General features: G+C 59.7%; 56 protein-coding genes, 2 tRNA genes and 1 other RNA gene (2 of these 59 cut by a window edge). 28 read left to right on the forward strand and 31 right to left on the reverse strand.

Features of this window, described 5'->3' with window-relative positions:
- Together BR41_RS11980 and BR41_RS11985 are read right to left on the reverse strand one after the other, a co-directional pair.
- Positions 1-743 carry the 5' portion of a DUF2863 family protein gene (locus tag BR41_RS11980; RefSeq protein ID WP_051710795.1) on the reverse strand. The gene continues 436 nt to the left of window position 1, outside the view, so only the first 743 of its 1179 coding nucleotides appear in the window; it begins with the start codon at positions 741-743; its stop codon lies off the left edge, out of view.
- Positions 744-790: 47 nt separating this feature from the next.
- Positions 791-1285 (reverse strand): GNAT family N-acetyltransferase, encoded by a 495-nt coding sequence (locus tag BR41_RS11985; protein ID WP_035056777.1) that lies wholly within the window; start codon positions 1283-1285, stop codon positions 791-793.
- 99 nt (positions 1286-1384) lie between these two features.
- On the opposite strand from BR41_RS11985, the gene BR41_RS11990 reads away from it, so the two are divergent.
- Together BR41_RS11990 and BR41_RS11995 are read left to right on the forward strand one after the other, a co-directional pair.
- The gene (locus tag BR41_RS11990; RefSeq protein ID WP_035056779.1) at positions 1385-1720 is read left to right on the forward strand and encodes a YkgJ family cysteine cluster protein; all 336 of its coding nucleotides are present in this window, start codon (positions 1385-1387) and stop codon (positions 1718-1720) included.
- Between the two features lie 35 nt (positions 1721-1755).
- Complete coding sequence (locus tag BR41_RS11995) at positions 1756-2523, forward strand: transporter substrate-binding domain-containing protein (RefSeq protein WP_035056781.1); 768 nt, start codon at positions 1756-1758, stop codon at positions 2521-2523.
- Positions 2524-2636: 113 nt separating this feature from the next.
- Here BR41_RS11995 and BR41_RS12000 read toward each other — a convergent pair whose 3' ends face one another.
- Complete coding sequence (locus BR41_RS12000; RefSeq protein ID WP_156970674.1) at positions 2637-4574, reverse strand: DEAD/DEAH box helicase; 1938 nt, start codon at positions 4572-4574, stop codon at positions 2637-2639.
- 124 nt (positions 4575-4698) lie between these two features.
- Here BR41_RS12000 and BR41_RS24185 point away from each other — a divergent pair, with 124 nt between their 5' ends.
- Positions 4699-4920, forward strand: a complete 222-nt coding sequence (locus tag BR41_RS24185) for a hypothetical protein (RefSeq protein ID WP_169741291.1) — start codon at positions 4699-4701, stop codon at positions 4918-4920.
- A 61-nt stretch (positions 4921-4981) separates the two neighbouring features.
- On the opposite strand, the gene BR41_RS12005 is transcribed toward BR41_RS24185, so the two are convergent.
- Positions 4982-5866 carry a mechanosensitive ion channel domain-containing protein gene (locus BR41_RS12005; RefSeq protein WP_051710797.1) on the reverse strand — a complete coding sequence of 295 codons (885 nt, stop codon included), beginning with the start codon at positions 5864-5866 and terminating at the stop codon, positions 4982-4984.
- A 95-nt stretch (positions 5867-5961) separates the two neighbouring features.
- Here BR41_RS12005 and BR41_RS12010 point away from each other — a divergent pair, with 95 nt between their 5' ends.
- Positions 5962-6453, forward strand: a complete 492-nt coding sequence (locus BR41_RS12010) for a WbuC family cupin fold metalloprotein (RefSeq protein ID WP_211251734.1) — start codon at positions 5962-5964, stop codon at positions 6451-6453.
- On the opposite strand, the gene BR41_RS12015 is transcribed toward BR41_RS12010, so the two are convergent.
- On the reverse strand, positions 6454-6840 hold the full coding sequence (locus BR41_RS12015) for a hypothetical protein (protein WP_035056783.1): 387 nt from the start codon (positions 6838-6840) through the stop codon (positions 6454-6456).
- A 151-nt stretch (positions 6841-6991) separates the two neighbouring features.
- Positions 6992-7270, reverse strand: coding sequence for a GIY-YIG nuclease family protein (locus BR41_RS12020; protein WP_035057083.1), 279 nt, complete (start codon positions 7268-7270; stop codon positions 6992-6994).
- Positions 7271-7384: 114 nt separating this feature from the next.
- On the opposite strand from BR41_RS12020, the gene BR41_RS12025 reads away from it, so the two are divergent.
- The 7 genes from BR41_RS12025 to BR41_RS12055 all read left to right on the forward strand — a co-directional run bounded on the left by BR41_RS12025 (position 7385) and on the right by BR41_RS12055 (position 14816).
- Positions 7385-7939, forward strand: a complete 555-nt coding sequence (locus BR41_RS12025) for a phosphonate degradation HD-domain oxygenase (protein WP_035056785.1) — start codon at positions 7385-7387, stop codon at positions 7937-7939.
- Positions 7936-9090: a putative 2-aminoethylphosphonate ABC transporter ATP-binding protein gene (locus BR41_RS12030; RefSeq protein ID WP_051710799.1), complete on the forward strand. Its 1155-nt coding sequence runs from the start codon at positions 7936-7938 to the stop codon at positions 9088-9090. The genes BR41_RS12025 and BR41_RS12030 overlap by 4 nt, the downstream gene beginning before the upstream one ends.
- Positions 9087-10799, forward strand: a complete 1713-nt coding sequence (locus BR41_RS12035) for a putative 2-aminoethylphosphonate ABC transporter permease subunit (RefSeq protein WP_084187090.1) — start codon at positions 9087-9089, stop codon at positions 10797-10799. The genes BR41_RS12030 and BR41_RS12035 overlap by 4 nt, the downstream gene beginning before the upstream one ends.
- Positions 10800-11088: 289 nt before the next feature.
- Positions 11089-12186, forward strand: coding sequence for a 2-aminoethylphosphonate--pyruvate transaminase (locus BR41_RS12040; protein WP_035056787.1), 1098 nt, complete (start codon positions 11089-11091; stop codon positions 12184-12186).
- A 229-nt stretch (positions 12187-12415) separates the two neighbouring features.
- Positions 12416-13249 carry a phosphonoacetaldehyde hydrolase gene (gene phnX / locus BR41_RS12045; protein WP_035056789.1) on the forward strand — a complete coding sequence of 278 codons (834 nt, stop codon included), beginning with the start codon at positions 12416-12418 and terminating at the stop codon, positions 13247-13249.
- The gene (locus BR41_RS12050) at positions 13246-14352 is read left to right on the forward strand and encodes a TIGR03364 family FAD-dependent oxidoreductase (protein WP_035056790.1); all 1107 of its coding nucleotides are present in this window, start codon (positions 13246-13248) and stop codon (positions 14350-14352) included. Before phnX ends, BR41_RS12050 begins: the two co-directional genes overlap by 4 nt.
- A 107-nt stretch (positions 14353-14459) precedes the next feature.
- Positions 14460-14816, forward strand: coding sequence for a YkgJ family cysteine cluster protein (locus tag BR41_RS12055; protein WP_035056792.1), 357 nt, complete (start codon positions 14460-14462; stop codon positions 14814-14816).
- Positions 14817-14858: 42 nt separating this feature from the next.
- Here the strand turns inward: BR41_RS12055 and BR41_RS12060 are convergent, their stop codons facing one another.
- The 3 genes from BR41_RS12060 to hrpA all read right to left on the reverse strand — a co-directional run bounded on the left by BR41_RS12060 (position 14859) and on the right by hrpA (position 20192).
- Entirely contained in the window at positions 14859-15596 is a 738-nt protein-coding gene (locus BR41_RS12060; protein ID WP_035056794.1) for a hypothetical protein, read from the reverse strand.
- 144 nt (positions 15597-15740) lie between these two features.
- A complete protein-coding gene (locus tag BR41_RS24190; protein ID WP_156970676.1) occupies positions 15741-16085 on the reverse strand; it encodes a hypothetical protein in 345 nt (114 codons plus the stop codon).
- 219 nt (positions 16086-16304) lie between these two features.
- Entirely contained in the window at positions 16305-20192 is a 3888-nt protein-coding gene (hrpA, locus tag BR41_RS12065; RefSeq protein ID WP_035056797.1) for an ATP-dependent RNA helicase HrpA, read from the reverse strand.
- Between the two features lie 100 nt (positions 20193-20292).
- Between hrpA and BR41_RS23625 the strand changes: the two genes are divergently transcribed.
- Positions 20293-20366: non-coding RNA, sX9 sRNA (locus tag BR41_RS23625), on the forward strand.
- A 6-nt stretch (positions 20367-20372) separates the two neighbouring features.
- On the opposite strand, the gene BR41_RS12070 is transcribed toward BR41_RS23625, so the two are convergent.
- The 3 genes from BR41_RS12070 to BR41_RS12080 form a co-directional block, all read right to left on the reverse strand.
- Positions 20373-21617, reverse strand: a complete 1245-nt coding sequence (locus BR41_RS12070; protein WP_035056799.1) for a PAS domain-containing protein — start codon at positions 21615-21617, stop codon at positions 20373-20375.
- Between the two features lie 145 nt (positions 21618-21762).
- Positions 21763-21839: transfer RNA gene (locus BR41_RS12075), tRNA-Asp, on the reverse strand.
- Between the two features lie 46 nt (positions 21840-21885).
- Positions 21886-21961 (reverse strand) — tRNA-Val (locus BR41_RS12080).
- Between the two features lie 271 nt (positions 21962-22232).
- Here BR41_RS12080 and BR41_RS22950 point away from each other — a divergent pair.
- The 6 genes from BR41_RS22950 (at position 22233) to BR41_RS12110 (ending at position 28744) form a co-directional block, all read left to right on the forward strand.
- The gene (locus BR41_RS22950; protein ID WP_051710801.1) at positions 22233-23036 is read left to right on the forward strand and encodes a type II secretion system protein N; all 804 of its coding nucleotides are present in this window, start codon (positions 22233-22235) and stop codon (positions 23034-23036) included.
- 8 nt (positions 23037-23044) lie between these two features.
- Positions 23045-25231 (forward strand): type II secretion system secretin GspD, encoded by a 2187-nt coding sequence (gene gspD, locus BR41_RS12090; protein ID WP_035056801.1) that lies wholly within the window; start codon positions 23045-23047, stop codon positions 25229-25231.
- Positions 25228-26700 (forward strand): type II secretion system ATPase GspE, encoded by a 1473-nt coding sequence (gene gspE / locus BR41_RS12095; protein ID WP_035056804.1) that lies wholly within the window; start codon positions 25228-25230, stop codon positions 26698-26700. Before gspD ends, gspE begins: the two co-directional genes overlap by 4 nt.
- 164 nt (positions 26701-26864) lie before the next feature.
- Positions 26865-27182, forward strand: coding sequence for a PilZ domain-containing protein (locus BR41_RS12100; RefSeq protein WP_084187094.1), 318 nt, complete (start codon positions 26865-26867; stop codon positions 27180-27182).
- Positions 27182-27754, forward strand: a complete 573-nt coding sequence (locus BR41_RS12105; RefSeq protein WP_051710803.1) for an SRPBCC family protein — start codon at positions 27182-27184, stop codon at positions 27752-27754. Before BR41_RS12100 ends, BR41_RS12105 begins: the two co-directional genes overlap by 1 nt.
- An 81-nt stretch (positions 27755-27835) precedes the next feature.
- Complete coding sequence (locus tag BR41_RS12110) at positions 27836-28744, forward strand: polysaccharide deacetylase family protein (RefSeq protein WP_035056809.1); 909 nt, start codon at positions 27836-27838, stop codon at positions 28742-28744.
- Between the two features lie 88 nt (positions 28745-28832).
- On the opposite strand, the gene BR41_RS12115 is transcribed toward BR41_RS12110, so the two are convergent.
- The 7 genes from BR41_RS12115 to BR41_RS25430 form a co-directional block, all read right to left on the reverse strand.
- Positions 28833-29765, reverse strand: coding sequence for a DHH family phosphoesterase (locus tag BR41_RS12115; RefSeq protein ID WP_035056812.1), 933 nt, complete (start codon positions 29763-29765; stop codon positions 28833-28835).
- Between the two features lie 46 nt (positions 29766-29811).
- On the reverse strand, positions 29812-30726 hold the full coding sequence (locus BR41_RS12120; RefSeq protein ID WP_035056814.1) for an SPFH domain-containing protein: 915 nt from the start codon (positions 30724-30726) through the stop codon (positions 29812-29814).
- A gap of 13 nt (positions 30727-30739) precedes the next feature.
- Positions 30740-31177 carry an NfeD family protein gene (locus BR41_RS12125; protein ID WP_035056817.1) on the reverse strand — a complete coding sequence of 146 codons (438 nt, stop codon included), beginning with the start codon at positions 31175-31177 and terminating at the stop codon, positions 30740-30742.
- A 284-nt stretch (positions 31178-31461) separates the two neighbouring features.
- The gene (gene serS / locus BR41_RS12130; RefSeq protein WP_035056819.1) at positions 31462-32742 is read right to left on the reverse strand and encodes a serine--tRNA ligase; all 1281 of its coding nucleotides are present in this window, start codon (positions 32740-32742) and stop codon (positions 31462-31464) included.
- Positions 32743-32787: 45 nt separating this feature from the next.
- A complete protein-coding gene (locus BR41_RS12135; protein WP_156970683.1) occupies positions 32788-34116 on the reverse strand; it encodes a replication-associated recombination protein A in 1329 nt (442 codons plus the stop codon).
- Positions 34100-34795 (reverse strand): outer membrane lipoprotein periplasmic chaperone LolA, encoded by a 696-nt coding sequence (lolA, locus tag BR41_RS12140; protein ID WP_245615870.1) that lies wholly within the window; start codon positions 34793-34795, stop codon positions 34100-34102. The genes BR41_RS12135 and lolA overlap by 17 nt, the downstream gene beginning before the upstream one ends.
- 6 nt (positions 34796-34801) lie before the next feature.
- Positions 34802-35503 carry an OmpA family protein gene (locus tag BR41_RS25430; RefSeq protein WP_035056837.1) on the reverse strand — a complete coding sequence of 234 codons (702 nt, stop codon included), beginning with the start codon at positions 35501-35503 and terminating at the stop codon, positions 34802-34804.
- Between the two features lie 285 nt (positions 35504-35788).
- On the opposite strand from BR41_RS25430, the gene gyrA reads away from it, so the two are divergent.
- The 7 genes from gyrA (at position 35789) to BR41_RS22955 (ending at position 42852) form a co-directional block, all read left to right on the forward strand.
- A complete protein-coding gene (gyrA, locus tag BR41_RS12150) occupies positions 35789-38419 on the forward strand; it encodes a DNA gyrase subunit A (protein WP_035056840.1) in 2631 nt (876 codons plus the stop codon).
- On the forward strand, positions 38394-38867 hold the full coding sequence (locus BR41_RS12155) for a PaaI family thioesterase (protein ID WP_245615872.1): 474 nt from the start codon (positions 38394-38396) through the stop codon (positions 38865-38867). The genes gyrA and BR41_RS12155 overlap by 26 nt, the downstream gene beginning before the upstream one ends.
- Positions 38867-39316: a PaaI family thioesterase gene (locus tag BR41_RS12160; RefSeq protein WP_245615874.1), complete on the forward strand. Its 450-nt coding sequence runs from the start codon at positions 38867-38869 to the stop codon at positions 39314-39316. The genes BR41_RS12155 and BR41_RS12160 overlap by 1 nt, the downstream gene beginning before the upstream one ends.
- A gap of 91 nt (positions 39317-39407) precedes the next feature.
- Positions 39408-40493 carry a 3-phosphoserine/phosphohydroxythreonine transaminase gene (gene serC / locus BR41_RS12165; protein WP_035056842.1) on the forward strand — a complete coding sequence of 362 codons (1086 nt, stop codon included), beginning with the start codon at positions 39408-39410 and terminating at the stop codon, positions 40491-40493.
- 6 nt (positions 40494-40499) lie between these two features.
- Complete coding sequence (pheA, locus tag BR41_RS12170) at positions 40500-41573, forward strand: prephenate dehydratase (RefSeq protein ID WP_035056845.1); 1074 nt, start codon at positions 40500-40502, stop codon at positions 41571-41573.
- A complete protein-coding gene (locus BR41_RS12175; RefSeq protein WP_035056848.1) occupies positions 41570-42157 on the forward strand; it encodes an LOG family protein in 588 nt (195 codons plus the stop codon). Before pheA ends, BR41_RS12175 begins: the two co-directional genes overlap by 4 nt.
- A 38-nt stretch (positions 42158-42195) precedes the next feature.
- Positions 42196-42852, forward strand: coding sequence for a GNAT family N-acetyltransferase (locus BR41_RS22955; protein WP_169741292.1), 657 nt, complete (start codon positions 42196-42198; stop codon positions 42850-42852).
- Here the strand turns inward: BR41_RS22955 and BR41_RS22960 are convergent.
- Positions 42807-44087: a GGDEF domain-containing protein gene (locus BR41_RS22960; RefSeq protein WP_051710809.1), complete on the reverse strand. Its 1281-nt coding sequence runs from the start codon at positions 44085-44087 to the stop codon at positions 42807-42809. The two genes, BR41_RS22955 and BR41_RS22960, sit on opposite strands and share 46 nt — an antisense overlap.
- 467 nt (positions 44088-44554) lie before the next feature.
- Between BR41_RS22960 and hisC the strand changes: the two genes are divergently transcribed.
- On the forward strand, positions 44555-45655 hold the full coding sequence (gene hisC, locus BR41_RS12190; protein WP_035056851.1) for a histidinol-phosphate transaminase: 1101 nt from the start codon (positions 44555-44557) through the stop codon (positions 45653-45655).
- A gap of 81 nt (positions 45656-45736) precedes the next feature.
- On the opposite strand, the gene mscL is transcribed toward hisC, so the two are convergent.
- The 8 genes from mscL to BR41_RS12230 all read right to left on the reverse strand — a co-directional run bounded on the left by mscL (position 45737) and on the right by BR41_RS12230 (position 52592).
- A complete protein-coding gene (mscL, locus tag BR41_RS12195) occupies positions 45737-46162 on the reverse strand; it encodes a large conductance mechanosensitive channel protein MscL (RefSeq protein WP_035056854.1) in 426 nt (141 codons plus the stop codon).
- Positions 46163-46236: 74 nt separating this feature from the next.
- A complete protein-coding gene (gene rlmM, locus BR41_RS12200) occupies positions 46237-47295 on the reverse strand; it encodes a 23S rRNA (cytidine(2498)-2'-O)-methyltransferase RlmM (protein WP_035056857.1) in 1059 nt (352 codons plus the stop codon).
- A gap of 133 nt (positions 47296-47428) precedes the next feature.
- Positions 47429-48985, reverse strand: a complete 1557-nt coding sequence (locus BR41_RS12205) for a sensor histidine kinase (protein ID WP_051710811.1) — start codon at positions 48983-48985, stop codon at positions 47429-47431.
- Positions 48986-49034: 49 nt separating this feature from the next.
- Entirely contained in the window at positions 49035-49691 is a 657-nt protein-coding gene (locus BR41_RS12210) for an energy-coupling factor ABC transporter permease (protein ID WP_035056860.1), read from the reverse strand.
- A 16-nt stretch (positions 49692-49707) separates the two neighbouring features.
- Positions 49708-50352, reverse strand: coding sequence for an alpha/beta hydrolase (locus BR41_RS12215; protein ID WP_051710812.1), 645 nt, complete (start codon positions 50350-50352; stop codon positions 49708-49710).
- Positions 50349-51236: a DUF4349 domain-containing protein gene (locus BR41_RS12220; protein WP_051710814.1), complete on the reverse strand. Its 888-nt coding sequence runs from the start codon at positions 51234-51236 to the stop codon at positions 50349-50351. Before BR41_RS12220 ends, BR41_RS12215 begins: the two co-directional genes overlap by 4 nt.
- Before the next feature lie 13 nt (positions 51237-51249).
- Entirely contained in the window at positions 51250-51561 is a 312-nt protein-coding gene (locus tag BR41_RS12225; RefSeq protein WP_035056863.1) for a (2Fe-2S) ferredoxin domain-containing protein, read from the reverse strand.
- Positions 51562-51575: 14 nt separating this feature from the next.
- Positions 51576-52592, reverse strand: coding sequence for a hypothetical protein (locus BR41_RS12230; protein WP_156970677.1), 1017 nt, complete (start codon positions 52590-52592; stop codon positions 51576-51578).
- A 588-nt stretch (positions 52593-53180) separates the two neighbouring features.
- Here BR41_RS12230 and BR41_RS12235 point away from each other — a divergent pair.
- The gene (locus BR41_RS12235; RefSeq protein WP_035056869.1) at positions 53181-53657 is read left to right on the forward strand and encodes a WbuC family cupin fold metalloprotein; all 477 of its coding nucleotides are present in this window, start codon (positions 53181-53183) and stop codon (positions 53655-53657) included.
- Between the two features lie 125 nt (positions 53658-53782).
- On the forward strand, positions 53783-55429 hold the full coding sequence (locus BR41_RS12240; protein ID WP_169741293.1) for a methyl-accepting chemotaxis protein: 1647 nt from the start codon (positions 53783-53785) through the stop codon (positions 55427-55429).
- A gap of 194 nt (positions 55430-55623) precedes the next feature.
- Here the strand turns inward: BR41_RS12240 and BR41_RS12245 are convergent, their stop codons facing one another.
- The 3 genes in view from BR41_RS12245 to metG are tightly spaced (at most 50 nt apart) and all read right to left on the reverse strand, a layout consistent with a single transcriptional unit that may run on beyond the window.
- On the reverse strand, positions 55624-55932 hold the full coding sequence (locus tag BR41_RS12245; RefSeq protein WP_084187097.1) for an acylphosphatase: 309 nt from the start codon (positions 55930-55932) through the stop codon (positions 55624-55626).
- Complete coding sequence (locus BR41_RS23630; RefSeq protein ID WP_084187099.1) at positions 55916-56065, reverse strand: DUF3096 domain-containing protein; 150 nt, start codon at positions 56063-56065, stop codon at positions 55916-55918. Before BR41_RS23630 ends, BR41_RS12245 begins: the two co-directional genes overlap by 17 nt.
- Before the next feature lie 50 nt (positions 56066-56115).
- On the reverse strand, positions 56116-56273 hold the final stretch of the coding sequence (gene metG / locus BR41_RS12250; RefSeq protein ID WP_035056872.1) for a methionine--tRNA ligase. The gene runs 1861 nt beyond the window's last position; the window shows 158 of its 2019 coding nt (coding positions 1862-2019); its start codon lies beyond the right edge, outside the window; the stop codon is at positions 56116-56118.

Below are 56273 nucleotides of genomic sequence, written 5' to 3' on the forward strand. Positions count from 1 at the left end.
ATCGAGAGCGAGAAGGTGGAGCCCGCGAGCAGCTTTTGCATGATCCCGGCACCTTGCTTTTGCCATTGCGCCAATATTTCTTCGCGGTCGCCGTCGTCTTCCTGCCAGCGGAACAGCGCCGCGCCGGCAGGGGCAAGCACCACGCCAAGCAGGTAGCGCGTATCGGCAAGGAAAGTCTTGGTTTCGGGCAGCTCGCGCGCATCGAGTTTGAGGTTTTTCCCATCGCGTGCGGCTTGTGCCAAGGCTTGGGTCAGTTCGGCGGTTGGGACGAAACCGTGCGGCAGCTGATCCGGGCTGAACAGAAAATCGGCCAATGCCAGCTTGGTGCCTTTCGCCAGCACGTGCGCTCCGAGCTGCACTTTCAGGTTTTGCAACGTGTCCGGCGAAATACTGCCGCCACCGATCTGCCAGCGCGACCACGCCAGCGCCGGCGCGGTGATCAATACGGCATCCCATTGCGCGCCGTTGACCTCGATACGGGTGGCTTCGCAAATGCTTTCGATCATGTCCGCCAAGGCTTCATAGGCGCGGCCATCAGCTTGGTTGGCGGCGTCGAGCGCGCTGTTGAGCGTGTCTTCTTCGCGCTCGCTGATCAGCCGGGTGATGCGTTGTGTGAGCCGGCTTTCCCAAAACGCATCCTCGATGCGCCCGGACGAATCCGACAGCCCCTCCGCCAGGCGCAACAGCTCGGTTTCATCGGCGGTGCTGCGGCCGCGACGGGCAGGGCGGTTGCGTTTCAACATGGCGGTGTCTCGGAGAGTGAATCCGCTATTTTAGCGCGTATGGGCGCTTAGACGCGCTGCATCAACGCGGCATCCGGCCCGTAAGCAGGAGCAGCGCTCAGACTGACAAATCCCCAGCGCTGCCAGAACGGCACGGAGCCTTGCACTGCAACAAGTAGCGTGCGGCCATAGCCTTGTATTTCGCCCCAAGACAGGGCGGTTTGAATGAGCGCTTGCGCAACACCACGACCCCGCGCTGACGGAATCAGCGATAGATCGTGGAGGAAATGACAATCTGGTTTGGGCGGCAGGGCCGCGATCTCTTGATCCAATTCGGGTGGGGTGTTGCCGGCCCAAGGATGGGTGAAGAAGTAGCCGACCGGTTCGCCATCGATCTTTGCCAGCCAGTGCGAGTCGGGCGATAGCATGAGTTTCCGGGCGAATACCGCGCGAGCTTCGAGGAATCCGGCTGGGTAGCACGCGGCCTGGATCGCGCAGACGGCGTCCAGATCATGGCTGGTGATCGGGCTGATCTGGATGGAATGGTTTGATGAATCAGTCATTTAGCATCAAGTGCGGGATGAGGCGGCGAGGATAAAGGCGGCAACGCCTCGCGGCAAGCCGGTAAAATGCCGTCCTTTCCTGTTTGTTAGTCGATTGCCATGAATGTCTGCCAATCCTGCGGTGCCTGTTGCGCGGCCTACCGTGTGAGTTTCGATGAATCCGAGCTGCAATCGGAGGGCGGTAGCGTGCCCGATGCCTTGGCCGACCCGGAAACCGGTCGTACCTGGCGTCTGCGCGGTACGGATTACGCTCGGCCGCGGTGCATCGCGTTGCAAGGTGAAATCGGCAAAAGCGTATCTTGCGGTATCTACCGCGAACGCCCGAACCCTTGTCGCGAATTCGCACCGTTGGCTGAGATTGGCGTGTTTTCCGAGGCGTGTAACCGGGCGAGGGCGCGGCATGGGTTGCCGCCACTGATTGCTGCGATCGAGTGAAACGATCGGCGTTTGATGAAGAAAGAGAGGTTGAGATGAAGCAGGTATTCCTAGGAATGGCGCTGTTATGGGCGACCGCGGTTCATGCTGAAGGGGCATCATCCCGGCTGGATGAGGTGCTCAAGAGTGGCACATTGCGCGTCTGCACCACGGGCGATTACCGGCCGTATAGCTTGCTGCGGGCGGATGGCAGTTTCGAAGGCATTGATATCGATCTGGCGCAGTCGTTGGCGAAATCGCTGAATGTGAAGCTGGAGCTGGTCAAAGCCACGTGGCCCACCTTGATGGCGGACTTTACGGCGGGCAAATGCGAAGTCGCGGTGGGCGGGGTTTCGGTGACGCTGGAGCGGCAGAAGCGCGCATTCTTTAGCGATGTGCTCGAAGTGGATGGCAAGACGCCGATTACGCGTTGCGATAACGCGCAGCGCTTTCAGCATATCGTCGATATCGACCGGCCAGATGTGCGCGTGATCGTGAACCCTGGCGGCACCAACGAGAAGTTCGCTCGCCAGTATCTGCCGCATGCCAACTTGATCGTCTACCCAGACAACGTGACCATTTTCAAGCAGATTGCCGAGGGCAAGGCGGACGTGATGGTGACCGATGCTTCCGAAACGCGCTTGCAGCAAAAGCTCAATCCCGGCTTGTGTGCGGTGAATCCGGATAAGCCATTGCAGTACGGCGAAAAAGCTTTCTTGTTGCCGCGTGGCGATGGCGTGTTCAAAGCCTATGTCGATCAGTGGTTACATCTGGCCAAGGCAAACGGTGAATACCGGGCGACGGTGGATAAGTGGTTGAAGTAGCAACGTTGGCTTTAGAGCTAGCATTGAGTGACGCTGAAAACGAAAAAACGCCCGGTTGAACCGGGCGTTTTCTATTTAGAGCAACTCGAGAGCAACTCGGCTGCGCTTACCGCTTAGCGGAACTTGCGGGCCGGCTTGTCGCCACCGAAGGTGCGCGGACGATCACCGCCGAAGCCGCTTTCGCGACGATCACCACCGCCGAAGCTGCGTTCACGGTTGCCGCCTTCACGGCCGCCGCCAAAGCTGCGGTTGCCGTTGTCGCGGGATTGGCCTTCAGCCGGGGCGCGATTGCCGCGATCGGCGAAAGAACGATCGCCTTGCGGACGGTCGCCACGCGGAGCACCGCTGAAGCTGCGTTCGCCACCGAAGCTACGCTCGCCTTGCGGGCGATCACCGAACTTGCGTTCGCCGCCGTAGCTGCGATCGCCTTGTGGACGGTCGCCACGTGGCGCGCCGCTGTAACCGCGTTGTTCGCCGCCGAAGGAGCGTTCGCCACGGTCACCACCGTACGGCTTGCGTTCTTCACGCGGCTTGTAGCCGCCAGCATCACGGTTGAAATCGCGCTGGCCTTCCGGGCGAGCACCTTCCGGACGCGCGCCTTGGTAGCCACCTTCCGAACGGCCACCTGCGTAGCCGCCACGACTTTGACCATCGCGATTGCCGCGATAACCGCCGCTGCCGCCTTCGCGATTGCCACGATAACCACCGCCGCCACCGCCATTACCACGGTAGCCGCCACCGCCGCCTTCACGCGGAGCGCGATCGGCCGGGTTGAAACGGGCTTCCAGACCTTCCAGCGCCAGGGTAGCCGGAGCGATGTTGTAACGACGACGAATCTTGGTCAGCAGATGGAAATCGTTCTTGCCGACCAGCGACACGGCGCGGCCTTCGCGACCGGCACGGCCGGTACGACCGATACGGTGCACGTAGTCTTCAGCGAACTTCGGCAGATCGAAGTTGATGACCAGGCCAATGCCGGCCACGTCGATACCGCGAGCAGCAACGTCAGTCGCCACGATCACGTCGATTTCGCTGTGACGCAGACGGTTCAGCACCTTGGTGCGAACGCGCTGTTGCAAGTCGCCGTGCAGCGCATCAGCACGCACGCTTTGCATGCGCAGCCAGTCAGCGACGGAATCGGCATCGATCTTGGTGGCGGTGAAAACGATGGCCTGGGTGCCCGGAGCCGCCTTGATCAGCGCTTCGGTCAGCTTTTGCTTGTGTTCGTAGCCATCGGCGAAGTGAATGGATTGTTCAACGCTGTCGGTCGGGTTGCCGGTGGCAGCCAGTTCGACCTTGCGCGGGTTCTTCATCATCGGCAGCGCGAAGCGTTGGATGGTTTCGGACAGCGTGGCGGAGAAGAGGGCGGTTTGGCGCTCAACCGGCAGTTCGGCAACGATGGTCTGGATATCGTCGATGAAGCCCATGTCGAGCATGCGGTCGGCTTCGTCCAGCACCAGCAGTTCCAGGCGACGGAAGTCGATCCGGCCGCCGCGCATCAGATCCATCAGGCGACCCGGGGTGGCGACCAGCACTTCGAACGGTTGCGCCAGTTGCTTGTGTTGCACCGGGTACGGCACGCCACCAACCACGCTCACCACTTTGCAACGCGGAATGCGGCGGGTGAATTGCGTAGCGACCTTGGCAACCTGGTCGGCCAGTTCACGGGTCGGGGTCAGTACCAGAACACGCGGGCCGCGGCTGTGGTGGGTGGCCGGCTTGGCCAGCTTGTGAATGGCAGGCAGCAGGAAAGCCGCAGTCTTGCCAGTACCGGTCTGGGCGGAAGCCAGCAGATCGTGACCTTCAAGAATGACGGGAATGGCTTGCGCCTGAATCGGGGTCGGGGTGCTGATGCCTTGCTTGGCAACGTCTTGCGCCAGTTCTTCGGACAGGCCGAGGGTCACAAAGGCGTTGATGGCATCACCAGCACGAGCTGCAGCAGGAGCGCGCTCGGCGGATTCGTGCTCAGCGGTTTCAATCACGCTGGCGACGATTGCGTCGAGGGAGTGAGCGGTGGTGTTTTCGTTGGTGTTGATTTCGGACTGGGACATCTTGGTTCCTTGCAAGTGAAGCCGCAAGCGAAGCCGAAATATGTCATGCGTATCAAAGGTCAATACGCAACCAATGGCTGCTGTAAAAACAGGCCGTGGTTTTAATAGGGCGAAGTACGAATGAATGGCTGGAGCTTCGGAGCTTTTTCAAGCTTGGGCAGCAGCGCTGGTCGCAATCCAATCCCGCAACATTTCGGCGGAGCAATTCCGCGGCAGGACATCGACGCTAACCAGCAAGAACCGCGCACATCCCGGCGTTCAAAAGCGCCAAGTGAAGCTGTACCGGAGAGAAGGTCAGGTATCGATGCAAAAACAAACCCGCGCAATCCTGATCGGCGCGGGTTGATGCGCTGCATTATGCCCGTGTTGTGGCGGGCGTGCAACAAGTTGATGATTTTACTTGAAAACTAGTTGGGAACTTGTTCCGAAATGCCATTGGCATCGCCCATGCCACGCAGAAAATCGCGCAGCAGCCGTTGTTCGATCCGGGCTCTTTGCCCCAGCGGCACCGGGAGTTGCAGGTGCAGCGCGATTTCTTCGCAGTCTTCCAGATTGAGCCGCAGCCTGGGTTCCAGCGTGGGTGTTTCGAGCGCGTAGCCGCGGGATAGCTCACGGGCGTGGCGGGCAAGATCGTCCGCGTATTCGCTGACAATGGCTGCGGCCGCGTCGAGCAGCACGGTTTCGGCCTTCTGCCAATCATCGCCACGCTCGATAACGATATGCACGGTCTGCACCACGTAACTGCCCAGCATCGTTTCGTTGAACACTGGGTTGGACAGCAGAAGGCTGTTCGGCAGGGTAATGCCACGGCCGACCGTGCCTTTATGTGCTTGTGCGTGGCTGGATTCGGCAATGGTGAACGACAGCAGGTTGGTATCGATTACCTGTCCCTTGATGTTGGCGACCTCGATCCGGTCACCCACCGAAAACACGTTGGTGCTGGTGCGGTAGATCGACCCCATCATGCACAGGATCATTTCCTTGGTCGCGAGGACGATGGCGGCAGCGATGGCGACTAGCGAGACAGCCAGCGTCTGCAACTCGTGCCCCCAGATGGAGACCAGCCCAAAGACGGAGATGCCCAGTGCGATATTGCGCAACGTGACCAGCCAGCGGCGTTTGACCTCGGCGCTCAGATCACGGCGACGCAGGATGGAGCGGCGCACCAGGCTGCGCGCAATCAGTAGTGTCACCATGAAAACCACGGTGGTGATGAGATCGCGTGGGAAGGTCTTGTCCGCCAGCGACGGCAACAGGGAATCGATGATGGAGGTGGGGGTAAAAGGCAGCATGGGCGGTATTTTAACTGGCTTCGATCTTGCGGGAAGTCTTGCAGGGCGCTACGGTGCCAGATTCATCGAGTTATTGATATGACATGGGGCATGACATGACGACGCCAGTTCTGAAGCAATTGACCCGCGACGACCTCGCTCGCTTGGGGGACGCTGCCCGTCAATCGCCGCGTTTACGCGCCAACCAGAACTTCCATCCCGTGCTGGAAGACCCGATCCAGCGTCTGGCCATCGCCATGCAGCCACGCACCTACGTGCGCCCGCATCGGCACCCGCATACGTTCGAATTGCTGTTTCCGCTCGTGGGGCGTTTTGTCGTGTTGCACTTTGACGCTGCAGGTGTGGTCACGCGCCGCACTGTGCTGGGGGAGGGCTCGGCCATTCTGGAAACCCCGGCTGGTGAATGGCACGCAGTATTGTCGCTGGATGATGGCGGCGTGATCTTTGAAGTCAAACACGGCCCATACACGCCGATTGCGCCGGAAGACTACACCGCTTGGTCGCCGGCAGAAGGCACGTCGGAAGCTGAAGCGTTGATGGATTGGTACGCGATTGCGCAAGTTGGCGAGCGCTTTAGCGCGCCGTAATTAACCCATTGCCAGCAAAGTGGGCGCACTGGCGTCTCGCGCGGTGTAGCTGGCAATGGCGTTGTTATTGCCATAAAGCGGCGGCAACGGGCGGTTCTCGTTCGAAAGACGCCCGACCAGCCAGAGCCACGTCAGCCAGTTTTGCGTGCTGTTGGCCTGCCACGGTGAAAACAGATTGTTGATCAACGAGGCGTTGCTCTGCGCCTTGAGCCAATCCGCAAAAGCCGCATTGAAATCGAAACCTGCTTGGGATTGATCTTGCTGCGCCATATCCGGCGAGCTATTGGCATCGCTGCTGGGCGTGACGGGGGGCTTGCTGCTAACGCTGGTGGGAAGCGGGCGGAATATTGGCGTGTTGGCAGACAGTGAAGGGATCTGATTCAGCATCTTGATGCCCGATGATCTGGTTCTGGATGCTGTTGATCATCGCGCTAAATCGTGCTCAGCGCTGTGAACGGCTGACGCAGAATCTGGCCAGTTTTCACATGTGAATCAGGGCTTTAGCCATATGGCGTCTTGCTGTCGGATGTGCGCTTGCTCAATCAATGGAAATCGGCCCGCCAGCACTTCTGATGAAGGCCCACTTCTTTGGTGTCGGTAGCTGCTTGATGTCGTATTCCGCCTTGAGTGCCTCGGATCGGTTCGGGAATTCGATTACCGCCAGCAAGCGTAACGGCGGGCGTGACCGCGTGTAGCGTGCGCCCTTGCCCGACACATGCACGGCATAGCGCTTTGCCACATCGATCGCCACGCCGGTGTAAACACTGCCATCGACGCATTCAATCAAGTACACAAACCAGGGTTTTTGTTCTTTCAATTCCGGATCCAATTCCCAATCAGCCCCCAGACTCAAACTCGTCTAGACGTCATGGGCGCGTAATACTGGATGTCTACACTCCGCCGCATTCTGATCGAATGTGAACCGAGAGCAATGTCGCTTTCCTGGCAACAACTCGAAACCCTGCTCGCCGACAGCGCCGCATCGCTGTACGGCGGAGAGGCAGTTTCCCAGCTCGAGCACGCGCTGCAAAGCGCTGAATGCGCCGAGCGCGACGGGGCAAACCCCGCCTTGATTACTGCTGCGCTGCTGCATGACGTCGGCCATCTGGTGGCCGGCCAAGGCGATACTGACCTCGCCAACGGCATCGATGACCGGCATGAGCAAATTGGGGTCGCGTCGCTCAAGGAGCTGTTCGGCGATGCGGTGTTGGCGCCGATCGCACTGCACGTCTCGGCCAAACGCTATTTGTGCGTGATCGAGCCCGGGTATCACGCGGCGCTGTCGGAATCCTCCCGCCAATCGCTTGCCTTGCAAGGCGGCCTGATGAGCGCCGACGAAACCCGCCGCTTTGCCGCCAATCCCCATGCCTACGCCGCCGTTGCGCTGCGCCGTTGGGATGACGAAGCCAAAGTCATCGGCAAGGTCACACCGCCGCTCTCCCATTACCTCCAGATCGCTGCCGCCGTGGCCCGGAATCCGCAATGAAGCCTGATTTGCCTGTAAGTAACACTGCGCCGGAATTGCTGCGCGTCGATGGCATTGCCAAACGCTTTGGCGAATTTATCGCGCTGGATGGCATCGATCTGTCGGTCAGGAAGGGCGAATTCCTGTGTCTGCTCGGCCCTTCCGGCTGTGGCAAAACCACCTTGCTGCGCATCATCGCCGGGCTGGAAGCACAAAGCGCCGGGCGAATTTATCTGCATGATCGCGACATCACCCGCCTGCCGGCGAGCGAGCGCGATTACGGCATCGTGTTCCAAAGCTATGCCCTGTTCCCGAACCTGAACGTGGCGGACAACATTGCCTATGGCCTCACCGGCCGGCGTGAGGACAAACAGCGCCGCGTCACCGAATTGCTCTATCTGATCGGCTTGGCCGGCATCGAAGCCAAATACCCGGCGCAGTTGTCTGGTGGACAGCAGCAGCGGGTCGCCTTGGCGCGGGCGCTGGCAACGTCTCCCGGTTTGCTGTTGCTGGATGAGCCCTTATCCGCGCTGGATGCCCGCGTACGGGAACACCTGCGCCGCGAGATCAAAGCACTGCAACAGAAACTCGGCGTGACCACCATCATGGTGACGCACGATCAGGAAGAAGCCCTGACGATGGCCGACCGCATTGTGGTGATGAATCACGGTGTGGTCGAGCAAGTCGGCACTCCAGAGCAGATCTACAGCCAGCCGGCCAGCCGTTTCGTGGCGGATTTCGTCGGCCAGACCAACTGGATTCCTGCGACGTTTTCGGCTGAGCACGGTGTGCAGGTCGGCGACGTGGGCATCGCCATCCAGACCTTGCCACCGCTGGCAGTAGGCTGCGGTGAACTTGCCTTGTTCATCCGCCCGGAAGACGTGCAGTTGCACGCCTATTGGGAAGGCGGCGCGATTGGCGAAGCCAACACCGCGCTCGGCGATGTCGACAAGATCGAGTTGCTGGGCGGCGTATATCGCATCGGCCTGACTGTGCCGCTGTGGGGCAATCTGGCCGTCAACGTGGACGTGAGCCGGGGCGAGTTCCAACGCTTGCGCCTATCCAGCGAACGCCGTGTCCCGGTCACGCTGCCGGCGGACAAATTGCGTGCCTTTGTCGAACCTGCCAAGGCCGAGCCAGCCTTGCCGGAGTCCGCCGAGGTGGACGCATGATCGCCTTGCTGCAAGCACTGCGGATTCCTGGCTTTGCGGACCAAGGCCCCGCCGTGGAACGCAGCCAGCGTATTGCAGGTGTGCTCGCCAGTTTGGTAGCGCTGGCGCTGATCGCCTTCATGGCATTGCCGCTGGCGGCGATTCTGGGCAAGGCGCTGACGGACAAGGCCGGCGCATTCGTCGGCCTGGCCCAGTTTGCCGAGACCGCTGGCGGTGCCTCCTTTTGGCATGCCGTTGGCAATAGCTTTGCCGTATCGCTGACGACCACGCTTATCGTCCTGCCGCTGGCTTATGGCTTTGCCGCCGCGTTGACGCGCACCCGTATGCCGGGCAAACCGTTGTTTCGCGGCTTGGCGCTGATCCCGCTCTTGGCCCCGTCGCTCTTGCCCGGCATCGCGCTGATCTATCTGTTCGGCAACCAAGGCATCCTGAAAAGCTGGTTCCCGGACGGCAGCATTTATGGCTTTTGGGGCATCGTGATTGCGGAAACGTTTTTCACCTTCCCGCACGCCCTGATGATTCTGATTACCGCGCTATCGGTAGCTGATTCGCGCCTCTATGAAGCGGCAACGGCGCTGGGTGCAGGGCGTATCCGGCGCTTCTTTACCGTGACACTGCCCGCGGTGCGCTATGGCGTGATCTCGGCCGGTTTGGTGGTGTTCACCTTGGTGATTGTCGATTTCGGCGCACCCAAGGTGATTGGCGGGCAATACAACGTGCTGGCGGTCGAGGCCTACAAGCAGGTGATCGGCCAGCAGAATTTCCCGAAAGGTGCGGTGATCGGCTTGCTGTTGCTGCTGCCAGCGGTGCTGAGCTTCGTGATCGATGCCGTGCTGCAAAGACGCCAACGCGCATTGCTGACGGCGCGTGCGCAGCCGTTGTCGCCGGTGCGGAATGTATGGGTGGATTTGCTTGCGGCTGGCTGGTGCAGTCTGGTCGGCGGCGCGTTGCTGGCCGTACTCGGCACCGCCGTTGCCGCCGCCCTGATCAAGCTGTGGCCCTACAACCTGACCCCGACGCTGGCGCATTTCAATTTCGACAATATGGATGGTGGCGGCTGGGCGGCGTTCTGGAACAGCCTGAAGATGGCGAGCGCGACAGCATTGGCCGGTACTTTGCTCGTGTTCACCGGTGCTTACCTCACCGAAAAAACCGCTGCCGCGCCGTTGGCCCGCCAATTGATCCGCCTGATCGCCATGCTGCCGATGGCCGTACCGGGGCTGGTGCTCGGCTTGGGCTACATCTTCTTCTTCAACGATCCGGCCAATCCGCTGCATATGTTGTATGGCACGCTGACGATTCTGGTGATTTGCTCGGTGATGCACTTCTACACCACCGCCCACCTCACTGCCGTAACGGCGCTCAAGCAGATGGATCGCGAATTCGAAGCCGTCGCTGCCTCGCTGAAAGTGCCGTTCTGGATCACCGCCTGGCGCGTGACGTTGCCGGTATGCCTGCCGGCGTTGTTGGAGGTGGCTCGCTATTTCTTCGTGTCTGCCATGACCACCGTGTCGGCGGTGATCTTTCTGTATACGCCCGACAGCATGCTGGCGTCGGTCTCCGTGCTGAATATGGATGACGCTGGCGATACCGCTGCCGCTGCCGCCATGGCGACGCTGATTGTGGTGGCCTCAGCACTGGTCTGCCTGGTGTTTGGTTTGGCGTCGCATGGTTTGAGCCGGCGGACGCAGGCTTGGCGGCAGAGATAAGTAAATGCAAATACAAAGCCTGTAGACACAGAGAGCAAAGAGAAAGGCATACGAGCGCACCGAGAAACCGGAGCCTGTGCAGAGCAAAGTTGTAGGAGCGAGCTTGCTCGCGATGGCAATGCATCAATTCACGATGCAATCGCGAGCAAGCTCGCTCCTACAGGTGTTCTTCTCAATCGGCTTTGGTGTTCTCCGTGCTCTCTGTGTCTACAGATGTTGATCTTCAACCGGGCTATGCCCGGTTTTATTGGCCCAAAAAATTCGTCTAGATGACTTGGAGTGACAACGAATGCGCGAACCGATCCTGCTTACCCCCGGCCCGCTGACCACCAGCTTGACCACTAAAACCGCCATGTTGTCTGACTGGGGCTCGTGGGATGCGAGCTTCAACACGCTGACAGCGGGCGTCTGCGCAGACTTGATCGCCATCGCCCACGCGGCCGATACGCATGTCTGCGTGCCGCTGCAAGGCTCGGGCACCTTCGCGGTCGAGGCCGCCATCGGCAATCTGGTGCCGCGCGACGGCAAGTTGTTGGTGCTGGTCAACGGGGCTTATGGCAAGCGCATGGCGCGGGCAGCGGAGGTGATCGGCCGGCAGATCGCGATTTATGAAACGGCGGACGATACGCCACCCAATCCGGCTGAGCTGGCGGCACGTCTGGCTGCTGATCCGGCCATTAGTCACGTCGGCTTGATTCACTGCGAAACCAGCACCGGCATCCTGAATCCGCTGGCCGAGATCGCCGAGGTGGTCTGCCGTGCCGGACGGCGCTTGATTGTCGATGCCATGAGCTCCTTCGGGGCCTTGCCGATCGACGCCCGGGAGATTGCCTTCGATGCGCTGATTGCCTCATCCAACAAATGCCTGGAAGGCGTGCCAGGCATGGGCTTCGTGATCGCTCGCAAGACCGCGTTGCTGGATTGCACCGGCAACAGCCATTCGCTGGCGATGGATCTGCACGATCAGTATCAATACATGCAGAAAACCGGCCAATGGCGCTTCACTCCGCCTACCCACGTGGTCGCCGCCTTGCGTGCTGCGCTGGATCAATACCTCGCCGAAGGCGGCCAACCGGCCCGGCTGGCGCGCTACACCGCCAACTACCGCGCCTTGGTCGACGGCATGCAAAAGCTCGGTCTGACCTTGTTCCTGCGGCCTGAGTTGCAGGCGCCGATCATCGTCACCTTCCACGCGCCCAATCATCCGGATTACGACTTCAAGCGCTTCTATGAGGCCGTGCGGGCGCGTGGCTTTGTGCTTTATCCCGGCAAGTTGACCGAGGTCGAGACCTTCCGCGTGGGGTGTATCGGCGCGATCGATGGGGCAGAGGTTGGGCAGGCGGTGGCGGCGGTAGGGGATGTGCTGGCGGAGCTGGGCTGGGTTTAGTCGTTTTTGCAAACGTTGATTGCCTTGCTTTAAGGCGCTTCAGATTTTGACCTCCCCCTTCCTTGAAGGGGGATTGAGGGGGATTTCGACGCAATCCCAAACGTCATTGCAATTTGAGAGGCTGAAGAAATCCCCCCTGGCCCCCCTTCAAAAAGGGGGGAAGGAATAGTCATCCCCCGTTGAGTGTTGCCATCGTTGTTTCACACGCTATTCAATCAAAGGAACCCCCATGAACTACCGCTACCAACGCCGCTACGCCGGCCCACTACAAGCCGTGATCTTCGACTGGGCTGGCACCGTGGTCGATTTCGGTTCGTTTGCGCCAACCCAAGTGCTGATCGACGCCTTCGCCGGCTTTGGTATTGATATCTCGCTAGCCGAAGCCCGCGTGCCAATGGGCCTGGCCAAGTGGGATCACATTCGTGCCTTGGGCGATATGCCGCAGGTTTCCGCCCGCTGGCAGGCCAAGTTCGGCCGGGAGATGACCGACCGTGACGTCGATGCAATCTACGAAGCTTTCATGCCGCTGCAAGTCGCCAAGGTCGGTCAATATTCGCACCTGATCGCGGGTGCGCTGGATGCCATTGCCGCGTTGCGTGAGCGCGGCCTGAAAATCGGCTCCTGCACTGGCTACCCACGCGTGGTGATGAATGCGCTGACCGATATCGCGGCCGAGCGCGGCTATGCGCCGGATTGCATCGTCGCGACCGACGACCTCAAGCCCGGCGGCCGTCCGGGGCCGTGGATGGTGTTGCACAACGTAATCGAACTGGGCGTGAGCGATGTTGCTGCCAGCGTGAAGGTGGACGACACCGTGCCGGGTATCGATGAAGGTTTGGCGGCGGGCATGTGGACGGTGGGCTTGTCCGCGTCCGGCAACGAAGTCGGTCTGACCGCCGAAGAATGGGCCGCGCTGACGCCAGTAGCGCAAGCCATCAAGCGGGCGGTGGCCGAGAAGAAGCTGTATCAGGCCGGCGCGCATTATGTGATCGATACCATTGCCGATCTGCTGCCGGTGATCGTCGATATCGAAGCCCGCATTGCGCGCGGAGAGCGGCCGTGACGCGGTGCGATATCGCCATCGTCGGGGCCGGCATTGTCGGTCTGGCGCATGCGCTGGCGGCGGTAAAGCGGGGGCATCGCGTTACGGTGTTTGAGCGCGATACCCAAGCGCTTGGTGCTTCGGTGCGCAATTTTGGTTTGGGCCTGTCGCTCGGTCAGCGGCCCGGCGATATGCGCGAGCTGGCGCTGAAAAGCCGCGATATCTGGCTGGAAGTGCTGCCGCAAGCCGGCTGCTGGTACAAGCAACAGGGTAGCCTGACCATTGCCCGCGATGCGCTGGAAATGGCAGTGCTGGAGGAGTTTCAGTCGATGCTCGGTGCGGATTACGGCACGCGGCTGGCAGCGCCGGCTGAAGTCGCTGCGCATGGCTTGCCGATAGATCAGGTTGCCGGCGCGCTGTTCAGCCCGACCGAAATTGCGCTCGAAGCACGCGTAGCGATCCCGGCGATTGCCAAATGGCTGGCGGAACAGCATGGCGTCGAGTTCGTGTTTGGCGCGCAGGTCAATGCCATCGACTTGCCAACGATCCACACCAGTCGCGGTACGTGGCAGGCCGAGCGCGTGTTTGTCTGCGCCGGGCATGACTTCCAGACGCTTTATCCGGAAAGCTTCGCTGGCCTTGGCCTCAAGCGCTGCGCCTTGCAGATGCTGCGAGTGGCGAACCCCGGTTTCACGCTCGGCCCGGCGTTGATGACCGGCCTATCCACGCTGCGTTATGAAGCATTTGACGACATAGCGACTGTCGCCATCCTGCGCGCCAGAGTGGCGGAGCGAGAGCCGTTCTTGCTGGACGAGGGCATCCATCTGATCGTCCAGCAGGTGGGCGAGTCCGGCGAGCTGATCATTGGCGATTCGCATCGTTATGGCGAATCGGTCGGGCCGTTCAATGCCGATGCGGTTGATACGCGCTTGTTGCAACTGGCGCAAAGCCTGCTTGGCCGCGAGTTGACGGTGACTGAGCGCTGGCAGGGCATTTATGCCAGCGGGCCGGGTGATTATCTGGTGCGTGATGTGGCGGACGGCGTGCAGGCGGTGGCGATCACGGCCGGGGTGGGGATGAGTATTTCGTTTGCACTGGCGGAGCGGAATCTGGCAACGCTTTAGACCATGCCGTTTGTGATGTGGCGATCCAGCACGGATTTTTCCTGGCCGCCTCTCCTCAGCGATGAGGGCTTTTTTACAATGCTTCCGTCATGGTTCTGAGGTGTGCGATGAGCGAAGCCTGTCTGCATTGCGGTGCCTGTTGCGCCAGCTTTCGGGTGTCCTTTTATTGGGCAGAAACCGATGCAGCGGAGGGCGGCGCTGTGCCTGCTGAATTGACTGTGCCGGTCACACCGTGGCGCGTGGCCATGCGTGGCACTGAGACCGCACCGGTGCGGTGTGTCGCCTTGCAAGGCGAAGTGGGGCAACAGGTGGGGTGTTCGATCTACGCGGCCCGTTCCTCCACTTGCCGGGAGTTCACGGCGGGTGACGAGCGTTGTGCTGATGCCCGCGCCCGGCACGGTTTGCCGCCGTTGTCGGCGGTGATTGACGATTTACACGGCGTGCATGCGGTGCTGGCTGGCTGATTTTGTAGCCCGGCTGGCAGAGCCGTCCGGGCTACGCGAACATCATTTGATCCCGAGTACTCTGCGCAAGTCACCGGTATCCAGCACCCGGATACCCGGTGTGAGGTCGTGCATTGTCAGCACGCAAGCCTCGGCGATTCGCTCGCTGGTCAGTGGCGCGACCGAATTCGGCAACATATAGCGGAACTGATCCAGATACAGCGCCTGAAAGCGCTTGATCCAACCGCCTTCTACCGGCTGCTGGCGGAACATGCTCGGGTGGATCTCGGTGACCTGCGTGAACGGCAGTTCGGCCAGTTGGCGGAGCAGCTCGCTGGCCGAGAGGGGCGTATGGCGCATCATTTGTACCGATGGCAACGCGGTTTGTATCAAGCAAAACCGGCTGGCCTTGGCGCTCGCAACGACATGGGCAAAGGGCAGGATGTCGGCCTCGCTTATGGCGTGCAGGCCTTCATCCCGTGCATTGGCGAGGCCAGGCGGGCCGACGCAGCAATAGACGTCATCGACCTTGGGCAGATGCAAGTGCGCGAGCTTTTCGTGATCAAGTTGCGATTGGTCTGGCGCGTGGCTGGGCAGCAGGATATGGCTGCAATGCGTGGTGCTGCTCACGATGGGTTTACTGGTGAGTACCCAAGTGTGGCGGTATTCGCGCACGAGGCGGTTGAGCATCGCTTCGCCCAAGCGATTGACCGCGCCGGCGATCAGTGCGGTGCGGCGGGTGTCGGCTTTGATGGTTGGTTCGTGCAGCGCGCCGCGCAGGTCGATGTGGGGCCGGGTCATTGGGTATTTGGAGCTTTGCTGAAAACCGGAAATCTTGAACCACAGAGGACACTGAGAACACAGAGGTTCACAGAGAAAGCAAGAATCGGTAATACGCAGGATGGATGGAGCGTAGTGTTCACCCATCCTGCGGGGCCCACCTGCTTAGAGCATTTGGATGTAGCTAACGACGCAGTAAGGGCCACTATATGTGCCAGCAATATGCACCGGTCTGTTCGTGGCTTTTGCAGCGAGCAACAAGCTAAAAATGGCTTTGGCGTTTGCTTGTTGTGTTGGCACATCTGCGCCCAGGCCATTCCAAGATAAAAGAGCTCCGGCACCACAGCTGCCTGCTGCGGTATCAACACTAAATGCCACTGCATTGGGCATGGAGTTGGGTTGAATTGCGGAGATGTTTGCACTGAGCACTTCCCAGTCATATGCCGCTGCAAATGAGGAAGAAAAGGCTACGGCAAGGCCCAAGAGAGTTTTGGAAAGGAGTTTGGTCATTGGCTTCTCGAGTTGAGGGTTTGGTTGCTATTTATTGCTGCTGACAAAAAAAGTCAGGAATGTACGGTGGGTTGAGCATAGCGATACCGGTAACCCACAGCCACCAGGAACGATGGGTATCGCTATGCTCAACCATCTACGTGTAACCGATCCCCGCCTTTGCCTTTCTCTGTGAACCTCTGTGTTCTCAGTGTCCTCTGTGGTTCAAGATTTTAGGTCTTACCGCCGAGTAATCTCATCCCAAGTCTTATTCAGCCGCTTGAGCGATACCGGATACGGCGTGCGTAGTTCCTGCGCGAACAGGCCGATGCGCAACTCTTCGATCATCCAGCGGAACGGCAGCAGCGGGGCGGTGTCGCGGCCTTCGCGTTGCCATTTCTCCAGCTCGGTTTCCCAGCGCTGTACCAGCTCGGCGATTTCTGCGGCGCGTTGGGCGTCGCGGGCGGGGTTTTGCACGCGCTTTTCCAGCCGTACGCGGATGGCTTTCAGGTAAATCGCCAGGCGTGGCAGTTGTTCCCACGGTGTTTTGGCGAGGAAGCCGTTGAAGACGAGTTTGCCGAGCTGTTCTTTCAGCTCATGGGACAGCGGGCCGGGTTTGTTGACCGTTTGCGTGAGTGGGAAATACTCGAACACCACTTCGGTGAGCGTGCGGATGACGGCATCGCGCACTGACGGTAGCCGCACCTTGGCGCGGCTTTTCTGGTCGTCGAATTCCTTTTTCTTGCGCGGCGGTTCGTCGTCGCCGATGAAAGCGCGGTCGCAGATGGTGGCGACGATGTCTTCCATCAGCATGTCGGCATTGCCGATGCTGCGTAGCGCAATGGCGAGCTGCTGGAAGTTCGGCACGGATTTTTCCAGTTGCTTCACATGCTCTTTCAGTTCGAGCTGCAGCAGCCGGATCACGCCCTGCCGATGCGCTTCGGCCGCGGCGTGGGCGGTGTCGAACAGGCGGATGGCGCAGGCGTCGTCTTCCGGCACCAGCGCTGGGTAGCCGGTGAGTTTGCGGCCTTGGCGCTTGATGGTGAGGTTGGCCGGCAGATCGCCGAAATCCCATTTGATGATGCCGGTTTTTTCGATGCCGCCATCGTCGGCTTCGTCGCGGAAGGTGAGTTGCGCGGCTTCGCCAAGCTGGGCGCGGATGGCGACCAGATCGCGGCCGGTGGCGAGTTCCTGCCCGCCGTCATCGACGACGCGGAAGTGCATTTGCAAATGCAGCGGCAAATCGCTGGCATCGAACTCTTCGGCCGAGACGGGCTGGCCCGCGCCACGGGTGACGGCTTGGGCCAGTTGCGGCAACAGCGGCGCTTCGCGGTCGGCTTTTTCCAGATCGGTGAGCATGCGGGTGGCGAATTCCGGCACTGGCACGCACAGGCGGCGGATGGCCTTGGGCAGCGACTTGACCAGCAGGGTGATTTTTTCGCGCAGCATGCCCGGCACTAGCCATTCGAAGGTGGCGTGGTTGACGCGGTTCAGCAGGTGCAGCGGCAGCGTGAGCGTGACGCCATCGAGCGGGTGGCCGGGTTCGAAGCGGTAAACGAGCGGTAGCTTGGCATCGGCCAGTTTGAAGAAGGCGGGGAATTGCTCTTCGGTCACGCTGGCGGCCGAATGGCTCATCAGGAAGTCACGCGTGAGGTAGAGCAGCTTCGGGTTGTCGGTTTCTGCCTTCTTGCGCCATGCCTCGAAGCTGTGACCGTTGACGATATCGGCCGGCACGATGGCGTCGAAGTAGCGGTATAGGGCTTCTTCATCCACCAGTACGTCTTGCCGGCGCGCCTTGTGCTCCAGCTCTTCCACTTCCAGCAGCAATTCGAGGTTGTGGTCGAAGAACTTGGCGTTGGTCTTGTAATTGAAGCGAACCAGTGCTTCGCGGATGAACATCTCGCGTGATTCGGCCGGGTTGATGCGGCCGTAGTGCACGCGGCGGCGGTTGACGATCGGCAGACCGTACAGCGTGACGCGCTCGCTGGCGATGACTTCAGCGCGTTCCTTCTCCCAGTGCGGGTCGAAATACTGCTTCTTGGTCAGGTGGCTGGCGAGGCGCTCCACCCAGTCCGGCTCGATGGCTGCAACGGTGCGGCCCCACAGTTTGGTGGTTTCGACCAGCTCACCGGCGACGATCCATTTCGGCCGGCTCTTTTTCAGGCATGAGCCGGGGAAGATGTTGAACTTGAGGCCGCGTGCGCCGAGGTATTCGTCGTTCTCCGGCTGCTTCATGCCGAGGCTGCCCAAGAGGCCGGTCATCAGTGCCTTGTGGATTTGCTCGTAGGTGCCGACGGTCTCGTTCAGCCGCCATTCCATGTCTTCGACGATATCGGTCAGCTGCCGATGCAGATCGCGCCATTCGCGCATGCGCAGGTAAGACAGGAAGCTATCGTGGCAGACACTGACCAATTGCTTGTTGGAGGTCTTCTCGTCCAGTGCACGCTCGAAGAACGTCCACAGATGCAGGTAGGAGAGGAAATCCGATTTGTCGTCGGTGAACTTGGCCTGGGCGCGGTCGGCGGCTTCACGCGCGTCGAACGGGCGCTCGCGTGGGTCTTGCACGGACAGGCCCGAGGCGATGATGAGGATTTCCTTCAGGCACTGGTTTTCCTGCCCGGCCAGCAACATGCGGCCCAGGCGCGGATCAACCGGCAGGCGGGCGAGTTGTTTGCCGGTGGCGGTCAGTTCGTTGTCGTCGTCGACCGCGCCGAGTTCGTGCAATTGCGCGTAGCCATCGGCGACCAGCTTGCCGGATGGCGCTTCAAGGAAAGGGAACTGATCGACCGAGCCCAATTTGAGCGCAGCCATGCGCAGGATGACAGCGGCAAGGCTGGAGCGGACGATTTCCGGGTCGGTAAAGCCGGCGCGCAGATTGAAGTCCTGCTCGGAATACAGCCGCACGCAAATACCGCTGGAGACGCGACCGCAACGGCCGGCGCGTTGGCGGGCGCTGGCCTGGCTGATTGGCTCGACCATCAACTGCTCGACCTTGGCGCGCGGCGAATAGCGTTTGATGCGGGCGAGGCCGGAGTCGATCACGTAGCGGATGCCGGGCACGGTGAGCGAGGTTTCGGCGACGTTGGTGGCGAGCACGACGCGGCGGCCGTTGCCGGGGCGGAAGATGCGTTGCTGGTCTTCGTTGGATAAGCGAGCGAAGAGCGGGATGACTTCGGCGTCGCGCAGCTTGGCCTTGCGGAATTCCTCGGCGGTTTCGCGGATTTCGCGCTCGCCGGGCAGGAATACCAGCACGTCGCCGCTGCCGTCGTGCCGCCACAGGTGCTCGACCTCGCGCACGATGGCTTCTTCCATTTCGATTTCGGCATCGTCTTCGTCGCGGCTTTTCAGCTCGGCGTAGCGGACTTCCACCGGGTAGGTACGGCCGGAGACTTCCAGTACCGGCGCACCGTCGAAGTGGTTGGAGAAGCGATCCGCATCGATGGTGGCGGAGGTGATGATGACTTTCAGGTCGGGCCGCTTGGGCAGCAACTGCTTGAGATAGCCAAGCAGGAAGTCGATGTTCAGGCTGCGTTCGTGTGCCTCATCGACAATGATGGTGTCGTAGTTGGCGAGGTAACGATCGGATAGCGTTTCGGCGAGCAGGATGCCGTCGGTCATCAGCTTGATGTAGCTGTCGCCAGTGGATTTATCGGTGAAGCGCACCTTGAAGCCGACGATGCTGCCGAGCTCGGATTTGAGCTCCTGCGCGATGCGGCTGGCGACCGAACGGGCGGCGAGGCGGCGTGGCTGGGTGTGGCCGATCAGGCCGGTCACGCCGCGGCCGAGTTCGAGGCAGATCTTGGGTAGCTGGGTGGTTTTGCCGGAGCCGGTTTCGCCACAGATGATGACGACCTGGTTTTCGCTGATCGCTTTGGCGATTTCGTCCCGGCGCTGGTTGACCGGCAGGTTGTCGTCGAATTCGGGGCGGGGCAGGCGTTCGCGGCGGCGGGCGGTTTTTTCAGCAGCGCGGGCGAGTTCGGTGTCCAGCTCGGCGAACAGGCGCTCCGCTGGCTTGCCGGTGGCGATCCGGTCTGCGAGCTGGCGTAGTTTGCGTTCCAGGCCCCAGCGGTCGCGGGCGGGAACGTGGTCGAGGCGGGTGGACAGGGTGGCAAGACTAGGGATGGACATCGGGCTCTGCGCGGGTAAAACCGGCGCGGATTTTATCAGAAGCCGCCCTCAAAATGGCTGTGCGGCCCTGATCGCGGGTCGGGCAGTGCTCGGAATCCTCATGTATCCATATACATTCCGGTTCCTGCGCGCTGTCCTTCCCGCGCTGACGGCCGCTCGCTGATTTTGAGGGCTGGCTTCTCACGCCGCGACTTGTGCAACCTTGGGCTGGCTATCGAATACCAGAAGTAGGGCAGTGCGCTCGCCCTGAGTGATGTTCTTGGCTTGGCATGGCCAGTGGCGGCCCGAGCGGCTGCTGACGAAATCGCCATGCTCACCTGCCAGGAACATGGCGGCGCTAGGCGTGATGGCGGAGAGCGGCCGGCCGAGTAGATCAGCCGGTGGAATGTTGAGTTGCTCGCAAGCGCGCGAGTTGGCAAATTCGACAATGCCATCCCGTACCAGCATGAAAGCGATCGGCAGCGAATCGGCTACATCGCCCGCCAGCGGGTCGGTGACGGAGAGTGCGGCTTCGGCGGCTTTGACGTGACTGATGTCGATGGCGATCGACAGGATATAGATGTCGCCCTCGCGCACCAGCGGTTGCTTGGTGATATCGAACCAGTGGGTACGACCGTTGGGGAGTGTCCAGTGATCGACCACGCGAATCGTTTGGCCGTCCTCCAGGACTTCCTTGTCGCCGGTGGTGAAAGGGAGCTGGGTTTCTTCCAGGCCCATGTGCGATTGCACCAGCAACTCATGACCGAGCGTGGTCTGCGTAGCGCGGTTCACCAACAAGAAGCGGCCGTGTTTGTCGCGCACGAAGATCAGATTGGGGCTGGAGTCGATAATCTGGTGTACGAACAGCTGTTGGTTGAACAGCGCTTCTTCAGTCGTCTTGAGCTGCGTGATGTCACGGATGACGGCCACACATTCTTTGAGCGAACGCGGCTGCAGGCGTGCTTCGAATACGCGGCCTTCTTTATCGTTATTGGAAAGGCGGTATTCGAAGTGTTGTGGCTGATTGCTGCTTTGGACTGCGATCAGCGCTTCCAGATACTGGCGCGAGATGCGTGCGGGTAGCAGGCTGGCGAGCCGCGCTTCGGTGCCATCAGCAGTATCGGCAGAGGGATGGTGCGGTGTGCAGGCGTTATTCAATGCAGTGACTGCGCGCGTGCCATAGTCGATGACCCAGATCAGGTCGGGCAGGCTGCGATAGAGCGCGTCGTCGGTGTCGTTAGTGGGGGCTGGTGCCGGGGCTGCTGGTGCGGCAACCGTTTGCGGCTGGGCCGGGAGCCGAAAAAAAACGACCAAACATGCGGCGAGACCGAGCAGGGGAACGATCGAGAGCCATCCGAACGGGATCAGCGCGACGGTCAGGCAGATCAGCAACAGGCCGACGGCGAGAACGATGCGGCGGGTGACGGATTGGGCGGGCGCAGTCATGTCGTTAGGATATCGAGAGACGCATGCCCAGTGCAACGGCCGTGATCGGAGTTTGCGACGCGAGACCAGATAAAACAGACAGAGGGAAGAGACTGCGAGTTCGCCGTGTATTGACTGATCGGAGAGATCTGGCGAGGGATGGTGCTGGCGGAGCGGACGGGACTCGAACCCGCGACCCCCGGCGTGACAGGCCGGTATTCTAACCAACTGAACTACCGCTCCGCAGCGGTTTTCGACGTATCCAGCAACACGATAAAACCAGTGTTAGTGGTGGGTGATGACGGGATCGAACCGCCGACATTCTGCTTGTAAGGCAGACGCTCTACCAACTGAGCTAATCACCCCTCGTCGAGAGAGGCCGAATTAAAGCACAGCGGTTTTTGGGGTGTCAACACCCCTTGGATGAAATAATTTTTCAGCTTGGTTCAAGTCGATTGTGCTTGTCAGGATCGTGCTGCTTACGGTATGCGGGCGATAACCAGAGGTACCGACATATGCCACGGTGGTACGCGCCGGGCCGTTACAGGTACACTTGCCCGACATTTGTGACCTCGCCTGTAAAGTTGGCCCGTGAAACCGTTTCTGTCGCTTGTTTCCCCCAGGATTACCCCCGCTGTGCGTTGGCTTGAATTGGCCCTCGCGGTGCTATTGGCGTGGGTTGCGGCGGGTCTGTTCTGGCAACTGGCGGGTTCGCGCTCGGACGCGGTTCGTCTGGCCCCGCCAGCCACGCCACCCAAGGCGGCCGAAGTGGCGTGGGGCAGTGCAATCAATTGGTTCGGTGCGAGCGAGAGCACGCAGGCCCAAGCCAGCAGCCTGCCCGCGCAACTCATCGCAGTGATTGCCGGCAACGACCAAAGCAGCGTGGCGATTTTCTCCGGTGTGCAAGCCAGTAGCGTGGCGGTGCGTGTGGGTGAGGAATTGCAATCTGGCGTGCGGCTGGTGAAAGTGGCGCGCGATCATGTCGAGATCGAACGGAACGGCGCGCGGGAAAGCCTGTTGTTGCCCCAGCCGACTGCCAGTGGCATGAGTTCGTTGGCGCCACCATCGTCGGCGAATGGCCTGGCTGCCGGGGCGCGCCCCCCAGTGGGTGCGGCGATGCCGCCCGATGCGCCGCCTATCATGCTCGCTCGCGGCCAGCTCGCCGCCGTGCTGACTACCGGCAATATCGCCGATTGGGCCAAGGGCCTGTCTGTCGTCAAGGATGGTGGCCTGCAGATTGATGACGTGGCGCAGCAGCCGTTTGCCCGCGCCATCCAGCTGCAGAATGGCGACATCATCAAGAACATCAATGATCGGCCAGTGACCTTGCTGTCCGATATTTCCGTGCTTTATTCGGTATTCAGCCAGCAGAACCAGGTGGCGCTCGTCGTGCAACGTCACGATGGCACGCTGCGGCTGCGCTACCAGATTCAACCTTGAGAACAAAAATGCCGCTTTTCCTCAAGCGCTCGATGCTGCCTTTCCTGCTGGCCGGCGTATTGTCCGGCCCGCTGTCCGGTCCCTTGTGGGCCGCCGATGACAAGGTCACGCTCAATTTCGTCAATTCGGATATCGACTCGACCGTACGTGCGGTGGGCCTGATTGCCGGCAAGAACTTCATCATCGATCCGCGCGTGAAAGGCACGATCAATATTGTGTCGTCGCAGCCGGTCGATAAATCAGCGGTGTATTCGATCCTGCTCGCCGCCTTGCGCCAGCAAGGGTTCACGGCGGTGGAGAAGGGCAATCTGGTGCGCATCCTGCCGGAAGCCGATGCCAAGCAGCATTACAGTGCAACCACCAATAAGAATATCTCGGTGAGCGGTGACCGGATCGTCACGCAGGTCTTCCCGCTGCAGTTCGAATCAGCCGCGCAAATGGTGCCGATCCTGCGTCCGCTGATTTCGCCGAACAACGCCATTGCCGCTTATGCACCGGGCAATCTGCTGGTAATCACGGATTACGCCGACAACATCAGCCGGCTGGATCAGATCATTCGCAATGTCGATCAGCCACCGGCGAACGATATGTTCACCATCCGGTTGAAGTACGCATCGGCGTTCGATGTGGTGCAGACCATCGGCAAGCTGCTGCCTGAAATTGGCGGCCAGACAGGCACGACGGCCGCTGCGGGCAGCGAAGGCGCGAAGCGCAGCATCGTGGTGCCGGATACGCGCACCAATAGCCTGCTGATCCGTGCTGAAAACCCGGTGCATGCCCAACAGATTCGCAAGTTGGTCGATACGCTGGATCAACCGGGTGCGGCCGGCGGCAACATCCACGTGATCTATCTGCGGAATGCGGAAGCGGTGAAGCTGGCCGGCACGCTGAAAGGCATCCTCACCGGGCAGGACTCCGGTTCGAGCAGTTCTTCCAGCACCATGAGTGCACCGACGACGACCGCCAGTACCAGTAGCTCCGGCGCGGCTACGGCAACGCTGGCAAGTAATTCCAGCAGCTCATCCAGTTCCGGTAATGCGGCGGCGAGCGTGCAGGTCAGCGGCGCGACGGTGTTGATTCAAGCTGATGCAATGACCAATGCGCTGATCATCACCGCGCCGGACAACATCTACAACAACGTGCGTTCGGTGGTCGACAAGCTCGATATGCGCCGCGCCCAGGTTTACGTCGAGGCCTTGATCGCCGAGGTCAATATCACCAAGAGCGGCGATTTCGGTTTCCAATGGCTGTTGGGCGGTGGCGGGAGCGATCTCGTCGGTGTCGGCGCCAGCATTCTCGGTAGCGGCACCAACAGCCTGGCCAGCATCCTGACCGGCATCGCCAAAAAAGATACCAGCGCCATCCCGAGCGGCTTCAACGTTGGCGTCCTCAACGGCAACCCGTTCCAGAGTGGTGGCAAGACGCCGACGCTGGGGATTCTGGCGACTGCGATGCAGGCCAGTGGCAATGCCAATATCCTCTCCACACCGAATCTGCTCATGCTCGATAACGAAGAAGCGCAGATCATGGTCGGTCAGAACATTCCGATCGTGACCGGGACCCAGTCCTCAACGGGGAGCAATCCGAATCCGTTCACAACGGTCGAGCGCAAGGACATCGGTATCACGCTCAAGGTGAAGCCGCAGGTGTCCGAAGGTGGCAGCATCACGCTGAACGTGTATCAAGAGGTATCGGACATCGATAGCTCGGTGAACACCAACGGCGCGGGCATTGCCACGACCAAGCGCTCCATCTCGTCCAAGGTGCTGATCGACAGCGGTCAGGTCATCGTGCTGGGTGGCTTGATCAAGGACAAAATATCCAACAACAACAGTAAGGTGCCGGGGCTGGGTGACGTGCCGGTGCTGGGGAATCTGTTCCGCTACGAAACGCGGGCGGCAGAGAAAACCAATCTGATGGTGTTCCTGCGGCCGGTGGTATTGCGCGATGGCGATGCCGCGCGGACCTTGAGCAACGAGCGTTATCAATATCTGCGCGAGCAACAGGGCGCGTTTGATATGCCCAGCCGCTTCGCCTTGCCGGACCTGCCCAAGCTGCAGTTGCCGGAACAAGCGTCGCCGACAGCGCCGGTGACGAAGGTCGATCCCGCGGTGAAGGCTGATTCGACTTTCAAAATCGAGCCTGCTGCGAAGCCGGATTCCAGCAGTACCACACCAGCTAAATCGCAGCCATGAGCGCCCGGCTGGTTCCTTACCACTTCGCGCGCGAGCACGGCGTGGTCGATGCCGGCAGTCTGGATGAAGCCAGCCTGACGGTGTGGATGCGGCGTGGCGCTTCGCTGAGTGCCTTGAACGAACTACGTCGGCTGGCTGGCAAACCGCTCGATATCGCCTTGCTGGATGCCGAAGATTTTGAGCGCCAGCTTGGCGTGCTGTTCAGTGGCAATGGTGCGCGTTCGGCATCGATGGTGGGGGATCTCGAACAACACATCGACCTCACGCGTTTGGCGCAGGAAGTGCCGGAAGTTGAAGACTTGCTGGCGGCGGAAGGCGATGCCCCGATCATTCGCCTGATCAACGCCTTGCTGACCGAAGCGCTGCGCGAAGGCGCATCTGACTTGCACATTGAACCGTTCGAGACGCGTTCAGTTGTTCGCTTTCGCGTCGATGGTCAATTGCGGGACGTGCTGGAGCCGAAACGCGCGTTGCATGGCGCATTGGTATCGCGGATCAAGGTCATGGCTGGGCTGGATATCGCTGAAAAGCGTCTGCCGCAGGATGGCCGGATTACTTTGCGCATTGCTGGCCGACCCGTCGATGTGCGGGTGTCCACGCTGCCGACCGGGCATGGCGAGCGCGTGGTGCTGCGGCTATTGGATAAATCAGCCGGCCGACTCAATCTCGAAAAGCTCGGCATGGTCGGCGATACCTTGAAGCAGCTTGAAGCGCTGCTGCGCCAGCCGCACGGCATCATCCTCGTCACCGGCCCGACGGGCTCCGGCAAGACGACCACGCTGTATGCCGCCTTGGCACGCATGGATACGGCCACCAGCAACATCATGACGGTCGAAGATCCGATCGAATATGACCTGGACGGCGTCGGACAAACCCAGATCAATCCACGCATCGACATGAGCTTTGCCCGGGCCTTGCGCGCCATCCTGCGCCAAGACCCGGATGTGATCATGATCGGCGAAATCCGCGATCTGGAAACCGCGCAGATCGCCGTGCAAGCCTCGCTGACCGGCCACTTGGTGCTGGCGACACTGCATACCAACGATGCAGCCAGCGCGGTAACACGGTTGATCGATATGGGCGTCGAACCCTTCTTGCTGTCGTCGTCGTTGCTTGGCGTGTTGGCGCAACGCTTGGCGCGCACGCTCTGTGTGAGCTGCAAGCTGCCGCATGCGGTATCTGAGTCGGAAGCGAGCGAGATCGGTTTGCCAGTCGATGCGAGGGTGTATCAGCCGGCTGAATGCGAAGAATGCAACCAGTCCGGCTATCGAGGCCGTACCGGTATTTACGAATTACTGGTGGTGGATGAATCCTTGCGCGAGCTGATCCACGGCCAAGCGCCAGAGCAAGAGCTGAAACGCCATGCTGCAGCGCGCGGCATGCTCTCGTTGCGGCAGGATGGGCTGCGGCGCGTGCTGGATGGCCGTACCAGCGTCGAAGAAATCTGGCGCGTAACGCGGGACGCCTGAGTTGCCGATGGCGCTGACCATCATGCTGTTGGAATTAGGCAACGCCTATCCGGTTTGAAAACACGCTTGCCGGTCGCGGTCGTCGGCTGGCAATGGGGCAGGGCAAGTTGCTGCGGTATAGTCGTTCAAGCTTGTGTGAATAGAACGATGTAGCGGAGGGAGCGATGTCAGTCGGTTTGCGTGCACAGGATCAACGAAGTGCAGTGCGTGTACCGATGAATTGTCCCGTCAAGTTGCGTACGCTGGACTTCGGGCTCTCGTATTACGGTGCTTGTATCGACCTGAGCGTGACCGGGCTGACTGTCCGCAGCATGTTCGTGCCGCGTCCGGATGAGGAGGTGGAAGTGTTCGTGATGCCACCCAAGAATGGTCATCAGCAACGCTCGCCGCTTGCCATGCGCGCCCGCGTGGTGCGCTGTCACGAAGTCGAAGCCGGCCGTTTGTACGAGTTGGGTCTGCTGATCAGCGAGATTCTTCGCTGATGCGCATCCTCGCCGCTTTGCTCTTTTCGTTTTTCTTGCTACCTGTCGGCGCGGCCCCTGCTACCGATGCGACTGCGGTGCGGATCGATGCGCATCGCGATGGCGGCAAGATCATGGTCGAGGGGGAGTTTTCCGCTCCGGTTCCGCGTGAGTTGGCTTGGCAGGTGATGGTTGATTTCGATCATATGACCGATTTCATGCCGAAATTGACGAAAAGCCATGTGCTCAACCGCGAGGGCGAAAAACTCACGGTCAATCAGCATGGCACCGTGCATGTCGGCTTTTTCGATGTGGCTTTCGATTCGACGCGGGAAATCGAGCTCAAGCCGATGAGCGAAATCGACTCTCACTCGGTTGGCGGCGATACCGGTGCCATGCACAGTGTCGCCACGCTGGCGCAGCAGGATCAGCAGACCGTGATAAGCTACCGCGCCGAATGGGTGCCGACTTCCGTATTGATCGCAAGCTTTGGCGTCAGCACCCTCAAGAATCAGCTTGGTGAGCAATTTCAGGCCATGGTGCATGAAATGATTCGCCGGGCCGCAAAGACTTCTGCCAAACCACACGATTGAGTGGTCTGGTTCCAGACCGGCTTCAAACCCGACATCAAACCCCACGTCCAACCGACTTCCAAAGTATCCCGCTAGACATCCATGCCCTATCTCGCGCTAAAAATTGATGTAGACACCTACCGTGGCACCCGCGAGGGCGTGCCCAAACTGGCAGAGGCGCTTAAGCGCCACAATGCCAACGCGACCTTCCTCTGGAGCTTGGGCGCTGATCACACCGGTCGTGCGATCAAGCGTGCTTTCCGTCCTGGGTTCATGAAGAAGGTATCGCGCACCTCGGTGCTGGAGCATTACGGCGTTAAAACCTTGCTCTACGGCACCTTGCTGCCGGGACCGGATATCGGTAGGCGTTGCGCAGGCATCATGCGTGAGATCGCCGCCCAGGGCTTCGAGAACGGCATCCACACCTGGGATCACGTGCGCTGGCAAGATGGCGTCGCCACTGCCGATGCCGACTGGACCGCTGCCGAGCTCAATGCTGCATTCCAGCGTTTCAAAGAGATTTTTGGTGAGCCGCCACTGACCCACGGTGCCGCTGGCTGGCAGATGAATGCCCATGCGTACCGGCTTGAGCAGCAGCTGGGTTTCACATACGCATCGGACGGGCGCGGCACGCAGCCGTTCTGGCCGATGGTGAATGGCGAGCTGGTGCGCGTACCACAGTTGCCAACTACCTTGCCGACGCTGGATGAGCTGATTGGTGTGGATGGCCTGACGGTCGATAACGTGCATGAGCACCTAATGCGTCTGACCGAGACGGCTTTGCCGACCGGCCACGTCTACACCTTGCATGCTGAATTGGAGGGCATGAAGTTGCTACCGGTGTTCGAACGCCTGTTGGCGGGGTGGACAGCGCAAGGCTACCAGCTGGTGAGTGTGAACCAATTGTTCGAGACGCTGGATGTGCAGCAGCTGCCATACCACAGCGTTGAGATGGGTGAGATTCCCGGTCGGAGCGGCACGTTGGCTTTGCAGGGCGCTGCTTTCCCTTGATGGCTTGCAGCCAGACAAACAAAAACGCCGGTTCAAACCGGCGTTTTTTGTTTTGAGCGAGACAAGATCAATCAGTGATCAATCTGTATCAACCATCCGACGTGATCTTGAGCACCAGCTCGCGTAGCACCCGATCCGCATTTTCGTTGGCAACCTGGCAAGTGCCGGCATTTTCATGACCACCGCCGCCATATTGCAGCATCAGTTCCCCAATATTGGTTTGCGAGCTGCGGTTGACGATGGATTTGCCAGTGGCAAATACGGTGTTTTGTTTGTGCAGCCCCCACAGTGCATGGATCGAGATATTGCATTGTGGAAAGAGCGCATAAACCAGGAAGCGGTTGGCGGCGTAAATCGTTTCTTCCTGTCGCAGATCCAGCACCACCAGATTGTCGTAAGTGCGCGCGCACCGCAGCAGTTGTTCTTTGGCGAGCGGTTCCTGTTCCTGAAAGAGCTGAACCCGTTCGACCACATCGGGCAGTGCCAGAATGTCATCGATTCCGTGGTTCCGACAGTATTTGATGAGATCCATCATCAAGGTGTAGTTCGAGATGCGGAAGGTCTTGAAGCGCCCAAGCCCGGTACGCGCATCCATCAGATAGTTGAGCAACACCCAGTCTTTTGGCTCGAGGATTTCGTCGCGTGAAAATTCGGCGGAATCGGCTTTGTCGACCGCCAACATCATTTCTTCACTGATCTCGGGGAACGCCTTCTTGCCGCCGTAATAGTCGTAAACCACACGTGCTGCAGAGGGCGCATCGGGGTCGATCACGTGGTTATCGCGTTCACCCTCGTTGCGGATGGTTTCGGACAGGTGGTGATCGAACACCAGATGCGCACCGGGTACGAAGGGCAGGTTGGTCGTGATGTCGCGATCAGTGACCGGAACTTTGCCGTCCTGCATGTCCTTGGGGTGGACAAAGAGGATGTCGTCAATCAATTCGAGTTCGTTCAGCAACACCGCGCAGACGAGGCCATCAAAGTCGCTGCGGGTGATCAGGCGGTATTTTTGCTCGGACATCGCATTCCCCTGCTTTGGTTGGACGATTGGCTTCAGGCGTTCAGGCCTAGACGCCCTTGTGACCCGATTTGACGATGCTCATGGCGGTTGCCACGAGACCTGCCGCGTCGCCGGCATTGGCGGGCAGCAAGATGGTGTTGCCCGCCTTGGCGATATTGGAGAAGGCGGCGACATATTGCTCGGCCACCTTGAGGTTTACGGCCTCCAGCCCGCCGGTATGGCCGATGGCTTGGCCGACCAGCGAGATGGCTTCCGCGTTGGCAATGGCGACGAGGCGGATGGCTTCGGCATCGCCGGTCGCCTTATTGATCACAGCTTGTTTATCGCCTTCTGATTTCTGGATCGCCGCCTCGCGTTGACCATTCGCAAGATTGATCTGCTCTTGGCGCACCCCTTCGGATTGGGCGATCCGGGCACGTTTTTCCCGCTCGGACGTAATCTGCTGTTGCATCGCGTGCAGGATTTCCTTGGGCGGGGTCAGATCCTTGATCTCATAGCGCAATACTTTCACGCCCCAATTGGCGGCAGCTTCGTCCAGCGAGAGCACGACCGCGCGGTTGATGTCGCTGCGCTCCTCGAAGGTCTTGTCGAGTTCCAGTTTGCCGATGACCGAACGCAATGTGGTTTGGGCGAGCTGGGTGATGGCGAGAATGTAATCGCTGGAACCATAGGAGGCGAGGCGCGGATCGGTCACCTGAAAGTAAAGGATGCCGTCCACCTGCAGTTGGGTGTTGTCCCGCGTAATGCAAATCTGGGGCGGCACGTCGAGCGGGATTTCCTTCAGGTTGTGTTTGTAGGCGATGCGGTCGACGAAGGGGATCACCACGCGCAAGCCCGGTTCGAGTACATCGTGAAAGCGGCCAAGCCGCTCGCGTACCCAGGCATGCTGCTGCGGAACAACCCGAAGGGTCTTGGCGACGAAAATCAGGACAACGATGGCGAGCGCGACTGCGAAAGGCATGCGGGACTCCGGTTCAGGAAGGTTGATGAGGTTGCGAATCGAGGATCAAGGTATTGCCGCGTTGGGCGACGATGACGTAGTTGGTGACTTGCGGTATGCCCTCGTGTGCCAGTTCGGCATCCCACAGGCTGCCGCGATAGCGAACGCGGGCGTGGCGGGCATCAATCCATTGATCTACTTCGACGCGCTGTCCAAGATCCAGCAGATTGCTGACCTGCGATGGATTGGCTGGTTTCAGCAGGTGGCGTTTCCACAATTTGAGTAGCCAGACCGATAGCAGGGAGGTCAGGCTGGCGACGACGAGTTGTACCGGCAAGCTGAACCCAAGCCATGCCAAGGCCGCGCCGGCAAGAAAGCCGATCGCGATTGCCAGCATGTAAAACGTACCGGAAACCATCTCGGCAACGATGAGGATGGCAGCGCCGATCAGCCAGAGGGTGGAGTCATTCATGGGGTGTGGATTAGCAGGAGGGTTAAAGGAAGGTATAGCCGAGCGGGGCGGCTTTCGCTAAAAGCGGTCGTCAAAATGACTGCGCGACGGTTGGTGTGAAAGGGTGGTGGCGGAGGCGCTAGAACGACGGGTGGGTGGTGTGGCCGTGCGCGTTTCTATGTGATCCGTCATGGCTGCCAAGGTTCACGTTCTTGGCTTCGACTGCATGGTTTTAAGTCAGCACCGCATAAAAAAACGGCGACCCAAGGGCCGCCGTTGCTTGCTTTGTCACGCGGAATCAGTGATCAGACCAGCTTTTCCAGCCCGCCCATATAGGGGCGCAAGGCCGCAGGCACGATCACCGAGCCATCGGCGTTTTGATAGTTCTCCAGCACGGCGACCAAGGTGCGGCCGACGGCGAGGCCGGAACCGTTCAAGGTATGCACCAATTCGTTCTTTCCCGCTTCGTTCTTGAAACGCGTCTGCATGCGGCGTGCCTGGAAAGCCTCGCAATTCGAGCAGCTGGAGATTTCGCGATAGGTGTTTTGTGCTGGCAACCAGACTTCCAGATCGTAGGTCTTGGCGGCAGAGAAGCCCATATCGCCCGTGCAGAGCGAAACCACACGGTAGGGCAGTTCAAGCTTCTGCAAAATGGCTTCGGCGTGACCAACCATTTCTTCTAGGGCGGCATAGGATTTTTCCGGGTTGGCGATCTGCACCATCTCGACCTTGTCGAATTGATGCTGGCGGATCATGCCGCGTACGTCACGACCGTACGAACCGGCTTCGGAACGGAAGCAGGGCGAATGGGCGGTCAATTTGATCGGCAGCTCTTCGGCTTTCAGGATGGAATCACGCACGGTGTTGGTGAGCGAGATTTCCGAGGTCGAAATCAGATACTGGGTATGCCCGTCTTCGCCGCCGCGTTCGACGCGGAACATGTCGTCGGCAAATTTCGGCAACTGGCCGGTGCCGAACAGGACTTCCGGGTTGACGATATACGGGGTGTAAGTCTCGCTGTAGCCGTGTTCGTTGGTCTGCACATCGAGCATGAATTGGGCCAGTGCCCGATGCAGGCGAGCGATGTGACCGCGCAGCAGCGTGAAGCGCGCGCCGGATAGCTTGGCGCCGGTCTCGAAATCCAGACCGAGCGGGGTGCCGATGTCGACGTGATCCTTGGCGGTGAAATCGAAAGTACGCGGCGTGCCCCAGCGGCGTACTTCAACATTGTCTTTTTCATCATTGCCGGCCGGCACTGAATCATGCGGCAGGTTAGGCACACCCAACAACAGGTCGTCGAGCTTGTTTTGCACGGCAGAGAGCGCCGATTCATTGGCGGCCAGTTCACCCTTCAGGTTTTCGACTTCCGCCAGAATTGGCGCGACATCTTCGCCCTTGGATTTGGCCATGCCGATCTGTTTGGAAACGCTATTGCGTTTGGCTTGCAGGTCTTGCGTGGCGGTTTGCAGGGTTTTGCGTTCGGCTTCCAGGGTGGTGAAGTTGGCTGCATCGAAAGCAAAACCGCGCGCGGCGAGGCGGGCGACGACGGCATCGAGGTCGTTACGGAGCTGGTTGATGTCGAGCATGGTGTCTTGGTCTGGTGGTGAATGGGGCGATTTTACACGAAGGCATCAGCGCTTTTTGCCCTGTTCCGCGTGCCAGGCGGCATCAAGCTCGGCCAGATGCCGTAGTTTTTCTGCAATCTTGCTTTCCAGCCCTCGCGGAGTTGGTTCGTAAAGGCGGGTGCCTTCCAGTCCCTCTGGCAGGTAGGTTTCACCGGCGGCGTAGGCGTCCGGCTCATCATGGGCGTAGCGATACGCGTGACCGTAGCCGAGTTCTTTCATCAGCTTGGTCGGGGCGTTGCGTAGGTGAACCGGTACTTCGCGACTCTTGTCCGCAGAGACTAGCGCTCGTGCCGCGTTATAGGCTTTGTAGCCGGCGTTGGATTTTGGCGCGATGGCGAGGTAGATCACCGCTTGCGCCAGCGCGAGTTCGCCTTCCGGGCTGCCAAGGCGTTCGAATGTTTCGGCGGCGTCATTGCAGATTTGCATCGCACGCGGATCGGCCAAACCAATGTCTTCCCAAGCCATGCGCACAATGCGACGAGCGAGGTAGCGCGGGTCTGCGCCGCCGTCGAGCATGCGCGTAAACCAATACAAGGCGCCATCCGGGCTCGAGCCGCGTACCGATTTGTGCAGCGCGGAGATCTGGTCGTAGAACGAGTCGCCGCCTTTGTCGAAACGGCGTGCGTTCAGGCTAAGTGCATCGGCAAGGAAGGGGGCGTCGATGGCCTGCCGCTCGGCGACGTCGGCTGCTGTTGCTGCTTGCTCGATCAGGTTCAGCAACCGGCGCGCATCACCATCGGCATAACCGACTAGCGTATCGATGGCGGCGGTATCGAAAACGAGTTCCGGGTAGGCGTTGGCGCGAGCGCGTTCGATGAGGGTGCGCAATTCGTCGTCTGATAACGACTTGAGCACATACACCTGCGCACGTGAAAGCAGGGCGGCGTTGACCTCGAACGAGGGATTTTCAGTGGTCGCGCCAATGAAAGTCACCAGCCCGGATTCGACAAAGGGCAGGAAGGCGTCTTGTTGGCTTTTGTTGAAGCGGTGAACTTCATCGACGAACAGGATGGTATGGCGACCGAATTTACGGTTCTTTTCAGCCTCGTCCATCGCAGCGCGGATATCTTTGACGCCGGAAAAAACGGCGGAGAGCGGGATAAACTCGGCATCGAAGGTATTGGCAAGCAAGCGTGCCAGTGTGGTCTTACCAACACCCGGTGGTCCCCACAGGATCATCGAGTGCGGTTGCCCGGCGGCAATAGCCAAGGCGAGTGGCTTGCCGGGCGCGAGCAAATGGCGCTGACCGACGACTTCGTCAGCAGTACGCGGGCGCAGGCGCTCTGCGAGCGGTTCGCGGCCCGGCTCGGTAAACAGGTCATTCCCGGACGACATCGACATCTTTCGGTGGTGTAAAGCGGAATAGATTCTGGTCGGGCTTGTTGTTCTGATTCAAGGCGCTGAATTCGACTTTGGTCGTTTGGCCAAATTGATCGTACAGCGTCATGGTGGCCAGTTGGCCGGTACGGAGGCCGATTTCAACTTTCTTGAAGGTGGATTCGTGATCACGCGGTATGGCTTCCAACCAGGCTAGCCCGTCACGGTCGGGCAAGTTGCGCAGCTGATAGAGTTTATCGACCTGATCCCCGGCCAACAACGCGGCGGGGCTGGCATCCAGCGCGGCGCTGATACGTTTGATCGTTACTTGCTTGAGATCTGGGTCATACAGCCAAACTTGGCTGCCATCGCCGACAATCAATTGTTCATAAGGCTTGGCATACGCCCAGCGAAATTTGCCAGGCCGCATGACAGCGAAGTTGCCGCTGCTCGATTGCGGTTTCTCGCCGCTTCGGCGTGGCAGGACAGTCTGATTGAACTGCCCCTGCAGGCTAGAGCCGGCAGACAGGAATCGCTTCAACTCGGCGGTAGCATCTGCCGCGTGGCCAAAAATGGGTAAGCAGAACATTGAAATTGCTAATAACCGACTGATAAACACGTCCTGCAGCTCCTTGTCGATGCTGGTGGAACCAGCAGAAAAAGAAAAAGCCCCGCCAAGGCGGGGCTTTTTTACCACAGCTGCTTACTTCTTGGCAGGCATGGTGACTTCTTGAACGCCCTTGATTTCGATCTCAACGCGGCGATCAGGTGCCAGGCACTCGATCAGCTTCTTACGCGGCTTGACCTTGGCGCAAGTATCGCCAGTGACCGGATCAGCCTTACCCTTGGATTCGGCGTGGATCTTGTCAGCCGGTGCGCCCTTGGTGACGAAGTAATCCACAACGGCCTTGGCACGCTTGTAGCCCAAGTCGAGGTTGTACTTTTCGCTACCCAGACGGTCAGTGAAGCCAACCACAACGGCGTCGCCTTCCTTCGGATCAATGTTCTTGACTTCGTCATACAGCTTGTCCAGTGCATCCTTGCCTTGCGGCTTCAGAGTGGACTTGTTGAAGTCGAACAGAACGTCGGTGCGCAGCGTGAACTTCTTGCTCTTCACGACCGGAGCAGGAGCCGGTGCCGGAGCGGGGGCCGGAGCAGGAGCCGGTGCCGGAGCAACAGCAGCTTTCGGCTCAACCCAACCAGCGCAGCCCTTTACGGCTTTGTCAGCAGACCAAGTGCCGGTTTGCCAGCATTCGCCGATGCCGTTCTTAACAACGCCTTCCGGATTTTCAGCGGAAACGTTGGTGGTGTTGGTAACGTAGGCGTCGGTAGCGGCATATGCGGAAGCCGCGATACCCAGTGCGGCTGCGATGGCCAGACTGGAAATAGTACGCTTGAGCAGCATGGATAGTTCTCCTGTTAGACGTGTTAGAAGTGACTTTCTCACTATGGATAGACACCCGTTATCGTCAACTCAAGGTGTTTCTCCATTCACGAGACTTATTCTAATGTCCTGAAAATTGGCAGGCAAATGAAATGAACGTGAATTGTTGTAGAAGTACCCGAAAATTGGAGCGCCTTCTAGGCCATGATAAACTCGCATTGGAAGACATCTGTATAAGATTGTTCCCGAGTATCTAGAGTCTTCAGTCGATTCAATCAACCAGTCGTTGCACTCATCGCCCGGAATATGTCCGAACAAAACAGCTTCGCCAAAGAAACAATCCCCGTCAGTCTCGAAGAGGAAATGCGCCGTTCCTATCTTGATTACGCAATGAGCGTGATCGTAGGCCGTGCATTGCCGGACGTGCGTGACGGTTTGAAACCGGTGCATCGCCGCATTCTTTTTGCGATGCATGAAAGCAACAACGTGTGGAATCGCCCTTATGTAAAGTGCGCCCGCGTGATCGGTGATGTGTTGGGTAAATACCACCCGCACGGCGACAGCGCCGCGTATGAAGCGCTGGTGCGGATGGCTCAGGATTTCTCGCTGCGCTACATGCTGATCGATGGCCAGGGCAACTTTGGCTCGATCGACGGCGACAATGCCGCGGCTTATCGGTATACCGAGTGCCGTTTGCAGAAGGTTTCCGCCGAGCTGCTGGCTGATATCGACAAGGAAACTGTCGATTTCACGCCGAACTACGACGAAAAGGAACTCGAGCCAACTGTTCTGCCGACCCGGATACCGAACCTGTTGATCAACGGTTCATCCGGTATCGCCGTCGGTATGGCTACCAATATCCCGCCGCATAACATCACTGAGGTGATCGATGGCGCGCTGGCACTGCTGGCCAATGCTGAAATCACGATTGACGAGTTGATCGAACTGATTCCAGCACCGGATTTCCCGACTGCCGGCATCATTTATGGCATTCATGGCGTGCGCGAAGGCTACCGGACCGGTCGTGGCCGCGTGGTGATGCGTGCGCGTACCCACTTTGAAGACTGTGGCAAGAACGGTGATCGTCAAGCAATCATCGTTGACGAGCTCCCATATCAAGTCAACAAGGCGCGCTTGCTGGAAAAAATCGGCGAGCTGGTACGCGAGAAGACCATCGACGGGATTTCCGAGATTCGCGATGAATCCGATAAATCCGGTATGCGCGTGGTGATCGAGCTCAAGCGCGCCGAGATGCCGGATATCGTGCTTAACAATTTATATAAGCACACTCAGCTGCAAGATAGTTTTGGTATCAACATGGTTGCGCTGGTCGATGGTCAGCCGCGCCTGCTGAATCTGAAACAAGTGCTGGAGTGCTTCCTCAAGCACCGCCGTGAAGTCGTTACCCGTCGCACGGTGTTCGAGCTGCGCAAGGCACGCGAACGTGGCCATATCCTTGAAGGCTTGGCAGTTGCACTGTCCAACGTCGATGAAATCATTGCGCTGATCAAGGCCGCTGCTACACCGCCGGAAGCCAAAACCGCGCTGATGGAGCGCGAATGGCGTTCGCCGCTGGTGGAAGAAATGCTGGCGCGGACCGACATCACCGCCTCGCGCCCGGAAGGCCTTGCCGCCGCATTTGGGTTGTCGGCCCAAGGTTATCGTCTGTCCGAAGTGCAAGCGCAAGCGATTCTCGAGCTGCGCTTACAACGTCTGACGGGTCTTGAGCAGGACAAGATCGTCGTCGAATACAAGGAAGTGATGGAACGTATCCTTGATTTGATGGACATCCTGGCCCGCCCGGAACGCGTAACCGAAATCATCACCAACGAAATGATCGAGGTGAAGACCAATTTCGGCGACGCACGTCGCTCCGAAATCGTGCTGCATGGCGAAGATATCGGCATTGAAGACCTGATCACGCCGCAAGACATGGTCGTCACGCTCACGCATGGCGGCTATATGAAGACCACGCCGACCGACGAATATCGCGCGCAGAAGCGCGGTGGCCGTGGCAAGCAGGGCGCGGCGACCAAGGATGACGATTTCATCGATCAGCTTTTCGTTGCCAATACCCACGATTACATCCTGTGCTTCTCGTCCGCCGGCCGGGTGTACTGGCTCAAGGTGTATGAACTGCCGCAGGGTAGCCGCACCAGCCGCGGTCGCCCGATCGTCAATCTGTTGCCGCTTGAAGAAGGCGAGAAGATCAACGCCGTGTTGCCGGTCAAGGAATTCCGCGAAGACCAGTATGTGTTCATGGCGACGGCCGATGGCACGGTCAAGAAGACCTCGCTGGCTGATTTCTCCCGGCCGATGCGGCGCGGCATCATCGCGATCAACCTCGATGAAGGCAATTTCCTGATTGGCGTTGCGCTCACCAACGGCTCCGATCAGGTCATGTTGTTCTCCGATGCCGGCAAGTCGGTGCGCTTTACCGAATCCGATGTGCGTGCCATGGGCCGTACTGCGGGCGGTGTACGCGGCATGTTGCTGCAGGAAGGCCAGGCCGTCATTTCGATGCTGGTTGCCAACGACGACAACCAGCAGGTGCTGACTGCGACCGAAAACGGTTACGGCAAGCGCACGCCGGTCGGCGATTACCGCCTGACCAGCCGCGGCACGCAAGGCGTGATTGCCATCGATACCGGTGAGCGCAACGGCAAGCTGGTGGCGGCAACGTTGGTCGACGAGACTGACGACCTGATGCTGATCACCACTGGTGGCGTGTTGATCCGCACCAAGGTGGCGGAAATCCGCGAAACCGGCCGCGCAGCGCAAGGCGTACGTCTGATCAATCTGGACGAGGGCGAAAAACTCTCGGTACTGGAAAAGGTCTGCGAGACGGATGCGGACGACGAAGAGCTGGCTGAAGAAGGGACAGACAGTGTTGAAGGCGCAGAAGGTGCTGATGATGACGGAAACGTCGAAGCATGATCTCAAGCCGGTGCTTGCACCGGCTTTTTTCGCTCAAGTGATGCAGTGGTTTGAAGCGCTGCCGCACTGCAAGCAATTGGGCATCCGGTATGTGTCCTCATCGGCTGGTGTGGTGACGCTCGAATTGCCATTTTCGGAGGCCATCATCGGCAACCCGGAAACGCGAGTGTTGCACGGTGGCGTGGTCACCACGCTGATCGACACCGCCAGCGGCAGTGCGATCTATACATTGCTTCCCGGACCGGAGGGGGTCGCCACGCTGGACTTGCGTATCGACTACCTGCGCCCGGCCAAGCCGGATGAGCCGGTGTTCTGTACCGCCGAGTGTTACCGGATGACGGAGCACATCGCTTTTACAAGGGCAACCGCGTACCAGGACGATATCAATAAGCCAGTCGCGTATGCGGTCGGCACCTTTGCGCGCACCAGCGCGGGCAAGGAGGGCTGATGCCAATGTCGAATCATCCGGCGAATCATCCAGGCCATACCGACATCAAGACCATCGCCGATCTGCAAGCGGTGCTGGCGACGATTCCCTACGCGACCATGATCGGTACTGAAGTGCGCGACGACGGCGGCGAGCCGCTGTTCGTGCTGCCATATCGTGAATCGAACATCGGGAATGTGTTACTGCCGGCGTTGCATGGCGGTGTGATTGGTGGCTTTCTCGAAAACACTGCAATCTGTCACCTGATGTGGGCGCACGAAGCCTCTGTGCTGCCCAAGGTGGTTGATTTTTCGATCGATTATTTGCGCAGCGGCCGTCCGCAAGACGTCTATGCCAGTTGCGAAATCGTTCGCCAAGGTAAACGCATCGCAAACGTGTTGTTGATGGCATGGCAGGACGACCGCGCCAAGCCGATTGCCGCAGCGCGCGCGCATTTCCTATTAGCGTGACTAAGGGCTGAAGCGCGGTTGGCATGAGCCACGTCGGCCTTGGCCTATCACAGCAAACTATGGTTTGAACGTTGTAAGAGGAAGCAGACCCATGACCCAGGTGTTCAACTTCAGCGCCGGCCCGGCCGTCTTGCCGCGCGATGTGCTGTTGCAAGTCCAGCAAGAACTGACCGATTGGCACGGCAGCGGCATGTGCGTGATGGAAATGAGCCATCGCGGCAAGGAGTTCACGCAGATCATTCATGAGGCCGAGGCAGATCTGCGCCAGCTGCTTGGCATTCCATCCAATTACAAAGTGCTGTTCATGCAGGGCGGCGCGCATTTCCAGTTCGGCATGCTGCCGCTGAATCTCACCAAGGAAGGCGACACGGTCGACTACGTGAACACCGGCCATTGGTCGAAGATCGCCATCAAGGAAGCGCGTCGTTTCGAGAACGTGAACATCGCTGCCAGCGGCGAAGACCGGCACTTCAGCTACGTGCCCGATGAAGCCAGCTGGGCAAAAACGCCGGATGCCGCCTATCTGCACTACTGCTCGAACGAAACCATTGGCGGTGTCGAGTTCCCCTATATCCCGAATTCGGGCAGCGTGCCGCTAGTGTGCGACATGTCGTCCAACATCCTCTCCAAGCCGGTCGATATCTCGAAATTTGGCCTGATCTATGCCGGTGCGCAGAAGAACATCGGCCCATCTGGCCTCACATTGGTGATCGTGCGTGAAGACCTGCTGGGCCATGCCCGTCCAGGCACGCCGACCATGCTCGATTACAAAGTGCACGCGGACGGCGAATCGCTTTACAACACGCCGCCGACCTTTGGCATCTATGTGGCGGGCCTCGTCTTCAAGTGGCTGCTTGCCCAAGGCGGCCTGAAGGGTATCGAGCAACGGAATATCGAAAAAGCATCGCTGCTGTACGAAACCATCGATAGTTCGAGCGGCTTCTACAGCTGCCCGGTAGAAAAGCCTTTCCGCTCGCGCATGAACGTGCCGTTCTGTCTGGCTGACGAGTCGCTGGATGACGCGTTCCTGGAGGAGTCCAAGTCGCGCGGCCTGCTGCAGCTGAAAGGCCACCGCTCTGTCGGCGGCATGCGCGCATCGATCTATAACGCGATGACGCTGGACGGCGTGAAGGCGCTGGCGGATTTCATGCGTGACTTTGCGCGTAGCCGAGGTTAAGCCGCAATGAGTGATGAATTGCTGAAACAGCATCGCGACGCCATCGATTCCATCGACGCGCAGATGCTGCAACTGCTGAACGAACGTGCGCAGCACGCCCGCACTATCGGCGAAATCAAGGGTGGTGGCGTGGTCTACCGGCCGGAGCGTGAAGCGCAAGTGCTGACGCGCATCAAACAGCTCAACCAAGGCCCGCTGTCGGATGAAACGGCGGCCAAGCTGTTCCGCGAAATCATGTCCGCCTGCCTGGCGCTCGAACGCCCGCTGACCATCGCCTTCCTTGGCCCGGAGGGCACCTTTAGCCAAGCCGCTGCGATCAAGCACTTTGGTCACGCAGCAACGACCCAGGCTTGTGCCTCGATTGATGAAGCGTTTCGCGTCGTTGAAGCGCGCTCGGCCGATTACGTTGTGGCTCCGGTGGAAAATTCCACTGAAGGCGCCGTGGGCCGTACGCTGGATTTGATGGTGAATTCGCCGCTGTCGATTTGTGGCGAAGTGGTGCTGCGCATTCATCACCACTTGCTGCTCAAAGGGGCGGAGCGCAGCAGCATCAAGCGTGTTTATTCGCATGCCCAGAGTCTGGCGCAATGCCATGAGTGGCTGAACAAGAACCTGCCGGCCGACGTCGAGCGCATTTCCGTGGTGAGTAATGCGGAAGCGGCACGGCTGGCCAGCCTCGATCCGACTTCAGCCGCCATTGCCGGCGACGCAGCGGCGGAACGTTTCGGCTTGGTCAAGCTGGCGGAAAACATCGAAGACGAGCCAAACAACACCACGCGCTTCCTGGTTCTTGGGTATCAGCAGACAACGGCCTCCGGCAAAGACAAAACCTCACTGGTCATCTCCGCGCCGAACCGGCCGGGCGCCTTGCATTCGTTGATCGAACCGCTGGCCCGGCATGGCGTATCGATGAGCAAGTTCGAATCGCGGCCGAGTCGCACCGGGTTGTGGGAATACCTGTTCTTTGTCGATGTCGATGGTCATGTCAATGACGCCAAGCTGGTGAGCGCAATGGATGAGCTGCGCCAGACTGCGGCGTTCGTCAAAGTGCTCGGCGCTTACCCGGCGGCGGTGATATGAAAGCGGTCGCCGTCTTTTGTGGTTCCCGGCATGGTGAAAACCCGGCATTTGCTGCTGCGACGCGTGAACTGGGCCGTTTGCTGGCCGAGCGTGATCTGGCGCTTGTGTACGGCGGTGGCAAGGTCGGCTTGATGGGGGAGGTGGCCGAAAGCTGCCTCGCCGCCGGTGGCAAGGTGATCGGCGTGATCCCGGACTTCATGGTCGAGCGAGAGCTGGCGCTGCAGACATGTACCGAGCTGCATATCGTCGATTCGATGCATACCCGCAAGGCGAGAATGGCCGAGTTGGCTGATGCCTTTGTCGCCTTGCCCGGTGGTTTCGGCACCTTCGACGAATTGTTCGAGATTCTCACCTGGGGCCAGATCGGCCTGCACGGCAAGCCGGTCGGCATGCTGGATACGGCAGGTTATTACGCTGGTCTGCGTGAATTTCTTGGCAAAACCGTTGCGGAAGGCTTTGTGCGTGACGCCGAATTTGCCAAACTACAATTTGCAACCGAACCCGCCGTACTGCTGGATCGGTTGGCGGCCACGCCGCTCTTACCCGCACGCTGGGCCAAGGCTGATTTGCTGAGCAAGAGCTGAACAGGTCGCCACTCGCCCGCGTTATCGGCCGACGTTTTTTGACTGAGACCGTCCTGGTATCCAAGGTGAAGACCATGGAATACATCGAGTTTCCACAGCGCGCTGGCCGGGCCGCAGATGCCCGAGCGGCGGCCGCGCTGATCTATCAGGCAGATGCGCCGTTCTACGATTATTGGTTTGCACTGACGCCTGAGCTGATACAGACCAATCTCGCCTTGCTCTGGCAAGCCGGCACTGGCGCTTATAGCCACACCAATCACGAGGTCTGGACCAACAAGGGCAATGTGATCGCGCTGGCTTCGCATTATCCGGCCGAGCGGCACGGCCAGCTCGCGACTGAGCTGGCCGCCCAACTGGATCTATTGCCGCTGGATGCCACCATCCTGCATCGGCGTGCGGCTGAGCTGGCTTACCTGTTTGCCCACATTCCCCACAATGCCTGGTATCTACGCACGCTCACGGTGAGCGCCGATTTGCGTGGGCACGGGCTGGGTGGTCGTATCTTGCGGGATATCGTTTTGATGGCGGATGCGGCTGGCTATAACGCGGTGCATGCCGATGTCGATGGCGGCAATCCGGGGGCCGTGAAGTTTTATACCCGGCATGGATTTGAAGTCATTGCCGAAACCAAGGTGCGCGCCCTGGTCGATCACGACCTGCCGGCCAGCTTGCGAATGGTGCGATGGCTGGCATAGACCAGCATGGTTTCTTCTTCCTCTTCCAGCGTCGCTTCACAGACCAGCCCATCCTGCGTCATCGCGCAGTTCCGACCGGCCCGTTTGGCCGCATAGAGCGCCTGGTCGGCACGGCGCATCACACCGCCGACCGTTTCCCCTGGCTCGAATACCGCCAATCCGACGCTGAGTGTGGGTGCGGGGCCAAAGTCCGGGATGGTCAGGGCGCGGATGCGGGCGACAATCCGGCCGGCAATGCGTTCTGCGGCGTGCTGGTTGGTTTCCGGTAGCAGGACTGCAAATTCGTCGCCGCCGAGCCGGCCGAGCGTATCGCCAGAGCGCAAGACTTCATGGATGGCAGCGGTGATGGCGCGCAAGACGATGTCGCCAGTGGCATGGCCGCGTTCATCGTTGACGCCTTTGAAGTGGTCCACGTCGATGATCAGCAGCGCCGGATGTTCGCCCCGTTCCGCAATGGCTTGCAGGCGTTCGGCCAGAAACAGGAAGTGGCGGCGATTGGCGAGCCCGGTCAGACCATCGGTGTTGGCCAGCTCGGTCAGCTGCGATTCAACGGCGCGCAGCTCGGTTTCGGCCCGCTCATTGGTCATCAGCAGCAAGGTACTGATGGTGATGACCGCCAGCAGAACGATGCAAAGAAAGGCAAAGCCGAACAGTGGGTCATCGTCGAAATAGCTCGCGTTCTGCGGCATGGTCAGCCCGGAGACGCCACGGATCAGTTGTGCCAGTGCGCACAAGGCATAGCTGCCCAACAGGATGTTGAGGGTGCCGCGTACCGACTCCGGCGTATCCGGCTGGCGCACTTGCAGCAGGCGACCGCACAACAGCAGAAAACCGAGTGAAAAGATGAAGACGTTGGTGCCGAGCGGCAGCCCCAATTGCATGCCGACCAGCCAGGCGGCATAGCAGAATAGCCAGAGCAGATAATCTTGTACTTCCCGCCGTTGGCTGGTCTGGTGCAAAAAGCGCCGCAAGCCAGCCGCGATCAGCACCGGTTGCAGCAGCAGCAAGGCATTGGCGGCGTAGGCGGTCCAGAAGAGGGGGATGACGTCGCGTAGCGCGATACCCAATGCGCCGGCACCGAAGGCGAATTCACCCCAAACCCAATGCCAGTAGCCCGGGTAGACGCGGCGGCTCCTGCCCATCAAGGTCATGATGAGCCCGGTGGCGAAGAAAACCGCGGCAGCCAGCGTCAGGATCGAACGCGGGTGCAGAAACTCGACGGCGACGCTAGACACGCTGTGATCCTAGGCTCTGTTGACGTCTGTTACACGGCTGCGTTTGGGGCAATTCGGGATGCAGCGTTGGGCCGTGAAGCGCGCAGTGGTGTTAACACCACAAGCGATTCGCGGCACGGCGATGCGCCCGAAAGGCCCCAAACCCTCTACGTGCGAGGGATTTATCCTTGCTCAGTGATGGGGCTGGGCCGGAAAAAGGCCAATTACGTTGTTCCGCTCCTAGCCAATAACCGGTTATTGCCGTCGTCGCGCCCACGCGCCCATCGGGCGCTCCCTGATCACACGGGGGACTTGGCCTTTTTCCGGCCCAGCGCAGCCGCGTAACAGACGTCAACAGAGCCTCGGCTCTTGCTGTTTCCACCTTAGCGGCGATCGACGTCAAAGCAAGCCACGCCGCGCCTCACGCCTGCTACCCGGCGTGGTAACCTTCTGGTTCTCCCGTCTTGCTTGCCTGTCAGGAATTCCCCATGTCGCTTTGTGATCTTGCCCCCGAATACGTCCGTGCCATTGCCCCGTACCAACCCGGCCGCCCGATTGAGGAAGTTGCCCGTGAACTTGACCTCGATCCGGCGACGATCGTGAAACTGGCCTCGAACGAAAACCCGCTTGGTATCGGCCCGAAAGCCAAGGCTGCTGTTGCAGCGCATTTGAATGAACTGGCGCGCTACCCGGACGATGCGGCGTTTTCGCTCAAGCATAAAATCGGCAAGAAATTCGGTGTGAAAGAGGCCCAGATCATTCTGGGCGCCGGTTCCAACGACATTCTCGAATTCGTCGCGCATGCTTTCCTGAGCCCAGGCGTTTCGTCGGTGTATTCGCAGTACACGTTCGCCGTTTACCCGCTGGCCGTGCAAGCCACTGGCGCGACTGGCATCGAAGTGAAGGCTGTTGATTACGGCCATGATCTGGAGGCCATGCTGGCGGCCATCCGCCCGGATACACGCGTGGTGTGGATCGCCAACCCGAATAATCCGACCGGCACGCTGGCCCGGCCGGGTGATCTGATCGAATTCCTGGAAAAGTGCCCCAAGGACGTGTTGGTAGTGCTGGACGAGGCGTATACCGAATTCCTGCCAGCGGAAAAACGCTCCGATTCAGTGCAATGGCTGCGCCAGTTTCCGAACCTGGTGGTGAGCCGCACGTTCTCCAAAGCTTATGGTTTGGCCGGGTTGCGGGTCGGCTTTGCGATGATGAGCGAAGAAGTGGCCAATATCGTCAACCGGGTGCGCCGGCCATTCAATGTCAACAATCTGGCACTGGCGGCGGCTGAAGCGGCGCTGGATGATGTCGAATTTCTGCAGGAATCGGTGCGGATCAACCGCGAAGGCATGGTACAGATCACATCCGCGCTGCAGCAGCTTGGCATCCCGTTTATCCAGAGCTGGGGCAACTTCGTGACCTTCCATGTGGGCGATGCCAAGGCGCTGAATCAGTTCATGCTCCAGAACGGCGTGATCCTGCGTCCGCTGGCGGGTTACAACATGCCGAACTCGTTGCGGGTGTCGATTGGCTTGCCGGCAGAAAATGCCCGCTTTATCGATGTGCTGAAGCAAGCGCTGGCGGACTGACCTGCAGCCAGCAGTTGCAGTTACTGAGCGACAAACAACAACGCCGGCAAATGCCGGCGTTGTTGTTTGTGATGCTGTTGCTTATTTTTTGAGCGAATCGCGAATTTCGCGCAGCAGCAGCACGTCTTCCGGTGTCGGGGCCGGTTCGGCTGGTGCAGCGGGTTCTTCGCGCTTGAGCTTGTTCATCAGTTTCACGATCAGGAAGATGGCAAAGGCCACGATCAGGAAACTGATGCAGATATTGATGAAATTGCCGATGTTGAGTGTCACCGCGCCTGCTTTTTGAGCGGCATCGAGCGTGACATAAGGGCCGGGGGTTTTGCCTTGGGCCAGCACGAGAAAGATATTCGCAAAGTCGACCTTGCCGATGATGAAGCCCAGCGGCGGCATGATGATGTCTTTGACCAGCGAATCAACGATCTTGCCGAATGCGGCGCCGATCACGACACCGATCGCCAGATCCATGACGTTGCCGCGCATCGCGAACTCTTTGAACTCCTTGAACATATTGCGTTTCCCCTGTGTGGATTTGAAGAGGCGCACAGCCTAGGTGGGCTGACGGCGTGCTGTCAACGAGACGATCAGCGTTGACGTCCGCTCGGCCGGGTCAGGTAGCAGGTGATTTCTTCCCGGTCGTGATACAGCTGCTTGGCGGTCAGTGTGTAGTGGACATCGGCACCGGCCAAAGCGTCGTCGATCAGGTCAAAACACCGCTCGATTTCCTGCCAGCGTTTTTTCATCGGCAGCTTCAGATTGAAGATGGCGTGACGGGTCATGCCAGCGGCAAACCAGCGTGCCATCAGCTCGGCGATACGCACCGGCTGCTCGACCATATCGCACACCAGCCAATCCACCGGATGTTGCGGACGGAACTTGAAGCCGTCCTCGCGCAGATGTTTGACGTGTGGATGAAGCGCCATATCGCCCTTCATCGGGCCGTTGTCGATGGCAAACACCTTGAGCCCGCGGCTGATGAGTTGGTAGGTCCAGCCACCCGGCGCCGCGCCGAGATCGACACCGACCATGCCGGGCTTGAGGCGTTGATCTGCATCCGGCACCAGCACCATCAGTGCTTCGGCCAGTTTCAGCGTGGAGCGGCTGGGTGCCTGGGTCGGCATCCGCACGCGGGCAATGCCCAGCGGCCACGGGCTGCTGCGATTGGGGTCGGCGACGCAAATCCATGCCTCGCTCATGCTGGTGTAGAACAGGTGCAGCCGCCAGCGGCCGGGTTTAGGCGCGATCCGGTCAGCGAGCGCCTTGTTGACGATGTCACCGAAGCGGCGGCAGAAGCCGGAGAGCTGTTTGCCGGCATCGCTATCCGGGTGCTCCAGCAACACTTCGCTCCACGGGCCTTGCTGGTTGGCGGGGAGGGCATCGATGGCGGCCAGCAACGGTGTCAGCCGATCACGCTCACCCAGCTCGACGCGTGCCAAGGCAACCACGACTTGCCGGGCAAAGATCAGCTGATACACATCGATTTCGCGCATCAAGCGCTGCGCTTCGGCCATCGAGTGCGGTGTAAAGCGGAGCCAGCCTAAGCCTTTTTCCCACTCGCCGTCGTCTTGCAGGCGGGATTCGAGTTCATGGCGGCAATCGTCTTCGAAGCCGGGGCGGCAGTACAGGAGCAGGGACGGAATCATGGTGGATCGTTACAGCCAAATTGAAGCAAGACGCGAAGGATACAGCAGGAAAGACCGGTCGGCGTGGTGCGGGCAACGAGCGGTAAGGGGGACGACGGCGAGATCGACTTGTAGCGATCCAGTCTCCCTGATCTCAGCCCGTCCCGCTCAGCTCCGCAGCCATCCCCCGATGTGGGGCATTGCATGGGAAGGTGACGATGAAGGTCGTGCCTTCGGTGGGCATGCTCTTGACCGCAACCGTGCCCCCCAAGGTTTGCGTGATCAGGTTGTAGACCACGTTGAGCCCAAGCCCGCTGCCGCCGCTGCCCCGCTTGGTGGTGAAGAACGGATCAAAGATCTTGCTTTGATGCTCGTAGGGTATGCCCTTGCCGTGATCGCTAAAGCTCAAGCTGGCGGAGCCGCCTTCGTGAGTGGCCACGATATCCAGCGTGCCCGGCTGACCTTCGTCGTAGGCATGCGCGATGGTATTGGTGATGAAGTTGGTGATGACCTGTGCCATCGCGCCTGGGTAGCTGTCGAGTTCGATGCGTTCATCGCAGCCGATCTGCACGGTGAGCTGGCCGCGCTTCAGCGTGGGGTGCAGGCTGGAAACCACTTCGCGGACATAATCGCCCAGCTCGAAAGTACGCCGTGCTTCTGACGTCTGATCGACCGCGACGCGTTTGAAGCTGCGGATCAGCTCTGCAGCGCGATCGGCGTTGTTCAGGATCAGGCCGGTCGATTGCTCGGCGGTTTCAAAATAGCGCACCAGATCGGATTTCTTGATCGCCCCGGATTCCAGATTGCTTTTGACCGAATGCGTCTCATCGGAAAGCACGGAGGCGCTGGTCAGGATGACGCCGACCGGCGTATTGATCTCGTGCGCGACGCCAGCTACCAAGCCACCGAGTGACGCCATTTTTTCTGATTGAACCAGTTCGTTCTGCGCTTGCTTCAGATCGTGGTAGGCCTCATCGGCACGGAATTTCGCATCCTTGAGCGCGGTGAGCGCCAGCCGCCGCTCATCCAGCTCGGTCAACAGGCGGCTGGCGATACGGCGCACGCTGTCGGCCAGACTGGCAAATTCACCGCGCAAGCCGTGCTCAAGCTTGAGTTCTTCCATCGAGAAATGGGGCTGCGCCGCTGCGTGATCGAGCGCGCCGGAAAGCGTGTGCAAGGGGCGGAGGATGATGTGGTTGAACCCGAGCACCAGCGCCAGGGTCAGGATGAAGTCGAGCAGCACGATTTCGATGATCTTGCCGATCACCAGTTGGCGCAGGCTGAGGTCCATGCGTGCTGTCGAGACATGGTATTGCACCCTGCCGATCGGTTTGTCCGGCCGCTCTTCATAGATGATGTTGACGCTTTTGAGCGGGGTGTTTGCGGCTGGGCGGGTTTTCAGCTGCACCAGCTTATCGTCGACCCGCTGCCGGCCGGCGAAAATACCGTCGTTGGATTCCACTGCCAGCGTTTCCAGATCCGGCCATTGCATCTGGGCATCGAGCACCCGCTGCAGCAGGCTCTGATCGAAGTTCCACAAAATACTGGGCAGGATGGTTTCCAGACGTTTGCGCAACGCGACCTCGTTCTCCTGCAAAGCAGTTTCGTATTGGCTTTTGCTTTGCCAATACGAATACAGCCCGGACACCGCTAGAACAAAGGTGACCGTCAGGATGATGAGCAGGTTGAGTCGCGCGCGGGTGCTTTGCATGGGATGGCCGGGAAATTTAATTCAATCTAGCTGGCATGCCCCCTGGAGGCTAGTTGCGTAGATAGAAATTATCGTCGAAGGTGGCGACCCACTGTGGGCGGTAGATGACGAGCAGCGTGAGATTGATGCCTGTCGTGAAGGCTTCCGGCCAACCCATCAGAAAGTAATACGGAAGTTGTTCTTCGAGCAAGAAGTCAAACGAATAAGTGCCGCTCGCCGCAAGCAGCGCACAGGTGATGATGCCGACCAGCCACATGCCGAGCGCCCCGGCGGCGAACGCGTTGACGAAGATGTAAACGAAATAGTTGGCCGGCAGCCGCTTGCGGGCAAAGCGCAGCAGGGCATCGGTGATCCAGACCGGCAAGGTACAGATCAACCACGACAATCCGAACGCGGGCCATTCGGCATGATCGTAAGCGGTATCGAAGGCCAGGATCGCTGCCATGCTGAGCAAGGCGCGACCGCGGCCGGCGATCAGGGTCAAGGCCGTCGCGCCGAGCAGGTGATAAGCCAAGCCGGGCTGGATGCTGGCTTTGAGCTGCCAGCCTGCGAGGATGACGATGGTAGCGCCGAACCAACTGGTCAGCTCTTCTTGCTTGAGGGTTGCCCACGGCACGCGCCAGCCGGCATACAGCAGCTGCGCCACCGCGATGACCCAGCACAGGATCAGCAGAATGAGCGAAAAGGGCGCAGCGTTGAGGTTCATTGCCGCGCCGCTTCAGTTAGCCGCGCAGCTTCCATTGCTGCTCAACGATATTGGCGAGTTGAGTCAGCCGGCCGTGGAAGAAATGGCTCACGCCGGGCACGACGATGATCGGTAGTTGCTGGGGTCGGGCCCAATCGAACACCGCCGCGAGGCTGACCACTTCGTCCTCTTCGCCGTGGATGACGAGCGTATCGGCGGGCACGGTCGGGAACGTATGGCGGCTGACCGAGGGGCCGATCAGGATCATGCCTTCAACTTCGGTATCGCTCAGGCGTTGGCGGAAGCGTGATTGCACGTAGGTGCCGAAGGAGAAGCCGGCCAAAACCAGCTTCTCGATGCCCGGATTTTCGGCCCGGGCATGGGCCAGCACGGCGGCCATGTCGTCCGGCTCGAACTCACCCCGGCTATGTTCGCCTTCCGAATTGCCGACACCACGCAGATTCGGGCAATAGCAGGTGTAGCCGAGCCGGCTCAGCGTCTTGGCCAGCGTGTGCACGATCTTGTTGGTGAAGCTGCCGCCTTCCAGCGGATTCGGGTGCGCCACCAAGGCGATGCCGCGTGTTTCCGGCAACGCTGATTCGAGCTTCAGGCATTCGAGTCGACCAACGGGGCCAAGGATGTCGAGCGGGATGAAAGTGGGCGCTTTGCGAGGTTCGTTCATGCTTGTTTTTCCTTGCTGGCACGGCGCTTCGCGCGCCAGTTGCGCCAGCGCTTGATCAACCACCAGCCGGGCAGCCAGAGCAATAACAGCCACGGCAGGATGCTGGCGACAAAGGTCAGCACGTTGCCGACGTTTTCCATGAAGCGGTAACCGACCTCATGCCAGGACTGCATCAGCGGGGCAAACACGCTGCGCTCGGCGACCGAGCGGCGGGCACGTAGTTCGATGTCGACCGCGACCTTGTCGGTCTGGTTGGCCAAGGCCAGGCGGCGGCCGGCCATCGAATCCAGCTGGGATTGGGCTTCGGCGAGTTCTTTCTGGACGGCCAGCAGATCAGCCAGCTTGGCGTTTTGCTGGTTGAGCATCTGGCGCAGGTTGTCGCGTAGTTGGGCGATGTTCTTTTGCCGCGCTTCGACGTCGATCACTTCGTCGGTCTTGTCTTCGCGGCTGATCGCTTGCTCGATGACTTTGCCATTCTGGCTGATCGCCGTGGTGTACGCGGCGACCGCAGATGGCTTCAAGCGCACCGAGATTTGCGCGGTCGGCACGCCGTAGTCGTCGGCCTTGTTCAAGGTGGCGTTGAGCAGCTCGCAGGTGGGCTCGACGCAACGTTGCTGGGCCGCCTGCCAGACTGTGGAGAGCTGTTCCGGCTCGGTTTCGATCGTCAGATGCTGGCGTACGGCGATGTAGCGCCGTGGGGCATTGGCCGCTGCTTCCGCAGTGTCTGCCGCGGCGGATTTTTCGGCAACAGCGCCACTTGGCGCGGCTGCCGGCGCGCTCAGGGCCGCCTGGGGTTCTTCGCGCTTGCCGCAGCCGGTCAGTAGGACCAAAGCGAGCAAGGGTGCAACAGGGATCGACAGGTAGGTCGATAGGCGAGGCGTCATCACGTGCTCCGGTTCAGATTTTCAGGCGTTCGACCGGGCGGCCGTTCACGATGTGCTCGTCGATGATCTCGTCGATATCGCTCTTGTCCACGTAGGTGTACCAGGTCTCTTCCGGGTAGATGACAATCACCGGGCCTTCTTCGCAGCGATCGAGGCAGCCGGATTTGTTGATGCGTACGCCACCGGGTCCGGCGAGTTTGAGCGCCTTGATCCGATCCTTGGCATGCAGTTGCATCTCGCTCGCACCGCAGCGGTTGCAGCTTTGCCGATCGCCTTCGGGGCGCTCGTTCAGGCAGAAGAAAACGTGATGTTTGTAGTAGCCCATGGCGGCTCCGATGCTTATTGGTGCGTAACCGGCTTGATGTGCGCGGTCACGAAAAACGGCAGGCCGTCACTGTCCTGATCGGGCTGTACCGCGTCGATGATGCGGATGTCGTCGAGATGGCATTCGCGCAGCAGGTCTTCGGCGAAGTGGCGAATCCGTTCGGCGGAATCGAGTGGTGCCAATGGCCAGACAAAGCCTTCCCAGCGCTCTTTGTCTTCGCGGCTGGAATAGGTGATGCGGATTTCGCCGCCCTCGTGCCCGGCGATGGTGACCACTGGCCAATGACCAGCGGAGCGGATGCTGCGCAACGCGTTGCTGGTAGCGACTTGCAGACGCGTTTCGAGCTGGGTGACGCGGCCGGTTTCAAGGGCGGGCAGCCAGGCGAGTGGCACGCGCGGAATCGGGAACAAGGTGACGCCGTTGGTCTTGAGCATTTCGCCGAGCTTTTGCGCCAGCGCGAGCGTCCATTGGCCGGCCGACGGGTTGAGCTGGATTGCCGGTTGCGCATCGCGCTGCTGGACCATCACGCCGACCAGATAGCGCTGGAATACCGCTTCGTCCTTGAACTTGAGCGGATGCAGCTGCCAATTGTGGTCGGCTGGGTTTTGCAGCTGATCGCGCCAGGCGGTGAGCAGGCTTGGATTGATGGCGGCCAGTTGATCCGCGCTGAGCAATTGGTTGTGCAGCCAGGCGTTCGCATCGGCGGCGATCACGCCATTGGATTTCAACAGATCAAGCAGCGCAGCGGCATCCACTTCGCCCGGCAGCGTGGCTTCACCTTTGAAGCCGGCGACGAGGATCACCGGGATTGCAAACGGCACCGCCCATTGGTTGGCGGTGGTGGCGGGCGTTTCGACCACATCGCGGAGCGTATCCCACAACACTTTGTAGGCATCCTGTGATGGGGCTTGGGTCAGCGCGGCATTCAGGCCTGGGCTGTCGTGGCTTTCGACCAATGAGGCGATCAATGCGGTCAGCGCTTCGCGCTTGCGGGTGATCTCACCGGCATCGGCCTCGGTGAGCAAGGACATGAGCGCGCGGATGACTGGATTCTGGGCGTTCACACGGGGATACAAGCGGGGATCTGGCAGGTACATGGGGATAAGGCTCTGTTGACGTAGGTTTTGCGGATCGCGTTTGCCCGGATTTGGGCCTATTGCTAGGCGAAAGACGCGCCGCGTAATCGATTACGCAAGTGGCTTTCAACACCGCAAGAGGCCCAAAGCCGGGCAAACCCTTTGGGCGACGCCGACTTTTGCGGTCACTCTGCGTTATAAGCCGCTGACATAACTGGTTATGCGGCGCGCCTTATGCCTTGATTGACCGCAAAATTCGGCACCGCGCGACCGCAAAACCTACGTCAACAGAGCCTGGGCAAGCGTGACTGACGCGCAATTATACCCGCGCCGAGGGGGCTTGCACCCGGTATGGAAATGCGCTGGTCATTTTCGCTTTCTTTGCATGCAAGCTGTTAATTCGATTGACAATTTTCGGTTTTATAAGGTAAAGTCCTAACCTCTGTCGAGACGCAGATTTGTGTTTTGATAGTTTCTCCTTTGTAGATGTTGTTGGTAACCCGGGACGGTGTTCCGGGTTTTTTTTCGCCTGGAAAATCGCCTATGTCTGCTCCCCGCCTGATTGATCAAAACCTGCTTGCTGAATTGTCCCGCGAGGCCGCGCAAAGTCCGCGCCTGCGCAAGAATCGCAACTTCCATGCTGACAACGCCGATGCATGCCATCGCCTGTTGAACGCACTTGAACCCGGCACCTACGTCCAGCCGCACCGGCATCTGAATCCGCTCAAGGAAGAAACCATCATCGTGCTGGCCGGGCGCGTGGGGGTGTTGTTCTTTGACGAAGCCGGCCAGATCGACGAGACCTGTGTCATTGCAGCCGGCGGCGCAGTGGTTGGCGTCAACGTGCCGGTGGGTTGCTTCCATAGTCTGGTCGCGCTCGAACCCGGCAGCGTGTTTTTCGAGAGTAAGACTGGCCCGTATGAAGCACTGACCGATGCTGAAAAAGCCACATGGGCGCCAGCGGAAAACCAGCCGGAAACCGCGTCTTATCTCGACTGGATGGTGTCCCGCTTTCTTTAAGTACATCGTCGTATGACGCTGTGCTTGCAAGACCTCCCCGGAGACTGCTAAAAAGTAGTGCGGTGCACAACGCGTTTGAAATAACAAAAACGAGGCAGTGGATGGGGCGGTCGGGGCAGCATATCTTGTTTGGCTTGCAAAGCTTGCTGCTGATTGCGGCAGCGCTGGTACTTGTATCGACTGGCAATAGCGGTGCTGGCCTTGCATTGGGTGCCATCGGTCTTGCAGTTGCTGCCGTGGCTGTGTGGCTTGGTTGGCGTGGTTCACGGCAAGCCGGGCAGTTTGAAGCGCAGCTTGCCGCATTGACTGCCAGCGAAGATGCCCGCGATTTGCGCCGGCAGCTCGACGGCGGTGAAGGCTATGGCCGCATCGCCGATGCGTTCAACCGGTTCCGCCAAACCTTGGCCCAATCGCTGCACAGCATTCGCACCGACCAAGTCAAAGTCTCGATCCACGCCGTCAAGATCGGCAATCAGGTGAAGGCGGTAACCCGCGAGGCCGGTGAGCAGGAAACGCTGGCGAGCGAGATTCTGGCCGGTGCCAATCATGCGGCAGAGGCGGTGGACCATGTTCATGCCAGCATCGACGTGATTGCCGGCTTTGCCCGCACCCTGGCGGCCGATGCCGAAACAACCCGCGAGGGCGTGCAGCAAGCCAATGTGACCGCCCGCGAAGTCGCCCAGGTCATGCAGGCCTTCGTCTCCGGCATTGAAGGCTTGGTGACTGCCAGCCAGTCCATCGCGAGCAGCGTGGCGCTGATCAAGGAAATCTCCGACCAGACCAATCTGCTGGCGCTCAATGCCGCCATTGAAGCCGCGCGCGCCGGTGAATCCGGCCGTGGCTTCGCCGTGGTGGCCGATGAAGTGCGCAAACTGGCCGAACGCACCCGCGTGCTGACTGAGACTGTCGGCGGCAATATCGACAAGATCGGTAGTCAATCGCAGAGCACCGCTGTATCTGCCGAGCAGATTCTGGGCCGCATTGATACCGCGGCGGCCAATCTGGATGTCGCCAGCCGGCAGTTGTCTGATTTCTCCGCTGGGGCAACCAAGGTCGATCAGGAAGTCACCATGATCCGGGTCGGGATCGACCAACTCCGCGTCAACAACCATCAGGTGCAGGGCAATGTCGGCCGCATGCACGAGCTGACGGGGCGCATCGCCGAGCAGATGCGCGATACCAATACCTTATCGAGCGAGCTTGGCAGTGCCACCGAGCACGTGATGAAAACGATTGGCTTGTTCCGGCTGGGCAATTACCGCTTTGATGCGGCAATGGAAAAGCTGACGCAGTGCCAGAAGGACAGCGAAGAAAAGCTCTCCGGCCTGGCGCGTGACGGTTTCAATCTGTTCGATCACAACTATCAAGCGATTGCCGGCACCAATCCGACGCAATATCACACCAGTTACGACGTCGAATACGAAAAACGCTTCCAGCAAATGTTCGACCGTTATAGCAACGACGTGCCGGGCTGCGATCTGACCGTGATCTGCCACAACGACCACGCTTATCCCCCCACGCATGTGAGCAAATACTGCAAACCGCATGGCGCCGATGTGAAATTCAATACCGGCAATGGCCGTGACAAGCGTTTCCACGATGGCAATCCGATGCTGAAGAAATGCTCGCTTGATCAGAGCCCGATGCTGTTTCAGGCTTATGTGCGCGATGTGGGCGATATCTTCAGCCTGGTTTCCGTGCCGGTGAAGGTGGAAGGACGCCATTGGGGCGGGTTGATGATGGCGATCGATTACGAGAAATTGATTGATTGAGGGTGGGAATAAGCATTGCGCTTTAATCGATTTTCAAACACAAACGGGCCGCATTATTGCGGCCCGTTTGTGTTTGATGGGTGGTGATTTTGTAGGAGCGAGCAAGCTCGCGATTGCAATGATGGATTCGGCGATGCAATCGCGAGCTTGCTCGCTCCTACAGGATAATCAGCCCCGTCTCTTGGCTTGTTGAATTAGCAAGTTGCTACTTCATCAAAGCCAACGCACCCCTCCAGTTCCCCATCTTGCACGTTCAGGTGATCCACTCGCGAGCCGCTCGGCCCATGCCCGGCCCAGCGCACCAAAGCCTCCACGGCGCTCGCCGTGCCTTCGGCCTGAATTTCCACCGAGCCATCGAGCCGATTGCGCACCCAGCCACGCACACCCAAGCGGCGTGCTTCGAGCACGGTCGAGAAGCGGAAGCCGACGCCTTGCACCCGACCGGCCACTTGCAGCCGCTTCGCGATCCGTTCTCGCAAACTGTAATCAGACGGCGATGCCATGGATGCCGCCAACCAAACCCAATACGCCGATCACGATCAGATAGAGCGCGATGATGTAGTTGAGCAGCTTGGGCATCATCAGGATCAGGATGCCCGCGATCAGCGAAACGACTGCATTGAGATGGAAGTGCATGGGTAGGTCTCCTTGCCTTGATCGAATGCGATCGAATGGGATTGGGTCGTTTATTTCACCCGCATGCCTGGCTTGGCACCGTCATCCGGATTCAGGATGTATAGCCCGCCATCACCACCGGCCGCCAGCACCATGCCTTCGGACATGCCGAACTTCATCTTGCGCGGCGCGAGGTTGGCCACCATCACGGTCAGGCGGCCTTGCAGGT

This window comes from Andreprevotia chitinilytica DSM 18519 (genome assembly GCF_000711875.1).
In the GTDB taxonomy this organism is placed as follows: Bacteria; Pseudomonadota; Gammaproteobacteria; order Burkholderiales; family Chitinibacteraceae; genus Andreprevotia; species Andreprevotia chitinilytica.

What these genes read in the sequence shown, in the direction of transcription:
- BR41_RS11985 (WP_035056777.1), bottom strand. Translation starts at nt 1,285, where the DNA reads ATGACTGATTCATCAAACCATTCCATCCAGATCAGCCCGATCACCAGC.
- BR41_RS11990 (WP_035056779.1), top strand. Translation starts at nt 1,385, where the DNA reads ATGAATGTCTGCCAATCCTGCGGTGCCTGTTGCGCGGCCTACCGTGTG.
- BR41_RS11995 (WP_035056781.1), top strand. Translation starts at nt 1,756, where the DNA reads ATGAAGCAGGTATTCCTAGGAATGGCGCTGTTATGGGCGACCGCGGTT.
- BR41_RS12000 (WP_156970674.1), bottom strand. Translation starts at nt 4,574, where the DNA reads ATGTCCCAGTCCGAAATCAACACCAACGAAAACACCACCGCTCACTCC.
- BR41_RS24185 (WP_169741291.1), top strand. Translation starts at nt 4,699, where the DNA reads ATGGCTGGAGCTTCGGAGCTTTTTCAAGCTTGGGCAGCAGCGCTGGTC.
- BR41_RS12005 (WP_051710797.1), bottom strand. Translation starts at nt 5,866, where the DNA reads ATGCTGCCTTTTACCCCCACCTCCATCATCGATTCCCTGTTGCCGTCG.
- BR41_RS12010 (WP_211251734.1), top strand. Translation starts at nt 5,962, where the DNA reads ATGACGACGCCAGTTCTGAAGCAATTGACCCGCGACGACCTCGCTCGC.
- BR41_RS12015 (WP_035056783.1), bottom strand. Translation starts at nt 6,840, where the DNA reads ATGCTGAATCAGATCCCTTCACTGTCTGCCAACACGCCAATATTCCGC.
- BR41_RS12025 (WP_035056785.1), top strand. Translation starts at nt 7,385, where the DNA reads ATGTCGCTTTCCTGGCAACAACTCGAAACCCTGCTCGCCGACAGCGCC.
- BR41_RS12030 (WP_051710799.1), top strand. Translation starts at nt 7,936, where the DNA reads ATGAAGCCTGATTTGCCTGTAAGTAACACTGCGCCGGAATTGCTGCGC.
- BR41_RS12035 (WP_084187090.1), top strand. Translation starts at nt 9,087, where the DNA reads ATGATCGCCTTGCTGCAAGCACTGCGGATTCCTGGCTTTGCGGACCAA.
- BR41_RS12040 (WP_035056787.1), top strand. Translation starts at nt 11,089, where the DNA reads ATGCGCGAACCGATCCTGCTTACCCCCGGCCCGCTGACCACCAGCTTG.
- phnX (WP_035056789.1), top strand. Translation starts at nt 12,416, where the DNA reads ATGAACTACCGCTACCAACGCCGCTACGCCGGCCCACTACAAGCCGTG.
- BR41_RS12055 (WP_035056792.1), top strand. Translation starts at nt 14,460, where the DNA reads ATGAGCGAAGCCTGTCTGCATTGCGGTGCCTGTTGCGCCAGCTTTCGG.
- BR41_RS12060 (WP_035056794.1), bottom strand. Translation starts at nt 15,596, where the DNA reads ATGACCCGGCCCCACATCGACCTGCGCGGCGCGCTGCACGAACCAACC.
- BR41_RS24190 (WP_156970676.1), bottom strand. Translation starts at nt 16,085, where the DNA reads ATGACCAAACTCCTTTCCAAAACTCTCTTGGGCCTTGCCGTAGCCTTT.
- hrpA (WP_035056797.1), bottom strand. Translation starts at nt 20,192, where the DNA reads ATGTCCATCCCTAGTCTTGCCACCCTGTCCACCCGCCTCGACCACGTT.
- BR41_RS12070 (WP_035056799.1), bottom strand. Translation starts at nt 21,617, where the DNA reads ATGACTGCGCCCGCCCAATCCGTCACCCGCCGCATCGTTCTCGCCGTC.
- gspD (WP_035056801.1), top strand. Translation starts at nt 23,045, where the DNA reads ATGCCGCTTTTCCTCAAGCGCTCGATGCTGCCTTTCCTGCTGGCCGGC.
- gspE (WP_035056804.1), top strand. Translation starts at nt 25,228, where the DNA reads ATGAGCGCCCGGCTGGTTCCTTACCACTTCGCGCGCGAGCACGGCGTG.
- BR41_RS12100 (WP_084187094.1), top strand. Translation starts at nt 26,865, where the DNA reads ATGTCAGTCGGTTTGCGTGCACAGGATCAACGAAGTGCAGTGCGTGTA.
- BR41_RS12105 (WP_051710803.1), top strand. Translation starts at nt 27,182, where the DNA reads ATGCGCATCCTCGCCGCTTTGCTCTTTTCGTTTTTCTTGCTACCTGTC.
- BR41_RS12110 (WP_035056809.1), top strand. Translation starts at nt 27,836, where the DNA reads ATGCCCTATCTCGCGCTAAAAATTGATGTAGACACCTACCGTGGCACC.
- BR41_RS12115 (WP_035056812.1), bottom strand. Translation starts at nt 29,765, where the DNA reads ATGTCCGAGCAAAAATACCGCCTGATCACCCGCAGCGACTTTGATGGC.
- BR41_RS12120 (WP_035056814.1), bottom strand. Translation starts at nt 30,726, where the DNA reads ATGCCTTTCGCAGTCGCGCTCGCCATCGTTGTCCTGATTTTCGTCGCC.
- BR41_RS12125 (WP_035056817.1), bottom strand. Translation starts at nt 31,177, where the DNA reads ATGAATGACTCCACCCTCTGGCTGATCGGCGCTGCCATCCTCATCGTT.
- serS (WP_035056819.1), bottom strand. Translation starts at nt 32,742, where the DNA reads ATGCTCGACATCAACCAGCTCCGTAACGACCTCGATGCCGTCGTCGCC.
- BR41_RS12135 (WP_156970683.1), bottom strand. Translation starts at nt 34,116, where the DNA reads ATGTCGTCCGGGAATGACCTGTTTACCGAGCCGGGCCGCGAACCGCTC.
- BR41_RS25430 (WP_035056837.1), bottom strand. Translation starts at nt 35,503, where the DNA reads ATGCTGCTCAAGCGTACTATTTCCAGTCTGGCCATCGCAGCCGCACTG.
- gyrA (WP_035056840.1), top strand. Translation starts at nt 35,789, where the DNA reads ATGTCCGAACAAAACAGCTTCGCCAAAGAAACAATCCCCGTCAGTCTC.
- BR41_RS12155 (WP_245615872.1), top strand. Translation starts at nt 38,394, where the DNA reads ATGATGACGGAAACGTCGAAGCATGATCTCAAGCCGGTGCTTGCACCG.
- BR41_RS12160 (WP_245615874.1), top strand. Translation starts at nt 38,867, where the DNA reads ATGCCAATGTCGAATCATCCGGCGAATCATCCAGGCCATACCGACATC.
- serC (WP_035056842.1), top strand. Translation starts at nt 39,408, where the DNA reads ATGACCCAGGTGTTCAACTTCAGCGCCGGCCCGGCCGTCTTGCCGCGC.
- pheA (WP_035056845.1), top strand. Translation starts at nt 40,500, where the DNA reads ATGAGTGATGAATTGCTGAAACAGCATCGCGACGCCATCGATTCCATC.
- BR41_RS12175 (WP_035056848.1), top strand. Translation starts at nt 41,570, where the DNA reads ATGAAAGCGGTCGCCGTCTTTTGTGGTTCCCGGCATGGTGAAAACCCG.
- hisC (WP_035056851.1), top strand. Translation starts at nt 44,555, where the DNA reads ATGTCGCTTTGTGATCTTGCCCCCGAATACGTCCGTGCCATTGCCCCG.
- mscL (WP_035056854.1), bottom strand. Translation starts at nt 46,162, where the DNA reads ATGTTCAAGGAGTTCAAAGAGTTCGCGATGCGCGGCAACGTCATGGAT.
- rlmM (WP_035056857.1), bottom strand. Translation starts at nt 47,295, where the DNA reads ATGATTCCGTCCCTGCTCCTGTACTGCCGCCCCGGCTTCGAAGACGAT.
- BR41_RS12205 (WP_051710811.1), bottom strand. Translation starts at nt 48,985, where the DNA reads ATGCAAAGCACCCGCGCGCGACTCAACCTGCTCATCATCCTGACGGTC.
- BR41_RS12210 (WP_035056860.1), bottom strand. Translation starts at nt 49,691, where the DNA reads ATGAACCTCAACGCTGCGCCCTTTTCGCTCATTCTGCTGATCCTGTGC.
- BR41_RS12215 (WP_051710812.1), bottom strand. Translation starts at nt 50,352, where the DNA reads ATGAACGAACCTCGCAAAGCGCCCACTTTCATCCCGCTCGACATCCTT.
- BR41_RS12220 (WP_051710814.1), bottom strand. Translation starts at nt 51,236, where the DNA reads ATGACGCCTCGCCTATCGACCTACCTGTCGATCCCTGTTGCACCCTTG.
- BR41_RS12225 (WP_035056863.1), bottom strand. Translation starts at nt 51,561, where the DNA reads ATGGGCTACTACAAACATCACGTTTTCTTCTGCCTGAACGAGCGCCCC.
- BR41_RS12230 (WP_156970677.1), bottom strand. Translation starts at nt 52,592, where the DNA reads ATGTCCTTGCTCACCGAGGCCGATGCCGGTGAGATCACCCGCAAGCGC.
- BR41_RS12235 (WP_035056869.1), top strand. Translation starts at nt 53,181, where the DNA reads ATGTCTGCTCCCCGCCTGATTGATCAAAACCTGCTTGCTGAATTGTCC.
- BR41_RS12245 (WP_084187097.1), bottom strand. Translation starts at nt 55,932, where the DNA reads ATGGCATCGCCGTCTGATTACAGTTTGCGAGAACGGATCGCGAAGCGG.
- BR41_RS23630 (WP_084187099.1), bottom strand. Translation starts at nt 56,065, where the DNA reads ATGCACTTCCATCTCAATGCAGTCGTTTCGCTGATCGCGGGCATCCTG.